This window comes from Pseudomonas sp. A-B-19, assembly GCF_019947515.1.
GTDB lineage: Bacteria > Pseudomonadota > Gammaproteobacteria > Pseudomonadales > Pseudomonadaceae > Aquipseudomonas.
The window spans coordinates 57,461-115,131 of sequence record NZ_JAGYGN010000021.1 but is presented as its reverse complement, the minus strand read 5'-3'; the positions used below and the strand labels follow the sequence as shown (position 1 = coordinate 115,131).

The window sequence follows — 57,671 nt, the reverse complement described above, 5'->3', positions numbered from 1 at the left end:
CGCTGCTTCGGCGGTGAATTCGCGCGCATCCAGTTCACCCCGGACCTGATGCCCAGCGACGTCACCGGGCACGCGGTGTACGACATGCAGACCGAGCAATTCAAACTGCGCAAAGGCCCGTTGTTCACCAACCTGCTACTGGCCGACGAGATCAACCGCGCCCCGGCGAAAACCCAGGCGGCGCTGCTCGAAGCCATGCAGGAGCGGCAAGTCACCCTCGAAGGCCGGCCATTGCCGATTGCGCAGCCGTTCATGGTGCTCGCCACGCAAAACCCGATCGAACAGGAAGGTACCTATCCGCTACCGGAAGCCGAACTCGACCGTTTCATGCTCAAGGTACGCATGGATTACCCCGACGCCGACCAGGAGTTGAACATGGTCCGTCAGGTCAGCCGCTCGACCCGGGCCGACATGCTCGATGTCCAACCGATGCGCACGTTGTTGCAGGCCAAGGATGTACTGGCCCTGCAACGCATCGCCAGCGACCTGCCGCTGGACGATCAGGTGCTCGATTACGCCGTGCGCCTGGCCCGCTCTACCCGCAACTGGCCGGGCCTGATCCTCGGCGCCGGGCCTCGGGCGTCCATTGCCCTGGTGCGATGTGCCAGGGCACGCGCCTTGTTGCGCGGCGGCGAGTTCGTGATTCCGGATGACATAAAAGGCTGCGCGCTGGCGGTGCTGCGCCATCGCGTACGCATCGCGCCGGAGCTGGATATCGAGGGCCTGGATGTCGATCAGGTACTCGGGCAGATGCTCGACCAAGTGCCGGCTCCGCGCCTGTGAAACCCTCGCGCCTCATGCTCGCCTGGCTGATGATGCTGCTGGCTTGCGCCATTGTGTCGGGCACTATGCAGGCGTTGGAGTTCACGGTTCCGGCGAATCTCATGGCGATCAACTGGGGGTTACTCCTGGCGTTGCTCGCCCTGGCACTGCTGGATGCGGTGCGTGTGAAGCGCTTGCGGTCGCCCCGACTGAAACGCCAGATACCCGGCAGCCTGGCGCTGGGTCGATGGAGCGAGGTGCAACTGACGGTCGAACACGACTTTCCCCAACCGCTGAACGTACAAGTTTTCGACCATGTGCCGCCGGGCCTGAGCTTCGAAAACCTGCCGCTGACGATTGAGCTGCAACCCGGCCAGCACAGTCTGGCCGGTTATCGCCTGCGCCCGCTCAAGCGCGGTCACTTCAGCTTCGAACGCTGCGAAATCAACCTGCCAAGCCCTTTGGGGCTCTGGTCGGACAGGCGTTTGCTCGACCTGCCCGATGCCACCCGCGTCTACCCCGACTTCGCCCGTCTCTATGAAGGACAACTACTAGCGGTGGACAACTGGCTCAGCCAGCTTGGCGTACGTCAGAAACAACGACGGGGCCTGGGCCTGGAATTCCATCAATTGCGCGAATTTCGTGAGGGCGACAGCCTGCGCCAGATCGACTGGAAAGCCACCGCCCGCCAGCGCACGCCGATTGCCCGGGAGTATCAGGACGAGCGCGATCAGCAGATCATCTTCATGCTCGACTGCGGCCGGCACATGCGCAGTCAGGATGATGAACTGTCGCACTTCGATCACGCCCTCAACGCCTGCCTGTTGCTCAGCTACGTCGCGCTGCGTCAGGGTGATGCGGTAGGCCTGAGCACCTTTGCCAGCGAACAGCCGCGCTACCTCGCGCCGGTAAAAGGCACCAGCCATCTCAACACCCTGCTCAATACCGTCTATGACTTGAACAGCAGCCAACGCAGCGCCGACTATCAAGCCGCGGCTACGCAACTGCTGGCACGGCAAAAACGCCGGGCCTTGGTGGTGCTGGTGACCAACCTGCGCGAGGAGGATGACGATGGGCTGCTCTCGGCTGTCAACCGCCTGAGCCAGCGGCATCAGGTGCTGGTCGCGAGCTTGCGTGAAGGCGTTCTCGACACCCTGCGTCAGTCACCGGTGCAGACCTTGCCCGAGGCGCTGGCCTATTGTGGGACCGTGGACTACCTGAATGCACGCGCCGAGCTCCATGAGCGCTTGAACGCTCATGGAGTATTGGTGCTGGATGCACGCCCCGGCGAGTTGGGGGCAGAGTTGGTGACTCGGTACCTGGGCTGGAAAAGAGCCGGACTCTGAGCAATCACTCACACTCGAGCTCCCATTGATCTCAGGCTGAAGCAGGCAACGGCAGAAAACTGAAGTACTGCTTCAACGCCTCCACCAATTGCCCATACTCCGGCGGTGCCCGTTGCAGGCTGAACCCGGCGTCGTAATGTTGGGGGGTCACGTCTTCGTGACACCACAGACAACAGGCCTGCAAATCGATGATCTGCTGGCCACCCTCGCTGGCGGGAATTTTCAGGCGCAGGTTGAAGTCGGCGCCAATCATCATCGGCAACGGGCTGATCAGCATCAGCCCGTCTTCAGAAACATTGCCAAGGTTGCCGATGGGTTTGCCCGTGATGCCGTTGAACACTTTCAAGAAGCACGGCAGTTGATGCCGCTCGATTCGGCGGTCGGTGAACATGTGCAATTTCGCTATGCCAGGCTCTTAAGCAGAGCCGCACTACTGCTTCGGAACGGGCATGCATCAAGTCTTTGCCCGCTCTCCCCGCTTCCGGTGCGCCAATCCTGACAGCGCTGAGTCCTGCTTGTGCCGGTCACAGGTGTTGCCCCGGTTGATCAGAGGCAAGGCTCTAAAACCGGTTCATTGGACTATAGCTCAGCACCGCCGGGGAGCCAGCGATCAGAGGGTACTACCATCAGAACTGCGTCCATCAGAACTGCGTCGGTTTAACGGCCGCCGCACTGCGCGTCGGATAGTGGCCCAGGCTCTGCAGGGTTTCAATGCGGGCATGGGCGCGGTAGGCGTACTCGCTCTGTGGATAAGACGCCATGATGAACTGATAGGTCTGAACCGCATCGATATACATCTTCTGCCGCTCCAGGCACAGGCCGCGCATCATCGACACTTCCGGCCACACGTAAGGCCGCGCGCGGCTGTCGCGTTCGACCTTGGACAGTTCGAGCATCACCTGCTCGCAATTGCCCCGGTCATAGGCGCTGTAGGCATTGTTCAAATGATGATTCATCGACCAACGGGTGCAGCCCGTGACGCTGAGGGCACTGAGGGCTAGGGCGGCAATGAGCACGAATCGCATGGGGGATCTCCTGTCTTGAACCCTGTATCGACCCGTGGTCGGAAATCTTCAGGCTGCCGGACGCAAAGTTGCAGGGTTCAATAAAGAAAGAAATAAGTAGTGCAAACGAACAATGACTACAGCATCGGAGCGTAGTAGCCTCACTCAGCGCTTGAACTCAGGAGTCTTTGCATGTCCGTCCGTCGTACCAAAATCGTCGCCACCCTTGGCCCGGCCAGTAACTCGCCGGAAGTTCTCGAACAGCTGATCCTGGCTGGCCTGGACGTCGCCCGCCTGAACTTCTCCCACGGCACCCCCGACGAGCACAAGGCTCGCGCGAAGCTGGTGCGTGACCTGGCCGCCAAGCACGGTCGCTTCGTCGCCCTGCTGGGTGACCTGCAAGGCCCGAAAATCCGTATCGCCAAATTCGCCAACAAGAAGATCGAGCTGAAGATCGGTGATCAATTCACCTTCTCCACCAGCCATCCTCTGACCGAAGGCAACCAGCAAGTGGTCGGCATCGACTACCCGGACCTGGTCAAGGACTGCGGTGTGGGCGACGAGCTGCTGCTCGACGACGGTCGCGTGGTGATGCGCGTCGATACTGCCACGGCCACCGAATTGCACTGCACCGTGACCATCGGCGGCCCGCTGTCGGACCACAAAGGCATCAACCGTCGCGGTGGCGGCCTGACCGCTCCGGCCCTGACTGAAAAAGACAAGGCCGACATCAAGCTCGCCGCGGAAATGGAAGTCGACTACCTCGCGGTGTCCTTCCCGCGTGACGCCGCCGACATGGAATACGCCCGTCAACTGCGCGACGAAGCCGGCGGCACTGCCTGGCTGGTGGCGAAGATCGAACGTGCCGAAGCCGTGGCCGACGACGAAACCCTCGACGGCCTGATCAAGGCGTCCGACGCGGTGATGGTTGCCCGTGGTGACCTGGGTGTGGAAATCGGCGACGCCGAGCTGGTGGGCATCCAGAAGAAAATCATTCTGCACGCACGCCGCCACAACAAAGCGGTGATCGTCGCGACCCAGATGATGGAGTCGATGATCCAGAACCCGATGCCGACCCGCGCTGAAGTGTCCGACGTAGCCAACGCCGTGCTCGACTACACCGATGCCGTGATGCTCTCGGCCGAAAGTGCTGCCGGCCTGTACCCGCTGGAAGCCGTCCAGGCCATGGCGCGTATCTGCATCGGTGCCGAAAAGCACCCGACCAGCAAGACCTCCAGCCACCGCATCGGCAAAGAGTTCGAGCGCTGCGACGAAAGCATCGCACTGGCGACCATGTACACCGCCAACCACTTCCCGGGCGTGAAAGCGATCATCGCCCTGACCGAAAGTGGCTACACCCCGCTGATCATGTCGCGCATCCGCTCCTCGGTGCCGATCTACGCGTTCACCCCACACCGCGAAGCCCAGGCTCGCGCGGCAATGTTCCGTGGCGTGTACACCATCCCGTTCGACCCGGCTTCCCTGGCGCCGAACGAAGTCAGCCAGAAGGCGATCGACGAGCTGGTCAAGCGCGGCGTAGTACAGAAAGGCGACTGGGTCATCCTGACCAAGGGCGACAGCTACCACACCACCGGCGGCACCAACGGCATGAAGATCCTGCACGTTGGCGACCCGATGGTCTGAGTGACCGGTTGCTGAAAAACAAAAGCCCTGCCATGTGAATGGCGGGGCTTTTTGTTTTCTGATCCTGACACGGTGTTGTTCTGGCTGGCCTCATCGCGAGCAAGCTCGCTCCCACAGGGTTTTGTATTGTTCACAAATCACATGATCGCCTCCGGAACCTGTGGGAGCGAGCTTGCTCGCGATGAGGCCGGCCCAGTCAGCGAAAGACTCAATGCCGCTTGATAAACCCGGTCAACGCCGCCAACGCCTCCGGCGATCTCAGCCGCTGGGTAAACAACGCCCCCTCCTCTTCAATAACCGTAAGCAACAGCTCCCGATCCGGCGCCTTCATCAGTTGCTTGCTGATGCGCACCGCTTCGGGAGGCAGCGACTCAAAGCGCAATGCCATCTCCCGCGCCTTGGCCAAGGCCTCCTCGCCACTGCCCAGCGCCTCGGACGCAATGCCCCACGCGGCCGCCTGTTCACCATTGAAAGCCTCACCGAGCAGCAACAACTGCGCCGCCCTGGCCTGCCCGAGCAGACGCGGCAGGATCAGGCTGGAGCCGAACTCCGGGCACAGGCCAAGGTTGACGAACGGCATGCGCAACCGGGCATCGCGGGCGACATAGACCAGATCGCAATGCAGCAACATCGTCGTGCCAATACCCACCGCCGCTCCGGCCACGGCGGCAATCACCGGTTTGCGGCATTCGAGCAGATTGAGCATGAACCGGAACACCGGGCTGTCGAGGCCGCTCGGTGGTTGCTGGATGAAATCGGCGATGTCGTTGCCGGCGGTAAAACATTCGGCAGAGCCGGTGATCAGCACGGCGTTGATCCCGGGGTCGCTGTCGGCGTGTTTCAGCGCCTCGGCCAAGTGGCTGTACATGGCGCGAGTCAGGGCGTTTTTCTTGTCCGGGCGATTCAGGCGCAGGGTCAACAGGCCGCGTTCGCGTTCAACTTCGATGGCATCGGTCAATGGCAGGTCTCGCGTCTGATAAGTCAGCGCTCAACCACGGGGCAGGAATACATCGGCCAGCAGTTGATTGCGCGGCAATCCCGCCAGATACAGGCGCCGGGCAAAGGCGTCGACACTGTCGGGGGCTCCGCAGAGTAAGGCCAGGGTTTGCCGCGAAACAAGCCGCAGTTGCGCCAAAGCCTCCGGTAACTCGGCCGGAGTCCACAGTTCGACACTCAGGTTCGCACGGCTGGCGGCCATGGCTTGCAGCGGTTTGGCCAGGTAGTGCTCATCGGCATCATGGGCCAGGTGGATGACGCGGATGGCGCCTTGGTGATCTTGCCGCAGGGCTTCGCGCAAGACGCCAAACAATGGCCCCAATCCGGTGCCGGCCGCCATCAGCCACAACGGCCGGGCGTGCCAGTCCGGATCGTAATGCAGGGCACCACCGCGCAGCTCACCGAGGCGGATCGGATCGCCGATGCGCAATTGCCTGGCGGCATCGCTGAATTCCCCGGGCTTGCGGCAATCGAGATGAAACTCCAGAAAGCGGTCTTCTTGCGGCAGGCTGGCGAGGGAATATGGCCGTGCCACACTGCCCGCCCACAACACCAGGTGCTGGCCGGCGCCATAGCGTAACGGTCGCTGGGGGATTACGCGCAGACGCAGGACCGTGGCGCTCAACCAATCGACGGCAGCCACTTCGGCCGGTCGGCCATCGGTCTGCGGGTCGAAGGCGTGCACCTGCAAGTCCTCGACCACCTGGCACTGGCACGCCAGGCGCCAGCCCTGATCTCGCTGGTGTGCACTCAAGGCATCCGGGCGGCTGTCGCTCGGCAGGCCCTGCACACATTGCACCAGGCACGCATGACAACTGCCGGCGCGGCAACTGTAGGGCACCGGCACGCCATTCTGGTTCAGCGCGTCGAGCAGATTGCTGCCCGTCGCCACCGACCAGCGAAGTTCACCGACCCGCAGCTCAGGCATCGACGTTCTCCCACGCCGCCGCGCATCGATTGCGCCCGTCACGCTTGGCGCGATAGAGCGCCTGATCGGCCTGTTGCAAGGCGTCATCGAGGTCGTCGCCCAGCTCCAGCAGGGTCATGCCGGCGGACAGGCTGAGGTTGCGCACATTCAGGCCGATCAACTCGACATCGGTGAACGCGATGCGCAGCCGTTCGCAGCACGAAGTCAAACGGTCGGCATCACAATCGGGCAGCAGCACTACGAACTCTTCACCGCCGTAACGGGCCAGAACGTCACCGTCGCGCAGGCACGCGGTGGCAACGCCGGCAAAGGCTTGCAGCACCTGATCGCCGGCGGCATGGCCGTGCAGGTCATTGATGCGCTTGAAATGGTCGAGGTCGATCAGCGCCAGGCCGTGCACCACATCGGCGTCCATGGCATTCAACTCGCGGGAAGCCAGGCGCAGGAAATGCCGGCGATTGAACAGGCCTGTGAGCTCGTCGGTGGCCACCAGGTCTTCGAGCTGGCGCATCATCCCGCGCAAGGTGTCCTGGTGCGCCTGCAACGCAAATCGTCGCTGGCGCATGCGTTGTCGCGAAGCCTGGACATAGCGGGCATACAGCACCAGCCAAACCAGGACGATGAGCAGTACACAGACCTGGAGCGCCGCCATGGCCGGATCAGGCAGCTGGAGGTGGTAGCCCTCCCACAGCGTGATCGCACTGAAGCTGAAGAACACCAGCAGCGCGCATCGTACTAAAGACCGCCGCGACAGATGGAACAGGCCGAACAGCAGGATCAGCACGTAAAACACCAGAAACGCACCCCGGGCTTCGTCCAGATGGGCGATCAGCCAGGTTTGCCACCCCAGCCCCAGCAACACTTGCGCCTCGGTCAGGCTGGGGTCGGCGAAACTCAGGTTACTGCCGCTGTAAAACACCGCGAACAAGGCGGCCTGACTGACCACCACCAGCACGCTGCCGATGACGACACTGGAAAGCGGCGCGTTGTAGTGACCGGTAAAAAAAGCCAGCCACAGCAACAGCAATGCCAGGGCATAGGTGCCGGCCGCGAGGATGAAACGTTTGAGCAACAAGCGCTGGATGGCGTTATGGGTCAATCGTAGATTCACCGAATGAAAGGAGACTGACAGAGCGTCCTACTCTACAGACCGAATGTCACTTTAGTGGCGTGGCCGATAAATGACCATTCAATTTTCGTCAGGCCGAAAACGTTTGCCAACGCCATGCCGTTGTAGGAGCAGGCTTGCCAGCGAAGGCGTCCTCGCAGGCGATACGGTTGGCGGCTGATCCACCGCTTTCGCTGCGATGCGGCGACCCGACAAGCCAGCTCCTACAGGGGGCGAGTACGACAATGAGACCAAGGTTTGACCACTGGCGCGTGTGCCCTTCACCGAGGCGCGGTATACTGCCGCGCCTTTTTAGCGTCGCGCCAGCTTGCCCGGCGTGCCTTGAAAGGTGCTTGCAACCGACCGATGCACCCAAGCTGCAAGCACCTTATTGAATGTTCCCGTCTTTTAGAGGAGCGCGACTCATGACCGTGATCAAGCAAGACGACCTGATTCAGAGCGTTGCCGACGCCCTGCAGTTCATTTCCTACTACCACCCCGTGGATTTCATCCAGGCGATGCACGAAGCCTACCTGCGCGAAGAATCGCCAGCGGCCCGCGACTCGATGGCACAGATCCTGATCAACTCGCGCATGTGCGCCACCGGCCACCGTCCGATCTGCCAGGACACCGGCATCGTGACCGTGTTCGTGCGTGTCGGCATGGACGTGCGTTGGGATGGCGCCACCATGGGCCTGGACGACATGATCAACGAGGGCGTACGTCGCGCCTACAACCTGCCGGAAAACGTCCTGCGCGCTTCGATCCTCGCCGACCCGGCGGGCGCTCGCAAGAACACCAAGGACAACACCCCGGCCGTTATCCACTACTCCATCGTTCCGGGTAACACCGTGGAAGTGGACGTGGCGGCCAAGGGCGGCGGCTCCGAGAACAAGTCGAAAATGGCCATGCTCAACCCGTCCGACTCGATCGTCGACTGGGTGCTGAAAACCGTTCCGGAAATGGGCGCCGGCTGGTGCCCACCGGGCATGCTCGGCATTGGCATCGGCGGCACGGCCGAGAAAGCCGCGGTCATGGCCAAGGAAGTGTTGATGGAATCCATCGACATCCACGAGCTCAAAGCCCGTGGCCCACAGAACCGCATCGAAGAAATGCGTCTGGAGCTGTTCGAGAAGGTCAACCAGTTGGGCATCGGTGCCCAGGGCCTCGGTGGCCTGACCACCGTGCTCGACGTCAAGATCATGGACTACCCGACCCATGCCGCCTCGCTGCCGGTGTGCATGATCCCGAACTGCGCCGCCACCCGTCACGCGCACTTCGTGCTCGACGGTACAGGTCCGGCCTCGCTGGAAGCGCCACCGCTGGACGCCTACCCGGAAATCGTCTGGGAAGCCGGGCCGTCGGCCCGTCGCGTCAACCTCGACACCCTGACCCCGGAAGAAGTGCAGAGCTGGAAACCGGGCGAAACCGTCCTGCTCAACGGCAAGATGCTCACGGGTCGCGACGCTGCGCACAAACGCATGGTCGAGATGCTGAACAAGGGCGAAACCCTGCCGGTGGACCTCAAGGGGCGCTTCATCTACTACGTCGGCCCGGTCGATCCGGTCGGTGACGAAGTGGTTGGCCCGGCAGGTCCTACCACCGCGACGCGGATGGACAAGTTCACCCGTCAGATCCTCGAGCAGACCGGTTTGCTGGGCATGATCGGCAAATCCGAGCGCGGCCCTACCGCGATCGAAGCGATCAAGGACCACAAGGCCGTTTATCTGATGGCAGTGGGCGGCGCGGCTTACCTGGTGGCGCAAGCGATCAAGAAGTCCCGCGTAGTCGCTTTCGCCGAACTGGGCATGGAAGCGATCTATGAGTTCGACGTAAAAGACATGCCGGTGACCGTTGCGGTCGACAGCAAGGGCGAGTCGGTACACATCACCGGTCCTGCCATCTGGCAGAAAAAGATCAGTGAAAGCCTGGCGGTGGAAGTGCAATAAACAGCACTGCCCCCTGAAAAAAACCGGCCGGTCGGCAACGACAGGCCGGTTTTTTTTTGGGGCTGGCAAAAATCTGATTCCACAAACGACCAACGCATTGAAACCACCGTCAGCGCATGGTTTCCAGCGAGTGATGAACACTTTCCCCATGGTATGGTGCTCCCCCCTATTTTCGTCTGTTGTTCTGAGCATGCTGCTGACTTCCCGATCCCTACGCCTGGCGCTCTACACCCTGTTGATCATCGCCGGTGCCGCCCTCGCCGCCACGCTGGCCATGCGCCACGCCGTGCGCCAGTCAATGGTTGAAGACGCTGGCCGCGCCAATCAGCAATTGGCGTTGTACGCCACGTCCCTGCATACCCTGATCGAACGTTACCGTGCCCTGCCCGCCGTGCTGGCGCTGGATCCGGAACTGCGCTCGGCGCTCAAGGGGGCGGTGAGCCCGGAGCAGCAGGATGCCTTGAACCGCAAACTGGAAAAGATCAACGGCGCCGCCGAATCCTCGACCCTGGAATTGCTCGACCGCAGCGGCCTCGCCATCGCGGCGAGCAACTGGCGTTTGCCCAGCAGTTATGTCGGCCACAACTACGGATTCCGTCCCTATTTCAACCAGACCCGCACCCAAGGCACCGGGCGCTTTTATGCCGTGGGTGTGACCAGCGGGATTCCCGGCTACTTCCTCTCCAGCGCAGTCAGTGATGATGGCGGCCAGTTCCTCGGCGCCATGGTGGTGAAACTGGAGTTTCCCGAACTGGAGCGGGAGTGGCGTCAGGGCAGCGACACGCTGCTGGTCAGCGACGCACGGGGGATCATCTTCATCGCCAACCAGCCGGGCTGGCGCTATCGCCTGCTCAAGCCGCTGAGCGACAGCGATCACGCCGAACTCAAGACCACCCGCCAATACGACAAGCAGCCGCTGACGCCGCTCGAGTTTCAATCGTTGCGGCGCTTCGACGACAACAGTGACCTGGCTCGGGTCGACGGCCCGGACGGCAAGGCGGATTATCTGTGGGAGTCCCTGCCGCTGAGCACCGAGGGCTGGACCCTGCACCTGCTGCGTCGCCCGCAGGTCCCCTTCGAAGACAGCCGCAACGCCGCGCTTGCCGCGGCCGGGTTGTGGCTGACCCTGGTGTTCCTGTTGCTGTTTCTCAACCAGCGCTGGCGCCTGGCGAAAATGCGCCAGCGCAGTCGCGAAGAACTCGAACGATTGGTAGAAGAACGCACCCGCGACCTGCGCACCGCCCAGGAAGGCCTGGTGCAATCGGCCAAACTCGCGGCACTGGGGCAGATGTCCGCCGCCCTGGCCCACGAAATCAACCAGCCGCTCACCGCCCAGCGCATGCAGTTGGCAACCTTGCGCCTGCTGCTCGACCACGGCCGCGTCGACGACGCCTACAAGGCGCTCAAACCGGTGGATGAGATGCTCACGCGCATGGCCGCCCTCACCGGCCACCTGAAAACCTTCGCCCGCAAAAGCCCCAGCGGTTTGCGCGAACGCCTGGACCTGGCGGCGGTGGTGGACCAGTCGCTGCAACTGCTCGACACAAGGCTGCGCGACGAACAGGTCAGCACGGTGCTGCACCTGACTCGCCCGGCCTGGGTGCGTGGCGATGCGATTCGCCTGGAACAGGTGCTGATCAATCTGCTGCGCAACGCCCTCGATGCGATGCAGGACAAACCCTGCAAACGCCTGGAAATCCGCCTCGAAGCCGACGAGCAATTGTGGCGCCTGAGCGTGATCGACAACGGTGGCGGTATCGCCGAAGAAAACCTGTCCAAGGTCTTCGATCCGTTCTTCACCACCAAACCGGTCGGTGAAGGCTTGGGCATCGGGCTGGCCGTATCGTTTGCCATCGTTCACGAATCCGGCGGGCGCCTGAGTGCCGGCAATCATGACAAAGGTGCCGTGTTTACCCTGACCCTGCCTATTGACCTTGAGGTGCATGAAGCATGCTGAACTCAGTGATCGTGGTCGACGACGAAAGCAGCATCCGCAGTGCCGTCGAGCAATGGTTGAGCCTGTCGGGTTTCGAGGTGCAGCTGTTCAGCCGCGCCGATGAATGCCTGGCGCAATTGCCCAGGCATTTTGCCGGGGTGATTCTCAGCGACGTGCGCATGCCCGGCATGACCGGCCTGGAACTGCTGGCCGAAGTACAACGCCGGGATGCCGATTTGCCGGTGATCCTGCTGACCGGCCACGGTGATGTACCAATGGCCGTCGAGGCCATGCGCGACGGTGCCTACGATTTCCTCGAAAAACCCTTCAGCCCGCAAACCCTGCTCGGCAGCCTGCGCCGCGCCCTCGACAAGCGCCGGCTGGTGCTGGAAAACCGCGCGTTGCACGAAGAGGCGGACAACCGCGCCAAGCTGGATGCCACGTTGCTCGGGGTGTCCCGGGGGTTGCAGACCCTGCGTCGGCAGGTGCTGGACCTGGCAGCACTGCCGGTCAACGTACTGATCCGTGGCGAAACCGGCAGCGGCAAGGAACTGGTCGCCCGCTGCCTGCACGACTTCGGACCGCGAGCCGACAAGCCCTTTGTCGCACTCAACTGCGCGGCCATCCCCGAGCAATTGTTCGAGGCCGAGCTGTTCGGTCACGAGAGCGGCGCGTTCACCGGGGCGTCCGGCAAGCGCATTGGCAAACTCGAATACGCCGACGGCGGTACGCTGTTTCTCGATGAAATCGAAAGTATGCCGCTGGCCCAGCAAGTGAAACTGCTGCGGGTATTGCAAGAGCAAAAGCTTGAACGACTGGGTTCGAACCAGAGCATCCGCGTGGACCTGCGCATCATCGCCGCGACCAAACCGGACCTGCTCGATGAAGCGCGGGCCGGACGTTTTCGCGAAGACCTGGCCTATCGCTTGAACGTCGCAGAACTACGCCTGCCGCCCTTGCGCGAACGCCGGGAAGACATTCCGCTGCTGTTCGAATCGTTTGCCCAAAACGCCGCCGAACGCCTGGGACGTAAATTTCCACCATTGAGCGGCGCGCAATTGAGTCACCTGCTGAGCCACGACTGGCCGGGCAACGTGCGCGAACTGGCGAACGTCGCCGAGCGTCAGGTATTGGGCTTGGGTGAGCCGCAGCCCTTGGGCATCGAGCCCGGCCAGTCACTGGCAGCGCAGCAGGAAGCGTTCGAAGCGCAATGCCTGCGTGCCGCGCTGACCCGGCACAAGGGCGATGTGAAAGCGGTGCTCGAAGAACTGCAACTGCCGCGCCGGACCTTCAATGAAAAGATGCAGCGGCATGGGTTGAGTCGGGAGATGTTTTTGTAGGGCCTGAACCGGCCCCTTCGCTGGCAAGCCAGCTCCTACAGTGGATCTGTGAGCACCGCACATTGAAGGAGCTGGCTTGCCAGCGAAGAGGCCGATACAGACAACACACGCCCAAAACAGATAGGCAATTTTTCGCTCATCACTCACTTGCAATAAGCGGATTCCCGCTCACCAAAACACCCTACCCCCCTCTAAACCGCCCCTCTCCCCCTTGGCACAGCTCCTGCTATAGCTCCCGCAGGCTGCGTTTATTCGCGCTCCACAAAAACAATTAAATGAAGGATCCTTCAATGGATAACTCCAACTCCCTGCCGCTTGGGTCGGCTGCCGCGCCGGCCAAAGCAAGAACCACCGCCAGTCGCATCAAATCGATTTTCAGCGGTTCCGTCGGCAACATGGTCGAGTGGTACGACTGGTACGTCTACGCCGCCTTCTCCCTGTATTTCGCCAAGACCTTCTTCCCCAAAGGCGACACCACCGCCCAGTTGCTCAACACCGCCGCGATCTTCGCCGTGGGCTTCCTGATGCGCCCGATCGGTGGCTGGCTGATGGGGCTGTATGCCGACAAGGTCGGACGCAAAAAGGCCCTGATGGCCTCGGTGTACCTGATGTGCTTCGGCTCGCTGCTGATCGCCCTGAGCCCGAGCTATGAAGTCATCGGCATCGGCGCGCCGATCCTGCTGGTGTTCGCGCGCTTGCTGCAAGGCCTGTCGGTGGGTGGCGAATACGGCACCTCCGCCACCTACCTCAGCGAGATGGCGACCAAGGAGCATCGCGGCTTCTACTCCAGCTTCCAGTACGTGACCCTGATCTCCGGCCAGCTCATCGCCCTGGCGGTGCTGATTGTCCTGCAGAACTTCCTGACCACTGAGGAGCTCTACACCTGGGGCTGGCGCATCCCGTTCGCCATCGGCGCGCTGTGTGCCGTGGTGGCGTTGTACCTGCGTCGCGGCATGGAAGAGACCGAGTCCTTCACCAGGAAAGAAAAAGCCAAGGAAAGCGCGATGCGCACCTTGCTGCGCCACCCCAAGGAACTGATGACCGTGGTCGGCCTGACCATGGGCGGCACCCTGGCGTTCTACACCTACACCACGTACATGCAGAAATACCTGGTGAACACCGTCGGCATGAGCATTTCCGACTCCACCACCATTTCCGCCGCCACACTGTTCCTGTTCATGTGCCTGCAACCGGTCATCGGCGGGCTGTCGGATAAAATCGGTCGCCGGCCGATCCTGATTGCCTTCGGCATCCTGGGCACCCTGTTCACCGTGCCGATCCTCACCACCCTGCACACCATCCAGACCTGGTGGGGCGCGTTCTTCCTGATCATGGCGGCGCTGATCATCGTCAGTGGCTACACCTCGATCAATGCCGTGGTGAAAGCCGAACTGTTCCCGACCGAAATCCGCGCCCTGGGCGTGGGCCTGCCGTACGCACTGACCGTATCGATCTTCGGCGGCACCGCTGAATACATCGCGCTGTGGTTCAAGAGCATCGGCATGGAGACGGGCTACTACTGGTACGTGACCGCGTGCATCGCCGTGTCGTTGCTGGTGTACGTCACCATGAAAGACACCCGCAAGCATTCGCGGATTGTCACGGACTGACCGCCACCGACGCTCACTGCAACGGTGGGCGCAAAGGCCTCAAAACCTGTAGGAGCAAGCTTGCTCGCGATGGACGCCAACGATGACGCGCGAATCCTGGAGAAATGCGGTGTCCTTGAGTTCTTCGCGGGCAATCGAGCGTCGACCGGCTGCTCCTACAGTGATCTTCATCTGACTGGAAATCTGCGGCGGGTGCTTGCACCATGAGTGTCTCACGCAAGCTCTGGAACACTGCCCATGCCCGACGACATCCACTTCTACGAACCCGCCCATGGCCACGGCCTGCCCCACGATCCGTTCAACGCCATCGTTGGCCCGCGCCCCATCGGCTGGATCTCTTCACACAATGCCGAGGGCCACTTGAACCTGGCGCCCTACAGTTTCTTCACCGCCTTCAACTACATTCCGCCGATCATCGGGTTTTCCAGCATCGGACGCAAAGACAGCCTGAACAACATCGAGCAGACTGGCGAGTTCGCCTGGAACCTGGCCACCCGGCCGCTGGCCGAGCAGATGAACCAGAGCTGCGCCATGGTCGGGCCCGAGGTCAACGAATTCGAACTGGCCGGGCTGACGACTGTAGCCTCGAAGGTCATTCAGGTGCCACGGGTGGCCGAGAGCCCGGTGTCCTTCGAGTGCAAGGTCACGCAGATCATCCAGTTGCAACGGGCGGACGGCAATGTGGTGCCCAGCTGGCTGATCCTCGGCGAAGTGGTCGCCGTGCATATCGCCAAATGGCTGTTGAAGGACGGGATATACGACACCGCCGCGGCAGAACCGATTCTGCGCGGCGGCGGGCCAGCGGATTATTTCCAGCTGGGGCCTGAGGCGTTATTCAAGATGTACCGCCCGGGGCGGTGAGAATCACCAGAGCAGGTCGGTGTTTTCCTTGACGTCCTTGAGGTGGGTCAGTTCTTTGGCGGCCGCGTCATCGGCCTCGTGAGCGGTCTTGAAGATCCGGCCTTCCAGCACTTTGTGAAAACGCGGGGCGCCGGATCCACCCAGCGCTTTGACGGCGATAGCGGCGTAGTAACCACCACCCTCGCCCGGTACTGGTACTACAGCGGAAACAGCTTCGAAGTGATCAAAGGCTTTACGTGCCATGTCGCGCATCCTGGCTGGTTGAGAATGCCGTCATTAAACCCTCAACCGGCCAGTTTGTGTACCGCCGCTGCGGACCGATCGAGGGCCTGCGCCGCAGAGACATCCTTGAAGGTGTGGAAATCCAGGCTGTTGACCACCAGCTCCTGCACCAGCTCGGCAAAAACCTCCATCGCCGGCGTGCTGAAGTACGCGGTCATGGCCTGTTGATTGCTCCAGAAACCGGAGACCAGCCACAATTGCGGATCGCACTGCGAATGCTGCAAGGCAAAGCTCAGGCAGCCAGGCGCTGCGCGGGACGGTTCGATCAGGGCGCTGAGGCGTACACCGAGTTCTGCCGAGCGCCCGGCGCGCGCTCGAACGAAGGCCATATGACTGACAGGGATTTGCGTAGACATGGTTCAACCCTCCCGGGGAGTCGTGTGGCAGCCGGGGGACGGGCTGCGACAGGATCAAAGGTTAAGGGCCGCGACGCCTGTCTCGTTAGTCGATTCCTGCTGGCGCGTTGCACAATCCTGCGAAACTGCTCAGCTACCTGTAACAAACTGTTAGGGTTATGTCCCTGTAGGCGCTGCCGAAGGCTGCGATCTTTTGATTTTCTTTTTTAGATCAAAAGATCGCAGCCTTCGGCAGCTCCTACAGGGGTTTGCCGGTGAGTAGAGTCGCCGAGTAGGCGAAGGGATAGAAGCCATCCCGTGCAGAATCAGGCAAGCATCCGGCAGGATGTGTCTACCGCTGCCACTTGCACAAACTTATGCTCTGCTCCATTCCTTCCATGCCTTGCCGAGGATGCCGCGCATGTCGTCACTCGATCACTTTCAAGTTCCGCTGGACACCGACATGGAAAAGCAGCGCGCGGAACTGGCGGCGATCATCCGTCGCAACACCGTCGAAGATGGCAGTTATGCCACGGCCATCGGCTCGCTGTTCATGTCCCGCCACAGCCAGTCCCACGAGTTTGCCCCGGTACTCGCGCAACCGGCGCTGTGCATCATGGCCCAGGGGCGCAAGGAAGTTCAGTTGGCCAACGAGTACTTCAACTACGACCCGTTGAACTACCTGGTGGTCTCGGTCTCGATGCCGCTCAGTGGACGAGTGGTGGATGTCTCGGCCGAGGAACCGATCCTGGCCTTGCGCCTGGACATCGACCCGACGGAAATCACCGCACTGATCGCCGACGCCGGCCCCCTCGGCGTGCCCTCCCGGCCGACCGGGCGCGGGCTGTATGTTGAACGGCTCGACACCGCCATGCTTGATGCGGTGCTGCGTCTGGCACGGTTGCTGGACACACCGAAAGACATCGCCATGCTGGCGCCGCTGATTCGTCGGGAGATCCTCTATCGACTGTTACGCAGCAAACAGGGACATCGGCTGTACGAAATCGCCATCGCCAACAGCCAGAGCCATCGCATCAGCCAGGCGATCAAATGGCTCAACGGCAACTTTGAACAACCGTTGCGCATCGATGATCTGGCCAGGGAAGTGAACCTGAGCGTGTCGACGCTGCATCACCGCTTCAAGGCGATGACGGCGATGAGTCCGTTGCAGTATCAGAAGCAGTTGCGCCTGCAGGAAGCACGGCGGCTGATGCTGGCCGAAGGGCTGGAAGCTTCGGCGGCGGGGTATCGGGTCGGGTATGAAAGCCCGTCGCAGTTCAGCCGTGAGTACAGCCGGTTGTTCGGGGCGCCGCCGTTAAGGGATCTGGCGCGGTTGCGGTTGTCAGTTTGATCCAGAGTTTTTGTTGGTTGTGCCGGCCCCATCGCGAGCAAGCTCGCTCCCACAGTATTGTGTGGCGTTCACAAAACCTGTGGGAGCGAGCTTGCTCGCGATGGGGCCAGTTCAGGCAATACAAACCCTGGATCAGGCCCCGAGTACCCGGCAAGCCTCCACCGGCAAGGTCACCGACACCGGATGCCCAACGCTCAGGCCAAAGCCCTGACACGGTGTGCTCAGCGCGGTAAACGACACCCCGGAACACTCCACCGTGGTCTCGATGGTTGCGCCGATATCGCGCACGAACGTCACCTTGCCCAGCAAGCGGTTGCCCGCGGTCGCCTGCGGAGCCGACAGTTGCAGGTCTTCCGGGCGAATCAGCATTTTCACTTTCGCGCCGGCCACGATACTGCTGCAGATCGGCACTTGCAGCGCATCGCCCCCCGGCAAGCTGACCTTGCCGTTACCCAGCACCGTGGCCGGGAAGATATTGCCCGAGCCGATGAAGTCCGCGACGAACTCGTTGGCCGGGTGGCGGTAGATCTCGATCGGCGTGCCCACCTGCTGCACCTTGTGCTCACCCAGTACGACCACGATATCGGCCATGGTCATGGCCTCGCGCTGGTCGTGGGTGACCATGATGGTGGTGATGTTCAGGCGTTGTTGCAGTTGACGGATTTCCACCTGCATCGACTCGCGCAGCTTGGCGTCCAGTGCCGACAGCGGCTCGTCGAGCAGGAGGATTTTCGGATGCGAAGCAATTGCCCGGGCAATCGCCACACGCTGGCGTTGCCCGCCGGACAGTTTGGCCACCGGGCGATTGATCATCTGTTGCAGCTGGATCAGTTCCAGCAACTCCACCACCCGCGCCTGCTGGTCAGCCTTGCTGACCCCGCGCAGTTTCAGCGGATAGGCGATGTTCTCCCCCACCGTCATATGCGGGAACAACGCCAGGGACTGGAACACCATGCCGAAATTGCGCAGGTGCGCCGGGGTGTTGCCGATGTCTTCACCGTCCAGGCGGATTTCGCCGCCGGTCAGGGTTTCAAGGCCGGCAATCATGCGCAGCAAGGTGGTTTTGCCGCAGCCCGAAGGGCCGAGGAAACACACCAGCTTGCCCTCGGGCAAATGCAGGTTCACATCCGTTACCGCGCAGGCCGAGCCGTAATGTTTCTCGACGTTTTCCAGAATCAGACCAGACATGTGAATCACCTCAAGAAATCAGAACGAAACGCCACCTTCACCAACCAGCTTCTCCAGCGCCCAGATCAGGACGAAGTCGATCAGCACGATCAGCACGGCAAACGAAAATACGGTTGGGTCGAGCGAGGACACGGTGCGGCTGTACATCCAGATCGGCACGGTCATCACATCGATGGTGTAGAGGAAGTAGGTCACGGTGAATTCGTTGAACGAGACGATGAACGCCAGCAGCATGCCCGCCAGGATCCCCGACTTCATCAACGGCACCACCACATCGACAATCGCCCGCAGCGGTGAAGCGCCGAGCATTTGCGCAGCCTCTTCGACTTCGCTGCCGATGGAGAGCATCGCCGCGGTGCAGTTCTTCACCACGAACGGCAACGCGAGGATCACGTGGGCAATCACCAGGCGCGAAGTGGTTATCTGGAACGGCAGGCTGTCGAACACCAGCAGCAACGCCAGCCCCAATACCACCATCGGGAACACCAGTGGCAACGACATCAGTTGCAGCGCCACGGCCTTGCCGCGGAACTCGCAACGGGTCAGCGCGTAGGCCGCCGGCACCGCTATGATCGTGGCGAAAATCATGGTCAGGCACGACACCAGCAGGCTGGTGCTCATGGCTTTGCCCAGGCTCAGCACGTCACTGGCGTCCGGCGACACAAAGGTGTGCCAGGCGGCCTTGTACCATTGCAGGCTGTAGCTGCTCGGCGGGAAGTCGAGGTTCGACGCGCCGCTGAACGACATCACGATCATGGTCAGGATCGGCAAGACCGCCAACAGCAGGATGAAGCCCGAGAGGATGCCGGCAAACTTGCCGGTATCACCCGGCAACAGCGACTGGCGCTTCTTGGTCAGGGTACTCATTGCGAAGCCTCCAGCATGCGGCGACGACGGCCAGTGATGTATTCGGACAGGGTCATGATCGCGAGTGTGGTGACGATCAGCACCACACCGGCAGCGGATGCGGCGGGCCAGTTCATCAGCGGGGCGATCTGGTCATGCACCATCACCGCCAGCATCGGCACGCGCCGGCCACCGAGCAGCAACGGCACCACGAAACTGCTGGCGTTGTAGGCGAACACCAGGGTCGCACCGGTAATGATCCCCGGCAGACTCATCGGCAATACCACCTGGCGGAACACCTGGAAGCGACTGGCGCCCAGGGTCGCGGCGGCTTCTTCGTAACTGCGGGCGACGCCGCGCATGGCGCTGGCAATCGGCAACACGGCCAGCGGGAAGGCGGTTTGCACCAAGCCCATCAGCACACCGTTCTGGTTGTACAACAGCATGATCGGGCGCTTGATCAGGCCCAGGCCCATCAGGGTCTGGTTGAGCATGCCACCGGGACCGAGGATCACCAGCCAGCCGTAGCTTTGCAGCAGCAGGTTGACCAGCAAGGGCAGCAACACCGCCGCAAGGAAGATCCGTCGCACGAACGGCGATGTCAGGCGCGACATGGTGTAGGCCACCGGGATCGCCAGAATCACTGCGATCACCGCGCTGATCAGCGCCAGGCGCAGGGTCAGCATCAGCGACTTGAGGTAATAGGGTTCCAGCAACTGGGCGTAACTGGCCAGGCTGAACCCTGACCATTCCGCGCCTTTGGTGCCCACGCTCATGCGCAGTACCAAGAGGCTCGCGGCAATCAGTACGCCAAGAAACAGCATCGACGGCGAGAGAAAAAACCAGGCGCGCGTCGTTGGCGAAACACCCCGAGCAGTGCGCACGGGGGCGGCACTCACCGGATGAGTCAGAGGTTGGTGTTCCATAGCAAAGGGTCTCGTCAATGGAAAGCAGCTGACAGACACAAGACTCAAGGTCACTTTGCCCCCCTGTGGGAGCGAGCTTGCTCGCGATGACTGCTTGTCTGTCGCCAATGATGTCGACTGACACTCCGCTATCGCGAGCAAGCTCGCTCCCACAGGGGATCTTCAGTGTTTGAAGACCCTGTGTACGTCACTCGATCAGGAAGAAAAGATTTCCGTGTAACGACGAATCCACTGGTCATGCACCGTCGCCAGGAAGGCGTTGTCGTGCATGATCGCCTTCTCGGCAATCTGCTCCGGCGTGAGGATGTACGGGCTCTTGCGCGCTTCGGCGGAGATGATCGCCTTGGCGTTGACCGGGCCGTTATAGATGTCTTCAGCCATCTTGCCCTGCACCAGCGGGTCCAGAGAATGGTTGATGAAGGCGTAGGTCATGTCGGTATCGCCCGGACGGTTCTTCGGCATCACCGACAGCATCAGGTCGGTGTAGAAACCTTCCTTCATGCCGAACGTGGCGCCCAGGCCGTAGTTCGGATCGCGGATCTGTTTCGGGAAGAACGCAGGGGCGTACAGACCGCCCATGTCCAGGGAACCGGTGCGGAACAGTTCGGCGATCTGGTTCGGGTTTTCACCCAGGGTCACGACACGATCCTTCAGCTCGGCGAGCTTCTTGAAGCCAGGTTCAATGTTGTGTTCGTCACCACCGGCCAGTTTGGCGGCGATGATGATCAGGTCCATGGCCTCGGTCCAGTTCGGCGGCGGCAGGAAGATGTTCGGGGCCAGTTCGGCGTCCCACAGGGAGGCGTAGCTGTCCGGCGCCTGTTTCTGGGTGCGGGTGCTATAGACCAGGCTGTTGCACCACAGCAGGTAACCGATACCGTGGCCATTGGCGCCGGTGCGGTACTTCTCCGGTACATCGACGAGGTTGGGAATGCGGTTGAGGTCGGGCTTTTCCAGCAGGTTGGCGGCGGCCAGACCTTCGGCGCCGACGCCTGCCAGGGTGATGACGTCGTATTGCGGACGATCACCACCGGCCTTGAGTTTGGCGACCATTTCCGAGGTACTGCCGGTGCGGTCAGCGATGACCTTGCAGCCGTACTTGTCTTCGAAGGTCGCGGCGATGTTGCGCAGTGCAGCCAGGCCGGTGTCATCGGACCAGGTCAGCAAACGCAGGGTCTTGCCGGCAAAACGTGTGTCGCTGGCATTGGCCTTGATGAACGGCATGCTCATGGCTGCCGCTGCAACCGAGGCTACGCCCACGGTCTTGATGAATTGACGTCTGTTCAGATCATGCTCGCCCATTACGGACTCCCTTTGTTTTTGTAGGTATAAGGCAGGTCGAAACTGTTGCATCCGCGCCACCGGAACAGCGTTATCCCCCGTATTTTCGGGGGTTTGGCTGAGCCGGCGAGTTCATCCTGAGGTCGTGTAAAACACCTGACTATCGATAAAAACTCATTGAAGCCATGACGCCAGCGCATGCCTCTTGTGTAGGAGCGAGCTTGCTCGCGATGGGTGCACTGGCGCCGCGTACATTCAGGTGCCCCACGTCATCGTTGACGTCCATCGCGAGCAAGCTCGCTCCTACAGGTAAGAAGCGTCAGACGGCCCGGATCACGTGTTTGATTTCCTGGAAAGCCTGCAAGCCCCACGGCCCCAATTCGCGGCCGATGCTGCTCTGCTTGTAGCCGCCCCAGGCGGTCTGCGGGAAGATCACCTGCGGCGCGTTGATCCACACAAGCCCCGCCTGCAAGGCGTTGGCGACACGGTCGGCGGTCTCGGCATTGCGGGTCACCACACTGGCGACCAGGCCAAACTGACTGTCGTTGGCCAGGGCAATCGCTTCGGCTTCGCTGGCAAAACTGCGCACGCAGATCACCGGGCCGAAAATCTCTTCACGCCACAGCGCACTGTCCAGGGGCACTTCGGTGAACACCGTCGGCTGCAAAAAATATCCACGCGGCAGGTCGGCTGGGCGATTGCCACCGCAAACCAGCCTGGCGCCGGCGCTCAGGCCGCGATCGATGTGACCGAGCACGCGCTGGTATTGCGCCTGATTGACCAGCGCGCCCATTTCCACGTTCGGGTCGAACGGGTCCGCCACGCGGATCGCTTCGGCACGGACCTTCACGCGGGTGAGGAATTCATCGGCCAGTTCATCGGCGACCAGCACGCGGCTGGTGGCGGAGCACATCTGCCCGGCGTTGAAAAAACCACCGCCACAGGCCACTTCCACCGCCAGGTCGAGATCGGCATCGGCCAGCACCAGCAGCGAAGATTTGCCGCCCAGTTCCAGGCTCACGCCCTTGACGGTTTCCGCCGCCCGCTGCATGACCTGCACACCAACCGCGTTACTGCCGGTGAACGACACCTTGGCAATGCGTGGGTCCGCCGACAGCGGAGCGCCAACAGCCAGGCCGGTGCCGCACACCAGGTTGAACACACCCGCCGGCACGCCGGCCTGGGCGACGATTGCCGCCAGTTCCAGCTCCGGCAGCGGCGTCACTTCCGAAGGCTTGAGCACCACGCAACAACCGGCGGCCAGGGCCGGGGCGAGTTTCCACGCAGTGGTGACCATCGGGAAGTTCCACGGCACGATCAGGCCGACCACACCGCATGGCTCACGGCGCAGGCGAGCGTTGAAATCGTCGGTTGGCAGCTCTACCGTGCTGTCCTGCTTCGCGTCCAGCCCTTCGGCCAGACCGGCGTAATACTCGAACGTGGCGATTACGTCATCAACGTCGATAGCCGCTTCGAACTGTGGCTTGCCGTTGTTGCTCGACTGCAAGTGCATCAACTTTTCACGGTTGGCCTGCACGCCCGCGGCGATTTTGCGCAGGATCGCGCCACGTTCGACGCCCGTGGTTTTCGACCAGACGGCGAACGCCTGGGTCGCCGCGCTCACCGCTTGATCGACCGCGCGCTCATCGCCGCCATTCACCGTGGTCAACAGGGCTTCGGTCGCCGGGTTGATCACGCGCAAGTGTTCGTTGCCGGCCGACCATTGGCCGTTGATGTACAGACCATCCAGCGTTGTAGGGAACGTCATTTCAACACCGCCTGCATCCACTCGGCCTGGTCGATTTCAATCAGGGTCGGGCCCTGGCGATCGGTGGCCATACGCAATGCGCCACGCAGTTGCTCGACACTATTGACCGCTTCGGCCGCACAACCCAATGCCTTGGCCACACCGATGAAGTCCGGGGTGTAGATGTCCACACCGACCGGTTCGATATCGCGGTTGACCATGTATTTCTTGATCTCTTCGTAGCCCTGGTTATTCCACAGCAGCACGACCACCGGGGTACGCGCTTCAACGGCGCTGGCCAGTTCCGGCAGGGTGAATTGCAGGCCACCATCGCCGATCAGGCACACCACCGGAGGACGCGCGCCACCTTCAACGCGGCCACCCAGCCAGGCGCCAATCGCTGCCGGCAAGGCGTAGCCGAGGGTGCCGTAGCCGGTGGACGAGTTGAACCAGCGACGCGGACGCTCCGGGTTGAACGTCAGGTTGCCGGTGTACACCGGTTGCGTCGAGTCGCCAACGAATACCGCGTTCGGCAATTCATGCAGTACGGTTTCGAGGAAACGGGTCTGGGCGAGGGTCGGTGCGTCCCAGGTTGCGGCCAGGTCTTCACGCAGACGAGCGGCGCGTACCTGCCCCCAGTCGTTGCTGCGCTCGGCCAGGGATTTGTGCGACAAGGCGCTGAGCAAGGCCTGGGCGGCGTTGCGCGAGTCGGCCACCAGTGCCACGTGCGGCGGGTAATTGCGCACGGTCTGGTCCGGGTCGATATCGACGCGCAGCAGTTGGCCTGGAATCTCGAAGCCACCGGCGAAGGTCACGTCGTAGTCGGTCTCGGCCAGCTCGGTGCCAATGGCCAGGACCACATCGGCCTCGGCAACCAGTGCACGGGTGGCGACCAGGCTCTGGGTCGAGCCGATCAGCAGCGGGTGGCCAGAGGCGAGCATGCCCTTGGCATTGATGGTCAGCGCTACCGGCGCGTCCAGCAGCTCGGCCAGCTCGGTCAGCTCGGCCGCCGCGTCGATGGCCCCGCCACCGGCGAGAATCAACGGACGCCTGGCGTCGGCCAGCAAATCGGTCATGCGCGACACGGCGCTCGGCGAAGCACCGGCGCGGTCGATATTGACCGGCAGGCTGGCGAGCAAGTCGTCGGCTTCCTCAACCAGAACATCCAGCGGAATTTCAATGTGAACCGGACGCGGACGGCCGGCCTGGAACAACGCAAAGGCGCGAGCCAATACACCCGGCAACTCCGACGCCGACATCAGGGTATGGGAGAACGCCGCGACACCGGCGCACAGTGCGCCCTGGTTCGGCAGCTCATGCAGCTTGCCGCGACCACCGCCCAACTGGCTGCGTGACTGCACGCTGGAGATCACCAGCATCGGGATCGAATCGGCGTAGGCCTGGCCCATGGCGGTGGTGATGTTGGTCATGCCAGGGCCGGTGATGATGAAGCACACACCCGGTTTGCCGCTGGTGCGGGCGTAGCCGTCGGCCATGAAGCCGGCGCCCTGTTCATGGCGCGGCGTGACGTGGTTGATGCTCGAACGGGCCAGCCCGCGATACAGCTCCACGGTATGCACCCCCGGAATGCCGAACACCTGCTCGACCCCGTAGTTTTCGAGTAACTTGACCAATACTTCGCCGCACGTCGCCATGTGAATTGCCCTTCTTGTTCGATTTGAGACGCCGGACATGCGCTGTGTTTATGATGGATTCGCAGGCCCGGGAATGGCCTCATTGGAACGGGCGACAGGTAGCCGCAACAATGGATAAAAAGTCATACTAGCCATGTCCTCACGTCATACCTTGGATCCCAATGAAACGATTGCCTCCCTTGCCGGCGCTGCACACCTTTCTGATTACCGCGCAGTGCTGCAATTTCACCCGGGCCGCCGAACAGTTGCACATCACCCAAGGCGCGGTGAGTCGGCAGATCGCCGGGCTGGAAGATCATCTGGGATATGAGCTGTTCATCCGCCTGGCCCGAGGCCTGGACCTGACGGCCGAAGGGCGGGAATGGCTGCCACGGGTGCAGCAGGTTTTCGGCCTGATCGACGAGGCGGTTGAGCAGATCGGCGAGAAGCGCGAAACCCTGCAACTCAAGGCCCCGACTTGCGTCATGCGCTGGTTGCTGCCACGTCTGTTGCAATGGCAAAGGGAACGCCCGGACGTGCCGGTGGAACTGACCACCACGGTCAAGCACGGCGTGGACTTTCATCGCGAGCAGTTCGATGCGGCGGTGATGTACGGCGCACCGCCGGACGATTCATTGATGTCGCAAAAACTCTTTGATGAGCAACTCACCCCTGTGTGCTCCAGACCGATGCTCGAAGGCCCCATTCCCCTGCAAGCACCGGCCGATCTGCAACAACACCTGTTGCTCCACCCGACCCGCGATGAACGGGACTGGAAGGCCTGGTTGAAAGCGGCGGATGTACGGTTGACCAATGTCGGCAAGGGCCAGCATTTCGAAACACTGGACTTGGCGATGTCGATGGCGTCCCAGGGAACGGGTGTGGCGATTGGCGACTGGTCGCTGATCGGCGATGACCTGGATGCCGGGCGGCTGGTCATGCCATTCGAGTTGAAGGTCACAACGGGGCTGGCGTATTACCTGGTTTTCCCCGAAAAAGCCGAACCCTCGCCGAAGTTGCGTGAATTGATGGGCTGGTTGGTGGAGCAGGCGCAGTCGCGGTAAAACCGCAAAATCCTGGTGCGCCACCCTGTGGGAGCGAGCTTGCTCGCGATGGCGGCATCACTTTCAAAATTGATATTGAATGTGATGACCTCATCGCGAGCAAGCTCGCTCCCACAAGTGATCAGTGAACTCAATACCCGACAGTAAACCGCTGCCGAGAATGCTTTGGCGCTTGCACTTCGTCGAGCATTGCAATCGCGTAGTCGGCAAAGGTAATCCAGCTGCGCCCTTCGCTGCTCACCAACAAATCATCCTGACCGAGACGAAATTTCCCGGTGCGCTCGCCTTCGACAAATTCGGCCGATGGCGACAGGAAGGTCCAGTCCAGGTCCCGCTCTTCACGCAAGTTTGCGAGGAATTCGGCACCGGCACTGGCCTCTGCCTTGTAAGCCTCAGGGAAACCTTCGCTATCGATCACTCGAGTGCCATCAGGCAATAGCAGCGAACCCGCCCCGCCCACTACCAGCAGACGTTTGACCCCGGCTTTTTTCACCGGGCCAACGACTGCGCTGGCAGGCAGCGTGGCGAAATGCGCGGCGCTGATAACCACGTCATGGTCCGCAATTGCAGCTTGCAACGCAGCGGCATCGAGGGCATCGACGGCCTTGCCGACCACACCTTCACGCGGGCCGATTTTCGATGTGTCGCGGGCGATGGCGGTAACGCTGTGGCCACGACGCAGGGCCTCTTCCAGCAGTTGGCTACCGGCACGACCGGTGGCACCGATGATTGCGATTTTGCTCATGACGTTCTCCAGTTGGCTTGAAAGTATCGGTATCAATTTGCGCTGACCTTTGTGGCGAGGGAGCTTGCTCCCGCTCGGCTGCGCAGCAGTCGTAAAGACCTGTGTTTATGGGATGCCTGAAAGAATGCAGGGGAGCGCTTCGCACTCCAGCGGGAGCAAGCTCCCTCGCCACAGGAATTCCCATTAGTCCTTAAATTTATTCACCCCACTTCATCTCGCCCTTGGCGACCTTGGCGCTCAGCTCCAGCGAACTTTCATCGCCCAGTGCCGGGAAGCGTTTTTTCATTGCCGCGATCAGATCAGCAGAATCCTTGGCCTTGGCGGTTTCCTCGTCGAAAGCCTTGATGTAAGCGGCGGTGAACTGCACAGCCGTCAGTGAGCGATCGCTCTCGCCCAGGTAATGCCCCGGCACCACGGTCTGCGGCTTCAGGGTTTCAATGGAGTGCAGCGTAGCCAACCAATCGGCATGGGACTGTGGCGTTTGCGTGTCCGCCATCCACACATGGATGTTTTGCGCGACCACGACACCGCCGACCACGGCCTTGATCGACGGAATCCACACGAAGCTGCGATCCGGCTGCGGGCCCTCAAGACCGACCACCTGCAATTTCTTCCCCTCGAGGTTCAGGCTATCGCCCTTGAGCACGTCCGGCACGATGGTTTTGTCCGGCACATCAGCCCCCATTTTCGGGCCCCAGAACGCCAGTTTGCCGTCGACTGTTTGCTTGATGTGGTCAACGGTCGGCTGCGAAGCGAGGACCTTGGCCTTGGGAAACGCGGCCGTCAGGGTGTCGAGGCCGAAGTAGTAGTCCGGGTCACCGTGGCTGATGTAGATGGTGGTCAGTTGCTTGCCACTGGCGTGGATCTTTTCCACCACCTGCTCGGCTTGGGACTTGCCGAATTGCGCATCCACCAGGATCGCTTCTTTCTCGCCACTGACCAGCACCGAGGTCACCGGGAAGATGGCTTTTTCGCCGGGGTTGTAGACATCCAGCGTCAATGTCGATGCGCTTGCCTGTGCGGCAAAACCGAGGGTGGTGGCTAGAAGAATATTTTTCAGCGAGACCAAGCCAATCATGTATTGCTCCGTTACTTAATGGACACCTTGTAGGAGCGAGCTTGCTCGCGATGGACTTCAGAGCGCCGCGTTCATTCAGTCAGCACGCGTTATCGTTAACGACCATCGCGAGCAAGCTCGCTCCTACAGGGAACAGAGCTTAGTTGCCTGACTCGGTACAAAAAATGCGATGCTTGGACATAGTTTGTTTCTGAAAGCGGGCAAATCATGGATCGTCTTCAAGCAATGCGTGTGTTCGTCACGGTGGTTGACCTGGGCAGCCAGTCGGCCGCCGCCGACCATCTGGAGCTGTCACGGCCGGTGGTTTCGCGGTATCTGGCGGAGCTGGAGGACTGGGTCGGCGCGCGCCTGATGCACCGCACCACGCGCAAGTTGAGCCTGACCGCCGCGGGCAACGAGATCCTGCCCCGCTGTCGGCAGATGCTCGATTTGTCCAGCGACATGCAAGCCGCCGTCAGCGAACCGGATGACGCCCCCCGAGGCCTGCTGCGGATCAGCGTCAGCACCTCATTCGGCCAGGCGCAACTGGCCGATGCCATGGCCGTGTATGTCCGACGTTACCCCGGCGTCAGCATCGACATGCAGATGCTCGACCGCACCGTGAACCTGGTGGATGAGCGCATCGACCTGGCGATCCGCACCAGCAACGATCTGGACCCGAACCTGATCGCCCGTCGCCTGACGGTTTGCCGCTCGGTGATCTGCGCCTCCCCCGCTTACTTGCGCGAGTACCCGGCGCCACAACGGGTCGAGGACCTGAGCCGGCACAATTGCCTGACCCATTCCTACTTCGGCAAAAGCCTGTGGCATTTCGAGCAGGACGGCGAGCAGGTTTCAGTACCGGTGCAGGGCAACATCAGCGCCAACGAGGCCAGCACGCTGTTACGCGCAACGCTCGCCGGCGCCGGGGTGGCGATGCTGCCCACGTACCAGGCCGGCGTGCACATCCACAGCGGCGAGTTGATTCGCCTGTTGCCGACCGCCGAACCCCGGCAAATGAACGTGTATGCGGTGTACGCCTCGCGCAAGCACATGCCGGCGGCGTTGCGCAGCTTGCTGGATTTTCTGGTGGTGAGGTTTCCGGAGGAACCGGAGTGGGATATCGGCCTGTAAACACCGCCCCTGTAGGAGCTGGCTTGCCAGCGAAAGCGGCAGGTCAAACAACATCAGCGGCGACTGACCCGCCCTCTTCGCTGGCAAGCCAGCTCCTACAGGGCCATCAGTGTTCTGAATAGCGCGTTATGGCTGGTAACTCACTGGCGCTGACCTATGCTCAAGGTAATACCGAAAGGTATTCGTTCAGAGGTCAACGCCATGAACATCAGAACAAGAAGATACCTCGCGATTTTCATCACCTGTGCGGTCACGCTCGGGCTGTATGGTGCTGCCGCCTGGCGCGTAGAGCAACTGCGCAACCTGCCCCGTGAATACGCGAGCTGCAACTTCGAGCACTGTACCCCCCACAACGCCACCCTCAACGCCCTCCGGTAACGAAAGGGCTCAGGCTTCGTTGTCCTGATCGGCCTTCAAGCGGTCGCGGAAGGCCTTGGGCGAAATCCCCACACGACGCCGGAACAGGCGCGTGAAGTTGGTCGGATCGGAAAACCCCAACACGTCGGACATTTCATAAATGGTCATGCTGGTGTAGGTCAGCAAACGCTTGGCCTCCAGTAATTGCCGTTCGTGCATGATCTGCAACGCCGGTTGCCCCGCCAGCTCACGACAGGTGCCGTTGAGGTGGGACACGGAAATCCCCAGCCGGTGTGCCAGGTCCTCGACCTTGACGTGCTGGCGATAGGTCTCTTCCACCAGTTGAATAAAGCCGTTGAGGTATTCCCGGGCCCGCTGCGGTCGTGCCATGGCGGTGCGACGCTGGATCACCTGGCGGCTGACCCACACCATGATCACACTGACCAGCGAATGCATGAGCATTTCCCGCGCCGGTTGATGGCTGGTGTATTCGTTCTGCAAGGCACTGAACAGGCTGTTGAGGTACTCGGCGTCATTGCCTGCCGGGTAGCTTTCGGCCTGGGCCAGGGCATTGACCGAGTGCCCCAACTGCATCTGCAGGTGGGCGATCAGCGGCGCGGCCAGGGTCACGACAAAGCCTTGCACATCCTCGGAAAAGCGAAAGCCGTGCACCGACAGCGGTGGCAGGATCTGGATCGCCGGTTCCACCAGGTGCGTACGTTGGCCTTCGATTTCAAGCTCTGCCTGACCTTTGAAGACGAAGAGCAACTGGCACAAATCTGCGTGGCGGTGGGGTTTGATTTCCCAATGATGTTCGCGACTGCGTTTGGAAATGGTTTCACAGTGCAACAAGTCGGGGGTCGGCCAATCCAGGCTTTCACCGTAGAGCTTGAACACCGGAATCGAAGGCAGGTCAGGCTTGTTCATCACTTCAATCCAGGTCTCGGAGTAGATGACGGGCGATAATCGCACCGATTGGCAGAATGTACAGGTATCGGCTCAGTTTTCACCTTCAATTGACAGACTCGCAAGGGAAAAATGCAAGCACTCGATCCATAAAAATCATTCACCGGCCCTTGTCGCGTGAAGCTTGCGAGTCATAACAACAATGAAAACGCTGAAAACCCAAGTCGCCATCATTGGCGCCGGCCCTTCAGGCCTGTTGCTCGGCCAATTGCTGCACAACGCTGGTATCGATACCGTCATTCTGGAACGCCAGGCCCCGGACTATGTGCTCGGCCGAATCCGCGCCGGCGTGCTTGAACAAGGCATGGTAGAGCTGTTGCGCCAGGCCGGCGTGAGTCAGCGCATGGACACCGAAGGCCTGGTCCACGGCGGCTTTGAACTGGCCCTCGACGGACGCCAGGTGCGCATCGATCTGCAAGCGTTGACCGGCGGCAAGACGGTGATGATCTACGGCCAGACCGAAGTCACCCGCGACCTGATGGCCGCTCGTCGGGAGGCTGGCGCACAGACGATTTATCAAGCCGCCAACGTCGTTCCCCACGGCATGAAAACCGATGAAGCGTTTGTCACTTTTGAGAAGGATGGTGAGACCTGGCGACTCGATTGCGACTACATCGCCGGTTGCGACGGCTTCCACGGTGTGGCGCGGCAATCGATTCCCGCCGACAGCCTGAAAGTCTTCGAACGGATCTACCCCTTCGGCTGGCTCGGGATTCTGGCCGATACCCCGCCGGTCCACGAAGAACTGGTCTACGCCCGCCACCAGCGCGGTTTCGCCCTGTGCAGCATGCGCTCGCCGACACGCACCCGTTACTACCTGCAAGTGCCCACCAGCGATCATGTCGATAACTGGTCGGATCAACGCTTCTGGGACGAACTCAAGTCGCGGTTGCCACAAGCGCTGGCGGACAAACTGGTCACCGGCCCGTCCATCGAAAAAAGCATCGCGCCCCTGCGCAGCTTCGTGGTCGAGCCGATGCAGTACGGGCGGATGTTCCTCGTCGGCGACGCTGCGCACATCGTCCCGCCAACCGGCGCCAAGGGCCTGAACCTGGCGGCCAGTGATGTGAGTACGCTGTTCAACATCCTGCTCAAGGTCTACCGCGAAGATCGCCTTGATCTGCTGGAGAAATACTCGGAAATCTGCCTGCGTCGGGTATGGAAAGCCGAGCGGTTTTCCTGGTGGATGACCTCGATGCTGCACCGTTTCGATGATCACGATGCCTTCAGCCAGCGCATTGCCGAGTCGGAGCTGGAATATTTCATCGACTCCGAGGCGGGTCGAAAAACCATTGCGGAAAATTACGTCGGGCTTCCTTATGAGGCTATCGAATAGCCTGCTATCGACTTACACTGGCGAGCATTCCCGCTCGCCTTACCACTTGCGGGTCAATCACTGCCCGCAGGTTTCCCGTGACCAATCTCCACCAGCCTGAAATGCCTAAATCCGCCATCCGCAGCGTGCTGATCGCGCTGATGCTGGCGATCTTTCTCGGGGCACTGGACCAGACCATCGTCGCCGTTTCGATGCCGGCCATTTCCGCACAATTCAAGGACATCAGCCTGCTCGCCTGGGTGATTTCCGGCTACATGGTGGCCATGACCGTGGCAGTGCCGATCTACGGCAAACTGGGCGACCTGTACGGGCGGCGCAAGCTGATGCTGTTCGGCATGGGCCTGTTCACCCTGGCGTCGGTGTTCTGCGGCATGGCCCAGAGCATGGAGCAACTGGTACTGGCGCGGATCTTCCAGGGCATCGGCGCCGGCGGGATGATTTCGGTGAGCCAGGCGATCATCGGTGACATCGTGCCGCCACGGGAGCGTGGTCGTTATCAGGGCTATTTCAGCAGCATGTATGCCGTGGCGAGCGTGGCCGGCCCGGTGCTTGGCGGCTACATGACCGAATACCTGTCCTGGCGCTGGGTGTTTTTGATCAACCTGCCGCTGGGTCTGGGTGCCTGGCTGGTGGCTAACCGCACACTGGTGGGCCTGCCGATTCCGCAACGCAAACCGATCATCGATTACCTGGGCACCGCGCTGATGATCATCGGGCTGACGGCGTTGTTACTGGGCATCACCCAGGTCGGTCAGGGCCATTCGTGGCGCAGTGCCGAAGTGCTGGCGCTGCTGGCCAGTGCGGTGCTGGTGCTGGGGCTGTTCGTCGTCCACGAGCGGCGGGCACGGGAGCCGTTGCTGCCCATGCATCTGTTCGCCAACCGCAACGCGATCCTGTGCTGGTGCACGATTTTCTTTACCAGTTTCCAGGCCATCTCGCTGATCGTGCTGATGCCATTGCGCTTCCAGAGCGTCACCGGTGCCGGTGCCGACAGCGCCGCCCTGCACCTGTTGCCACTGGCCATGGGCTTGCCGATTGGTGCGTATTTCGCCGGCCGCCGTACTTCCGTGACCGGACGCTACAAACCGATGATCCTTACCGGTGCTGCGCTGATGCCCATCTCGATCCTCGGCATGGCGTTCAGCCCGCCGCAGGCGTTCGTCGTGAGCAGCCTGTTCATGTTGCTCTGCGGGATTTCCTCAGGCATGCAGTTCCCGACCTCCCTGGTCGGCACGCAGAACTCGGTCGAGCAACGGGACATCGGCGTGGCGACCAGCACCACCAATCTGTTCCGTTCGCTGGGTGGTGCGGTCGGCGTGGCATTGATGTCGGCGCTGCTGTTGGCGCTGTTGCAGGATTCAAGTTTTGCGCACCTGGCCGGCTCGTCGCTGATTGCCGAAGGCAGTTCGGGGAATGTGTTGCTCGACGGTTTGAACGCCGCACCGGGTGAGGCACAGAACGCCTTGCGTGCCGAGTTGTTGTTGACGTTCCGGCACTTGCTGACGGTCAGCGCGGTGGTGTCGCTGCTGGGACTGGCGGCGGCGATTGCCATGCCGAACATGTTGTTGCGCGGGCGTGAGGACAAGGTTCGGTAGGTAGACCGTACTGCGCGGCCTTCGCTGGCCGATGCGCTGGTAGTAGACATGCTTGTGGCGAGGGAGCTTGCCCTCGCCACTAAATGCTCATTAACAGTCGACTACTGCCGGGCGCGCAGTTGCTGCTGCAGGTTCTGGATCTGCGCCTGAAGGGTATTGATGTTGCGGGTGACCTGGCTGCGGAAGGCATCGAATTCGGCGGTATTGGTCGAGCCCTGTGCGGCGGCCGGACGGTTGTCCTGCTGGCTCTTGAGCACGATCATGTCTTGCTCGAGGCGCTCGATGGCAGCGCTCTGATTGCCTTGCTTCTTCAGCGCGGTGATGTCGGCGCCCAGGCTTTTGAGCTGTGCGTCGAGTTTATCCGAGTCGGACGGGGCACTTTTCAGGGCGGCCAATTCACCGCTCAAGGCTTTGACCTGGGCCTGCAACTGCGTATTGGCCGTCTGATGCTCGGTGTCCTGGGCAGTCAACTGCGCCAGGCGCTTGTCCAGTTCGCTGGTTTGCGCGGTCATCTGTGCCAGTCGCTTGTCCAGGTCCGAGGCCTGGCCGGCAACACCTTGCTGCTGGGCGCCCTGGTCCTTGAGTTTGCTTTCCAGCTGGCGGATTTGCAGCTTCAAGGCCTCGCTGTCGGTGGTGACACTGGTCTGGCTGGCAACGACCTTTCCGGAAATGTCCTGCAGGCGCCCTGCCGCTTCCTCACTGATCCGCGCGAAACTTTCCTGGGTCGCCACCAATTGCTGTTCCATCAGGGAAATCTGCTGAAAACTCCACCAGGCCAGGCCCGCGAACGCAAAGATCAACGCCCCGACCAACGCCCAGAGGGGGCCAGTGCTCGCCGCCTTGACCTTCACCATCGGCGCCGTGCGCGAATGCACGACCGTGCGGGCAGTAGGCGGAAAATCGTCGTCGAGAACGTCTGCACGCAGGCTCGGTACATCGTCGAAGTCGTCGTTGGCATCGTTACGCATGGACATTGAATCAACCTTAGTGAAACAAATGATGGCTTTATGCCGCGTAGTATAAACCCCACAGCCGTAACCATTGACCCCCAAGCCCCGTATCCGGTTCAGTCAGGGGGCGTCGTTCGAGCATCAACGAATATCCTGGGCCTTCCACCAGCTACAGAATTCATCGAGGGCCGCCCAGAGGCTGACCTTGGGATCGTAATCCAGATAATGCCGGGCGCGGCTGATGTCCAGGGTGAAATTTTTGTTCATGACCTGCATGCCCAGGCGCGACAGCGTCGGCTCGGGACGCCCCGGCCACATTTTGCACACGCCCTCGTTGAGCGCCGCCATGCTGTAGGCCAGGCCGTAGGAACGGTGGCGGGTTACCTGTGGGACCTCCATGTTGCGCATGACGTAATTGACCACGTCCCACAACGGAATCGGCGTGCCGTTGCTGATGTTGTAAGCCTTGCCCAAGGCAGAACCGCTGGCCAGCAAACTGCCGAGCAACGCTTCGTTGAGGTTTTGCACGCTGGTGAAATCAACTTTGTTCAGACCGTTGCCGATGATCGCCAGGCGCCCCTTGCGTTGCAGGGTCAACAGGCGCGGAAAGATGCTCATGTCGCCGGCCCCGGTAACGAAACGCGGGCGCAGGGCCAGGGTTTCGAGGCCGAACTCCTGGGCGCCGAAGACTTTTTGCTCGGCCAGGTACTTGGTGGCGGCGTAAGGGTGCTTGAAGCGCTTGGGCACCTGTTCTTCGGTCAGGCCCAGGTGATCGCGACCATCGAAGTATATCGACGGCGACGACAAATGCACCAGCCGCCGAACCCGTTGCTTCAGGCAGGCCTCGACCACGTTCTCGGTGACCTGGACGTTGCCCTGATGGAAATCCTGATAACGCCCCCACAAACCGACGGCTCCAGCGCAATGCACCACCGCCTCGACGTCCGAACACAGTTCGCGCGCCAGTTCCGGGTCGCTCAAGTCACCCGGGATGAACTCGGCTCCGCGGCGTACCAGATGCTCCACACTCTCGGCCCGGCGACCGTTGACCCGCACGTCCAGGCCCTGCTCCAGGGCAAAACGCGCAAAGCGCCCGCCGATGAAGCCGCTTGCGCCGGTAACCAGAATCTTCATGAATTGCTCCGAATATTTCGTTTTGCGTATTACGTGAGGTCTTGACGCTGCGCGTCAGTCCAAGGGCACCAGCCATTGCTTCGATACGCGTACCAATTGATCGGTGAGTAAACCCAGCAGTTGGCCGCCATTACGCCAATGATGCCAGTACAGCGGCACATCGATCGGCTTATCTGGCAGCAGCTCCTGCAATACGCCCCTTTCCAGTTGCTCGCGCACCTGCAGTTCCGGAACCAGCCCCCAGCCCAGCCCGGCTTCCGTCAGACGAATGAAACCTTCGGAGGACGGACATAAATGGTGTTCGAAACCGCCCTCGACGCCGAGGGATGCAAGGTAGCGATGCTGCAGGAAATCGTCCGGGCCAAACACCAGCGCCGGAGTGCGGGCCAACTGATCGGCCCGCACGCCTTGCGGAAAATGCCGGGCAATGAAGGCGGGGCTGGCCAGCGCACGGTAACGCATGGCCCCCAGCAACACGCTGCGCGCACCCGCCACCGGACGTTCGCTGGCGCAGACGCAGGCCGCCACTTCACCGGCGCGCATGCGCTTGAGGCCGACGGTCTGGTCTTCGACCACCAGATCCATCAACAGATGCTGTTCGGCGCAAAACGCCCCCACGGCCTGTGCCCACCAAGTGGCCAGGCTGTCAGCGTTCAGGGCGATCCGCAGGCGCTCCGGCAGGCCCTCTTCATCCAGCGCCGGCACCAGGCTTTGCAAATCCCGTTCAAGCAAGCGCACCTGCTGCACGTGGTTGAGCAACCGTCGACCGATTTCCGTCGGCGTTGGCGGCGTGGCCCGCACCAGCACCGGCTGGCCAACCCGCGCTTCCAGCAGCTTGATGCGCTGGGAAATCGCCGATTGCGACAGGCCCAGCACCTGCGCCGCCCGTTCAAAACCCGCCTGTTCGACCACGGCCGCCAGGGCAGAAAGCAATTTATAGTCGAACATCAGTTTTCCTAATGAGCGATCAGCAAGATTGGTTTTTCTTATACAGCCTTCACAAGGACAATGACCAGCAAGAACTCTTGAACAAGGATCACCCACATGGCTGGCGAAACTTCATTGGCAACGCTGCTGCGCAGCATGAGCCCGCAACTCAACGCCGGCGAATACGTGTTCTGCACCCTGCGCGACGGCAAATTACCGACGGATCTGGAAATTGTCGGCAGCTTTCGCGAGCAGGAAGGACTGACGGTAATTCTGGAACGCTCCCATGCCGAAAAAGCCGGATTCAGCTTCGACTACATCGCTGCCTGGATCACCTTGAACGTGCATTCGGCCCTCGAAGCGGTCGGACTGACCGCCGCGTTCGCCACGGCATTGGGCAATGCCTGCATCAGCTGCAACGTGATTGCCGGCTACTACCACGACCATTTGTTTGTCGGCCAGGCCGACGCCGACCGTGCCCTGCAGGTACTGCGGGATCTGGCAGCCAACGCGGAGTAAAAAATCATGTGGCAAAGTTATGTGAACGGGCTGCTCGTGGCCTTCGGCCTGATCATGGCGATCGGCACCCAGAATGCGTTTGTGCTGGCGCAAAGCCTGCGGCGTGAACATCACCTGCCGGTGGCGGCGCTCTGCGTGGCCTGCGATGCCCTGTTGGTGGCCGCCGGGGTATTTGGCCTGGCGACCGTGCTGGCGCAGAACCCGACGTTGCTGGCCATCGCCCGTTGGGGCGGTGCAGCGTTTCTGTTGTGGTACGGCAGCCAGGCGCTACGCCGGGCCTTTTCCAGGCAGAGCCTTGAGCAGGGCGAAGGCCAGACCGTACGCTCGCTGCGGGCGGTCATGCTCAGCGCGCTGGCGGTAACGCTGCTCAACCCGCACGTCTATCTGGACACCGTTTTGCTGATCGGCTCCCTGGGCGCACAACAAACCGAGCCCGGCGCTTATGTCGTAGGCGCGGCCAGCGCCTCGCTGCTGTGGTTTTTCACCCTGGCCCTTGGTGCGGCATGGCTGGCACCGTGGCTCGCCCGGCCCAGCACCTGGCGAATTCTCGATCTGTTGGTGGCTGTGATGATGTTCGCCGTAGCGCTGCAGTTGATCGCGGCCATCTGATTGACGGAACCTCTATTCCACACAGTTGTTGCGTGGTTATGCCGCCCCCCCGGTGCTATGATCCGACTCCCTGCGCCGCAAAGAGTACAAACTCCCCGGCGCTTGTCTGGCCGCCCGTGATCGGCCTTGCGCTCACCGCAACTGACCTGATTAGGAGAATCATCATGGCTTTCGAATTGCCGCCGCTGCCGTACCCACACGATGCTCTGCAGCCGCACATTTCCCGGGAAACCCTGGAGTACCACCACGACAAGCACCACAACACCTATGTCGTGAACCTGAACAACCTGGTGCCAGGCACCGAGTTCGAAGGCAAGACCCTGGAAGAAATCGTCAAGACTTCCTCGGGCGGTATCTTCAACAACGCCGCTCAGGTCTGGAACCACACTTTCTACTGGAACTGCCTGGCGCCAAACGCTGGCGGTCAACCAACCGGCGCTCTGGCTGAAGCCATCAACGCGGCTTTCGGTTCGTTCGACAAGTTCAAGGAAGAGTTCAGCAAGACGTCCATCGGCACCTTCGGTTCCGGTTGGGGCTGGCTGGTGAAGAAGGCTGACGGTTCCCTGGCCCTGGCCAGCACCATCGGCGCCGGCAACCCGCTGACCAACGGCGACACCCCGCTGCTGACCTGCGACGTCTGGGAACACGCTTACTACATCGACTACCGCAACCTGCGTCCGAAGTATGTCGAAGCGTTCTGGAACCTGGTCAACTGGAAGTTCGTGGCTGAGCAGTTCGAAGGCAAAACCTTCACCGCTTAAGCTCGACGCCAGTCAAAAGAACCCGGCTTTTTAGCCGGGTTTTTTTATTGCCCGGGATTGTCAGCGTTCGGCGGGGTCCCTTCGCGAGCAGGCTCGCGATGAACGATGACGCGGTCAACCTGACTGAATACCTATCCCTGCGGATCGACGTTATCCAACGCACGATTCACCGCCAGTTCCGCCAGCATGATGATCTGCGCAATGGCCAACGCCGTGTTGCGCTGAGGACCGGTCAGGAAGGTGGCGAAATCACTCGCCATGACATTGGCTGAAGCCAATGACTCACAAGCATGGGCCAGCAGGGATTCGGTATCCATGTCCGGGACGATCATGAACATGGTGTTGGGGGTGTAGGGTTTGGTGGTGTTGTTGGGGGGATCGGGGATTAACTTATCCACTGAAATATTCCTATGCGATGGGTGCCGCCAATTGCCGTTCTCACACGGCAAAGAGGTGGCAGCTATGTGCGAGGTGAGAAACCGGTCATAGGCACCCGGCCAGACAAAAGTCTGCCCGCACACAGCCGCCATAACGCATTTACAGACAGCGGATAAGCTGGCGGCAATTATGCGGATACTGGCACTGGATGACTATGACTTGCCGGGTTCTCACACCCGATCGCTGAGTTTTCAGCGACAGTCAAAGGCTATTCAGCCCGCTTCCGACGGGCAACCTGAAAACTGCGTGGGAAACTTCTGGCGCTTTCCTACACCGCGCTACCCGCAAAGACGTAACGCGGAGCGTCACTGGCGGCATTCCCACGCGCGAGCGTGGGAACGATCAGCTTAAAGGCGTGGGAGATTGGTCGGCTGTCAGGCCGCCATCGCTGGCAAGCCAGCTCCTACAGGGATCGGGAACATCTGCAAGAAATTGGTTGGCTGTCAGGCCGCCATCGCGAGCAAGCTCGCTCCCACAGAAAAGCAAAGGCAGAGCGGCGTACACCTGCGCTCTTCACCACTCATCAGGCCGAGCGTTAGCTCGCCTGCAGCTCTTGATCTTGATCCACCCGCCCCCTCGGCAGGCTGAGCGGAGGTGTTTATCCGGGGATTGGCGCGCAGCGCCGTTCGACGCAGTCGAACTCATTGCATGTAGGTCGAAGCGAAGCCGACCGGAGGGCAATGCCCCCGGATGAATGCCGGAGCGAAGGAACCCCGAGCCTCAGCGAGGGGCCGTACGTAAGGGGCGAGACCTTTTGGTTCCTTTTGGCTGGGCCGGCACTCCGGGCGTTTGCCAAAAGGGACTCGCCGTCAGGGCGAAACCATAAGCCGCCGTTACCGAAGAAATGGATATGTACTCCGTTAAAACTCCAAAACAACCTACAGAATCCAAGGCATGTTCCGACGATGAAACAAGTCTTCCGGCCCTTGCTCCCCCGCCGCGGACGACTAACATCAAACAAAAGGAAAATATCTCCACCCCGCCCCTCAAGTTGAAGGACTCGACAACCGACACAGTGCTAATAGGCTAACTCATCAAGCAAACTGCAAATCGGCCAGGCTGAGGGCAAAATCCCCCGGGGATGATTGTCCCTTTGACTGCCATCATGGGATTGCCAATACTCATGGCAACTTGATGCTACCCGCACGGAACAAGGAATAACCCTTTGAAGCTGGAACTCAAGAACAGCTTGTCGGTGAAGTTGCTCCGGGTCGTGCTCCTGTCGGCATTGATCGTCGGCGTGGTCTTGAGCTGCGCCCAGATTGTGTTCGATGCCTATAAAACCCGCCAGGCCGTCGCCAGCGATGCCCAGCGCATCCTCGACATGTTTCGCGACCCCTCGACTCAGGCGGTCTATAGCCTGGACCGGGAAATGGGCATGCAGGTCATCGAAGGCCTGTTTCAGGACGACGCCGTGCGCCAGGCCTCCATCGGCCATCCCAACGAAGCCATGCTCGCGCAAAAAAACCGCGAACTGCAGCATTCCCACAGTCGCTGGCTGACCGACCTGATTCTTGGCAAGGAACGCACCTTCACCACCCAACTGGTCGGTCGCGGGCCTTACAGCGAGTATTACGGCGATCTGAGCATCACCCTCGATACCGCCACTTACGGCCAGGGGTTCATTGTCAGCTCGGTGATCATCTTCATTTCCGGCGTACTGCGCGCGCTCGCCATGGGGCTGGTGTTGTATCTGGTCTATCACTGGCTGCTGACCAAGCCGCTGTCGCGGATCATCGAGCACCTCACGGAAATCAATCCGGATCGTCCCAGCGAACACAAGATTCCGCTGCTCAAGGGCCACGAGAATAACGAACTGGGTGTCTGGATCAACACCGCCAACCAGTTGCTCGAATCCATCGAACGCAATACTCATCTGCGCCACGAAGCCGAAAACAGCCTGTTGCGCATGTCCCAGTACGATTTCCTGACGGGACTGCCGAACCGTCAGCAATTGCAGCAGCAACTGGACAAGATCCTCACCGACGCCGGCAAACTGCAGCGCCGGGTCGCTGTGTTGTGTGTCGGCCTCGATGACTTCAAGGGCATCAACGAGCAGTTCAGCTACCAGACCGGCGACCAGTTGCTGCTGGCCCTGGCCGATCGCCTGCGCGGCCATAGCGGTCGTCTGGGCACCCTCGCCCGCCTCGGTGGCGACCAGTTCGCCCTGGTCCAGGCCGATATCGAGCAACCCTACGAAGCCGCCGAGCTGGCACAAAGCATTCTCGATGACCTGGAAGCGGCGTTTGCCCTCGATCATCAGGAGATCCGCCTGCGCGCCACCATCGGCATCACCCTGTTCCCCGAGGACGGCGACAGCACCGAGAAGTTGCTGCAAAAGGCCGAGCAGACCATGACGCTGGCCAAGACCCGCTCGCGCAATCGCTATCAGTTCTATATCGCCAGCGTCGACACCGAAATGCGCCGCCGCCGCGAGCTGGAAAAAGACCTGCGCGATGCACTGATCCGCAATCAGTTCTACCTCGTCTACCAGCCGCAGATCAGCTATCGCGAAAACCGCGTGGTGGGCGTCGAAGCCCTGATTCGCTGGCAACACCCAGAGCACGGCATAGTACCGCCAGACCTGTTCATCCCGCTGGCCGAACAGAACGGCACCATCATTGCCATCGGCGAATGGGTGCTTGACCAGGCCTGCAAACAATTACGCGAGTGGCATGACCAGGGCTTCAGCGACCTGCGCATGGCGGTAAACCTGTCCACCGTTCAATTGCATCACGCCGAACTGCCACGGGTGGTCAACAACCTGCTGCAGATGTATCGCCTGCCACCACGCAGCCTGGAGCTGGAAGTCACCGAAACCGGTCTGATGGAAGACATCAGCACGGCGGCCCAGCACCTGCTCAGCCTGCGCCGCTCCGGTGCGCTGATCGCCATCGATGACTTTGGAACCGGCTATTCGTCCTTGAGCTATCTCAAGAGCCTGCCGCTGGACAAGATCAAGATCGACAAGAGCTTCGTTCAGGACCTGCTCGATGACGACGACGATGCGACCATCGTTCGGGCCATCATCCAGCTGGGCAAGAGCCTGGGCATGCAGGTAATTGCCGAAGGCGTGGAAACCGCCGAGCAAGAGGCCTACATCATCTCCGAAGGCTGTCACGAAGGTCAGGGCTATCACTACAGCAAGCCGTTGCCGGCACGGGAACTGGGCGCTTACCTGAAGCAGGCCCAACGCAGCAACGCCGCTATTTTGTAAAAAACACAACCCTCCTGTAGGAGCGAGCTCGCTCGCGATGAACCTGAGAGCAACACGCTCATTCAGAATGAACGCGTCATCGTTAAAGTCCATCGCGAGCAAGCTCACTCCTACAGTGAATAAGAAATATTTACAGGTACAACCCTTTACACATAATGCGAAAGATTTGCATTATGTCGCAGTTTTGCGTGCGCATAGCACCACTCCCCCCTTATCGAAGCAGGATGTTCGCCATGATTCGTATGCCTCTGGCTACCGCCAGTCTGTTGGCCATCGCTATTTCCCTCGCCGGTTGCGGCGAAGGTAAAGACCAGGAAAAAGCTGCCGCGCCTGCGCCAGCTGCCAGCACTGCAGCTGCTCCAGCCGTTGCGCCTGCCGCTGCCGGTAAAGTCGACGAAGCCGCCGCCAAAGCCGTTGTCGCTCATTACGCCGACATCGTTTTCGCCGTTTACAGCGATGCCGAATCCACCGCGAAGACCCTGCAAACCGCCGTCGACACCTTCCTCGCCAAGCCGAACGCCGACACCCTGAAAGCCGCCAAGGCAGCCTGGGTTGCCGCTCGCGTGCCTTACCTGCAGAGCGAAGTGTTCCGCTTCGGCAACACCATCGTTGACGACTGGGAAGGTCAACTGAACTCCTGGCCGCTGGACGAAGGCCTGATCGACTACGTCGACAAGTCCTACGAACACGCCCTGGGCAACCCGGGTGCCACTGCCAACATCATCGCCAACACCCAAGTGCAGATCGGCGAAGACAAGGTCGATGTCAAAGACATCACCCCGGAAAAACTCGCCAGCCTGAACGAGCTGGGCGGTTCCGAAGCCAACGTTGCCACCGGCTACCACGCCATCGAATTCCTGCTCTGGGGCCAGGACCTGAACGGCACCGGCCCTGGCGCCGGCAACCGTCCGGCTTCGGACTACCTGGAAGGCAAAGGCGCTACCGGCGGTCACAACGATCGTCGTCGTGCCTACCTGAAGTCCGTGACTCAGCTGCTGGTCAGCGACCTGGAAGAAATGGTCGGTAACTGGAAGCCGAACGTGGCCGACAACTACCGCGCCACCCTGGAAGCGGAACCGGCTGAAACCGGCCTGCGCAAAATGCTGTTCGGCATGGGCAGCCTGTCCCTGGGCGAACTGGCGGGCGAGCGCATGAAGGTTTCCCTGGAAGCCAACTCCCCGGAAGACGAACAGGACTGCTTCAGCGACAACACCCACAACTCGCACTTCTACGATGCCAAGGGCATTCGTAACGTGTACCTGGGCGAATACACCCGTGTCGACGGTACAAAAATGACCGGCGCCAGCCTGTCGTCCCTGGTGGCCAAGGCCGACCCGGCTGCCGACACCGCGCTCAAAGACGACCTGGCTGCTACCGAAGCCAGGATCCAGGTCATGGTCGACCACGCCAACAAGGGCGAGCACTACGACCAGTTGATCGCCGCCGGCAATACCGCGGGCAACCAGATCGTCCGCGACGCCATCGCTTCCCTGGTCAAGCAGACCGGTTCGATCGAAGCCGCTGCAGGCAAACTGGGCATCAACGACCTGAACCCGGACAACGCTGATCACGAGTTCTGATCAACGCTGGCTGAGTGAGTAATAAGGCGGCCTTCGGGTCGCCTTTTTCATGCCTGCTTTTTGGGTGATGCTCATGGCCTCATCGCGGGCAAGCCACGCTCCCACAGGGATTGGAGGTGTACACAGCGACAGTGAACGCCAGAGAACCTGTGGGAGCGTGGCTTGCCCGCGATGGCCACGCCGCGGTCTCAAGTGAAAACCCTGCCCCACATCAAGCAAACGATAATTCCTCTTATTCAAATTCCCATCCCCTGTTAGACTTTGCGCCCTTGTTTTGCTCGTCTTGCAGGATGTCTGATGCCCCCGCTGCCTCTTCGCTTGTCCGCACTGTTTCTGGCCCTGGGCCTGAGTGCCTGCGATGACGCCCCGAAATTCACTCGGGCAGAACCCGGTGAAGCCCGCTCCGGCGGCAGTGCGACAGTGCGCAAGACCGATCAGAACGCGTTTTCCATGCCCTCGGCGAATCTGCCGCCGTCTCGGCGCGTGGATTTCAGTGTCGGCAACAGCTTCTTCCGCAGCCCCTGGGTGATCGCCCCGTCGACGACGACCGCCCGCGATGGCCTCGGCCCACTGTTCAACACCAATGCCTGCCAGGGCTGCCACATCAAGGACGGCCGCGGCCATCCGCCGACTCCGGACGATGTGAACGCCGTGTCGATGCTGGTACGCCTGTCGATTCCCGACGCCCCGGCGTATGCCAAGGTCATCGAACAGCTCGGCGTGGTGCCGGAGCCGGTCTACGGCGGTCAACTCCAGGACATGGCCGTACCCGGCGTGGCCCCCGAAGGCAAAGTGCGGGTCGATTACACCGCCGTGCCGGTTCGCTTCAAGGACGGCACCGAAGTCGAGCTGCGCAAACCGCGCCTGAACATTACCCAGCCAGGCTACGGCCCGATGCACCCCGATACCCGCTTCTCGGCCCGCGTGGCGCCGCCGATGATTGGCCTGGGCTTGCTCGAAGCGATCCCCGAGGAGGCGATCCTGGCCAACGTCGAGGCACAGGCCAAGGCGAACAACGGCATCGCCGGACACCCGAACCGGGTCTGGGACGATGCCCTGCAAAAGACGGTTCTGGGACGATTTGGCTGGAAAGCCGGACAACCGAACCTCAATCAACAAAATGTTCACGCGTTTTCCGGTGATATGGGGCTCACGACCAGCCTTAGACCCGTTGATGACTGCACGGACGCGCAAACGGCCTGCAAACAGGCGCCCAGTGGCAACGGCCCCAATGGCGAGCCGGAAGTCAGCGACAACATCCTGCGCCTGGTGCTGTTCTACAGCCGTAACCTCGCCGTACCGGCCCGCCGCGACGTCAACGCGCCAGAAGTGCTGGCCGGCAAGACTTTGTTTTATCAGGCCGGTTGCCAGTCCTGTCACACACCGAAATACACCACCGCCGCCAACGCCGCTGAACCTGAACTGGCCAATCAAGTGATTCGCCCGTACAGCGATCTGCTGCTGCATGACATGGGCGACGGCCTGGCCGACAACCGAAGCGAATTCCAGGCCAGCGGCCGCCAATGGCGCACGCCGCCGCTGTGGGGCATCGGCCTGACACAGGCGGTCAGCGGCCACACCCAGCTTCTGCACGATGGCCGCGCCCGCAACCTGCTCGAAGCCGTGCTCTGGCATGGCGGCGAGGCACAAGCGGCGCAGCAACAGGTTTTGTCTTTCAATGCCGAGCAACGCGCTGCGTTGCTGGCGTTCCTGAATTCCCTTTAACACGTATTCCACTCGCGGGAGCCCGACATGTTCCGTCCCAAACTGTTGTTCACCAGCCTTGCCGCACTCGCCCTGGGCGCCTGCTCGCCCCAGGACCCGCAAGCGGTCACGTCGGCGGCTATTGCCAAGTCGGTGATCCTGCCGACCTACACCCGCTGGGTTGAAGCTGACCGTCAATTGGCGGTCAGCGCCCTCGCCTACTGCGAAGGCAAGGAAACCCTGGAAACCGCTCGTGCCGATTTCCTGCACGCACAAAAAGCCTGGGCCGAACTGCAACCGCTGCTGATCGGGCCATTGGCCGAAGGCAACCGTTCATGGCAGGTGCAGTTCTGGCCGGACAAGAAAAACCTGGTCGGCCGTCAGGTCGAGCAACTGGTCACCGCCCAGCCACAGATCGATGCCGCCGCCCTGGCCAAGTCCAGCGTTGTGGTACAGGGGCTCTCGGCCTACGAATACATTCTGTTCGACAGCAAGCCTGACGTGGCCAACGCTGAGCAGAAGAGCAAATACTGCCCGCTGCTGATCGCCATCGGCGAACGCCAGAAGCAATTGGCCGAAGAGATTCTGCAAACCTGGAACAACACCGACGGCATGCTCGCGCAAATGAGCAAGTTCCCGAACCAGCGTTATGCGGACTCCCATGAGGCGATCGCCGACCTGCTGCGTGTGCAAGTCACCGCCATCGACACCCTGAAGAAAAAACTCGGCACGCCAATGGGCCGTCAGACCAAAGGCGTGCCGCAACCGTTCCAGGCCGATGCATGGCGCAGCCAGTCGTCCCTGACCAGCCTCGAAGCCAGCCTCGCGGCCGCCAAAACGGTCTGGGAAGGCGTAGACAACAAAGGCCTGCGCGGCCTGCTGCCGAGCGAACAGAAGCCGTTGGCCGACAAGATCGATGCGGCCTATGCCGCCTCGCTGAAACTGTTCGCCGGCAACCAGCGTTCGCTGACCGACATGCTCGGTGACGACGCCGGCCGCCAGCAACTCAACGAGCTGTATGACAGCCTCAACGTCGTCCATCGCCTGCACGAGGCCGATCTGGCCAAGGCATTGGGCATCCAGTTGGGCTTCAACGCCAACGACGGTGACTGATGAGGGCCAGTTCCATGCTGCGACGCCAGGTTCTGACTTTAGGTAGTTTGCTGCTGGGTGCAGTGACGCTGGGCGGCTGGAAGCTGTTCAAGCAAAAGGACAAGAGTCCGTTGCTGCTGTCGGCGCGGGACGATACCGATGGCCGGCATTACGCCGTCGGTTATCGTCTGGATGGTACCCAGGTGTTCGCCACCCGGGTCAGCCAGCGTTGCCACGACATCATCAACCACCCGACCCTGCCGATTGCGCTGTTTGTCGCCCGTCGACCAGGTACCGAAAGCTACCTGGTCGACCTGCGCGACGGCGCGCTCCTGCAAACCGTGGTGTCACAGCCGAACCGGCACTTCTACGGACACGCAGTCATTCACCACAGCGGTGACTGGTTGTACGCCACCGAAAACGACACCAGCGATCCGGGCCGCGGCCTGCTCGGCGTGTACAGATTCGAAGGCGAACGGCTGGTGCACAGCGGTGAGATTTCCACCCACGGCCTCGGTCCCCATCAGGTGTCATGGATGCCCGATGGCGAAACCCTGGTGGTGGCCAACGGCGGGATTCGCACCGAGGCCGAAAGCCGGGTGGAGATGAACCTCAACGCCATGGAACCGAGCCTGGTGCTGATGCAACGTGACGGCACCTTGCTGAGCAAGGAAACCCTCGCCCAGCAAATGAATAGCGTGCGCCATCTCGCCATCGCCAGCGACGGCACCGTCGTCGCCAGCCAGCAGTTCATGGGCGCGGCCCATGAGTCGTCGCAGCTGTTGGCGATCAAGCGTCCCGGCCAGCCTTTCGTCGCGTTCCCGGTGCCCGAACACCAGTTGCAGGCCATGGGGCATTACACCGCCAGCGTCGCGGTACACAGCGACTTGCGCCTGGTGGCGTTGACCGCACCGCGGGGCAACCGCTTTTTCATCTGGGATCTGGACAGCGGTGAAGTACGCCTGGATGCGCCACTGCCCGATTGTGCCGGGGTCGGCGCCGTGGCCGATGGTTTTGTCGTGACCTCGGGTCAGGGGCGCTGCCGCTACTACGACTGCCGCCAGACAAACCTTGTTGCAAAACCGCTGGAGCTACCCGCCGGGCTCTGGGACAACCATCTGCATCTGATGGCGTAATTCATTGAAAATGATCGTCGCCTGGGGTCGCAACATCCCGCAGGCGTGGCCCCAGGCGACGAATCTTTTCAGGCTTTCACCCCTCTAATACCTCACAACCTGTAAAAACGGCAGTCGGATTACCCTCTACACTCCCGGTAATGTGCCCCGCTGTCTCACCTGATTTTCTCCAAGGAACCGGATATGCTGCGTCGCCGCATGCTGATCATGTTGGGTGTCGTTCTACTGATTGTGCTGGTCCTGGCCGCGTACAAAGCCTTCTCGATCTACACGATGATTCAAGGCCACTCTGCGCCCAGACCGGCCATCAGCGTTGCCGTGGCCACCGCCACCGAGCGCCCATGGCAATCCCGCCTGCCTAGCGTTGGCACGCTCAAGGCTTTGCAAGGCGTAGACCTGAGACTGGAGACCGATGGCACCGTCATTGATGTCCAGTTCGAGTCAGGGCAAAAGGTGAAGGCCGGTCAACCCATCGTCCGGCTCGACAGCGCCGTGGAAAGTGCCCTGCTCGAAACCGCCCTGGCTGACCTCGGGCTGGCCCAGCTGGACTACAACCGTGGCAGCCAACTGGTCGGCAGCCAGGCGATTTCCAAAGGTGAGTTCGACCGACTCTCGGCGGTCCTGAAAAAGAGCAGGGCCACGGTCAATCAGCTCAAGGCTGCCCTCGAGAAAAAACGCATCATCGCGCCGTTCAGCGGCACCATCGGCATTCGTCAGGTGGACGTCGGCGACTATGTGGCCAGCGGCACCACGATCGCCACCCTGCAAGACCTCAGTAGCCTGTATGTCGACTTTTTCGTGCCCGAGCAATCGGTGCCGAAGATTGCTCTCGGCCAACCAGTGCAGGTCATTGTCGCGGCGTATCCGACCCAGGAATACCCCGGCACCATCAGTGCAATCAACCCCAAAGTCGAGAACAGCACCCGTAACGTGCAGGTCCGCGCCACCCTGGCCAACCCCGATGGCACGTTGATGCCCGGCATGTTCGCCAGCCTCCAGGTGCTCCTGCCCGACCCGCAACCGCACATCGTGGTACCGGAAAGCGCGATTACCTACACGCTCTACGGCAACTCGGTGTATGTGGCCGTACCAAAGAAGACCAAAGATGGCAGCCCGGAAAAGGACGACAAGGGTCAGCCGGTGCTGATCGCCGAACGACGTTTTGTCGAAACCGGCGAACACCGCGATGGGCAAGTGATGATCACCAAAGGCGTGCAGAGCGGCGAGAAAGTAGTGACTGCCGGCCAGCTCAAGCTGGACAACGGCACACACATTGCCATCAGCGACGACAAGACCCTGGCCGAGCGGAACAGCCCGCCACGCGCGGACTGATCAAGGAGTCCCCATGGCTTTTACCGATCCGTTCATCCGCCGTCCGGTTCTCGCAACCGTGGTCAGCCTGCTGATTGTGCTGCTGGGTTTCCAGGCCTGGGGCAAGCTGCCACTGCGCCAATACCCGCAAATGGAAAACGCCCTGATCACGGTGACCACCGCCTACCCCGGGGCCAACGCCGAGACCATCCAGGGCTACATCACCCAACCGTTGCAGCAAAGCCTGGCCAGCGCCGAGGGCATCGACTACATGACCTCGGTGAGCCGCCAGAACTTTTCGGTGATCTCGATCTACGCCCGCGTCGGCTCCAACAGCGACCGTCTGTTTACCGAACTGCTGGCCAAGGCCAACGAGGTCAAGAGCCGGCTGCCCCAGGACGCTGAAGACCCAGTGCTGAGCAAACAATCTGCCGATGCGTCAGTGTTGATGTACATGAGCTTTTTCAGCAAGGAATTGAGCAACCCGCAGATTACCGATTACCTGTCACGGGTGATCCAGCCAAAACTGGCGACCCTGCCCGGCATGGCCGAAGCCGAGATCCTCGGCAACCAGGTCTTTGCCATGCGCCTGTGGCTGGACCCGGTGAAGCTCTCTGGTTTCGGCCTCAGCGCCAGCGATGTGACCAACGCGGTGCGCCAGTACAACTTTCTCTCGGCCGCCGGCGAGGTGAAAGGCGAATACGTGGTCACCAGCATCAACGCCAATACCGAACTCAAGTCCCCCGAAGCCTTCGGGGCGATTACGCTCAAGGTCGATGGCGACAGCCGTGTGTTGCTGCGCGATGTGGCACGTGTGGAAATGGGCGCGGAAAACTACGACACCATCAGCTCGTTCGGCGGCACCCCTTCGGTGTACATCGGCATCAAGGCGACACCCGGCGCCAACCCGCTGGAGGTGATCAAGGAAGTGCGCAAGATCATGCCGGACCTTGAGGCCCAGTTGCCGCCGAACCTCAAGGGTGAGATCGCCTACGACGCCACCCTGTTCATCCAGGCCTCGATCGACGAAGTGGTGAAAACCCTGTTCGAAGCGGTGCTGATCGTGATCGTGGTGGTGTTCCTGTTCCTCGGCGCCCTGCGTTCGGTGGTGATCCCGGTGGTGACCATCCCGCTGTCGATGATCGGCGTCATGTTCTTCATGCAGATGATGGGGTACTCCATCAACCTGCTCACCCTGCTGGCGATGGTATTGGCCATCGGTCTGGTGGTGGATGACGCCATCGTCGTGGTGGAAAACATTCACCGCCACATCGAGGAAGGCAAGACACCGCTGGACGCCGCCATTGAAGGTGCCCGGGAAATCGCCATGCCGGTGGTCTCGATGACCATCACCCTGGCCGCGGTCTATGCGCCGATCGGTTTCCTGACCGGCCTGACCGGGGCACTGTTCAAGGAATTCGCGCTGACCCTGGCCGGCGCAGTGGTGATTTCCGGCATCGTTGCCCTGACCCTGTCGCCGATGATGTGTGCGTACCTTCTGCGTCACGACGAGAATCCCGGTGGCCTGGCCCATCGCCTGGACATGATTTTCGAAAACCTCAAGCGCCGCTACCAGAGCCTGCTTCACGGCACCCTCAACACCCGGCCGGTGGTGTTGGTGTTCGCGGTAATCGTGTTGTGCCTGATTCCGGTCTTTCTCAAATTCACCAAATCGGAACTGGCGCCGGATGAGGACCAGGGCGTCATTTTCATGATTGCCAACGCCCCGCAACCGACCAACCTCGACTACCTGAACGCCTACACCAACGAGTTCGTCTCGATCTTCAAGTCGTTTCCCGAGTACTACTCGTCATTCCAGATCAACGGTTTCAACGGCGTGCAATCGGGCATCGGCGGTTTCCTGCTCAAGCCATGGAGCGAGCGCAGTCGCACGCAAATGGCGATCCTGCCCCAGGTGCAGGCCAAACTGGAAAAGATCCCGGGGCTGCAGATTTTCGGCTTCAACCTGCCATCACTGCCGGGCACTGGCGAAGGCTTGCCGTTCCAGTTCGTCATCAACTCCGCCAACGATTACGAATTGCTGCTGCAGGTGGCCGACCGGGTAAAAAAACGTGCACAGGAATCCGGCAAGTTTGCGTTTGTCCACGTTGACCTGGCCTTCGACAAGCCGGAAGTGGTGGTGGATATCGACCGCGCCAAGGCGGCCCAGATGGGGGTTTCGATGCAGGATCTGGGGGGAACCCTGGCGACCCTGCTGGGTGAGGCCGAGATCAACCGTTTCACCATTGAAGGTCGCAGCTACAAAGTCATTGCCCAGGTCGAGCGGCCGTTCCGCGACAATCCGGACTGGCTGAACAATTACTACGTGAAAAACACCAAGGGCGAGCTGTTGGCATTGTCGACCCTGATCACCGTCACTGACCGTGCCCGACCGCGACAACTGAGCCAGTTCCAGCAACTCAACTCGGCCACCCTGTCCGGCGTGCCGCTGGTGAGCATGGGGGAAGCCATCGACCTCATGCGCCAGATCGCCCAGGAAGAGGCCCCCACCGGCTTTGCCTTCGACTACGCCGGCGCATCGAGGCAGTACGTTCAGGAAGGCACTGCCCTCTGGGTCACCTTTGCCCTGGCACTGGCGATCATTTTCCTGGTGCTGGCGGCCCAGTTCGAAAGCTTCCGCGACCCGCTGGTGATCCTGGTCACCGTGCCCCTGTCCATCTGCGGCGCATTGATTCCGCTGTTCCTGGGTTGGTCGAGCATCAACATCTACACCCAGGTCGGGCTGGTGACGTTGATCGGGCTGATCAGCAAGCACGGCATTCTGATCGTCCAGTTCGCCAACCAGCTACGCAAGGACAAGGGCCTGACGGCACGGGAAGCGGTCGAGGAAGCGGCGGCCATCCGGCTGCGTCCGGTCTTGATGACCACCGCAGCAATGGTATTCGGCATGGTGCCATTGATCATCGCCACCGGTGCCGGCGCGGTCAGCCGATTCGACATCGGCACGGTCATCGCGACGGGCATGTCGATCGGCACGCTGTTCACCTTGTTTGTGTTGCCCTGCATCTACACGTTGCTGGCCAAACCCGATAAGCGCTGACACAGATGAACTTGTAGGAGCGAGCTTGCTCCGGGCGGCGTTCCGACGATGGACTCAAGAGCGCCGCGTTTAGCCAGTAAACACGCGTTATCGTTAACGACCATCGCGAGCAAGCTCGCTCCTACACTGCACGCAAAAAAAAGGCCTCGCATCAGCGAGGCCTTTCATTTGGGCTTCAATCGTTTCAACTTTGTGGCCTCAATCCCTGAGAAAGTCCGAACATGAACAATAACAAATCATGATCGGGTCGAGTGGCCACGGATGCCTTCGCAACTCGTGGCAATGGACAATGTTCTTCTGCGCTTATCGAGCTGAGAACCCGGGGGCGTGGTTGCTCCCAGGTTGCCATCGCGATTGATGCAACTGCCAAGGCTCCTACCAGAAACACACCTCGTGCAATTTCGAGTTTCATCGCTATAAACCCTTGATAGCGCTGCCAAACGCCGTCTCATAAAAATAGATGAGTTTTTTCCAGTCTGCCGCGCTGAATGACGAATGGCGACGCAACTGCTTCATGTCATGGACAGCTGCGCGATAGGCGGTCAAACGCTGTCGGCATTTCTCCAGATCGATCAGGGCAACTTCGACCTTGGCCGACTCGCCCTCACCTGTCACCCGAACGAATACGTGCTTGTCGTAAAGGCAGCCGTGCTGCCAGCGGCCCTTGTGCATACGGGCCAGGTTTTCAGCCAGGTCCTTGAGTACCCGTTCATTTATGGTTTCACCATGACGCTCGCGACCGCCACCGGCGTACCAGCGATCGATTTCCTCGAAGCCGTCCAGCGACTTGGTGACCAGCAAGGCACGCCATTTGTGTACAGGATCGCGTTGCGCGCCACAGAAAACAATTTCCGGAACCCGTACGCCAAGCTCGGTCACACCGGTAAGCGCAGCATGCTCGCGCATGACCGTAGGCCGCCCGAAAGGGTGCTGCAAGCTACGATGGATATGCCCGGTCTGGCGCTTGACGTAGAGCAATTGACCATCACTGCCCATCAGGCGTTGAACGCCGCTTTCCCCGCCGCGACGGACGTTGGGTTCTTCTACCCATTCACCGCGCTGATTCCAGAAATGATCGAAGCCGTCCTGGGGAGCGACTTCCGTTTCTGCTGCACACTGCACTGCCATCCTGTTACCTCTTGCGTAATACGTAAACTCGCCACATCGCATAGAGCGGCAAAAAGTCCAGTTGTTCCTGGATGCGGAAACCCGCCTGCTCAAATTCTTTTTCTACGGTAGCCGCCGGTAACACAAACCGGTTCTGGTAACCTTCCTGCCCACGGGTTTTCTCCGAACGCTTGTATTTCCAGGCCTTGAAGTTGCCATCGACCCACAGCGAAAGGATCACGCTGTCACGGGAAACTCGCTCGAATTCGCGCAAAATAGCCATGCGATGTTCGGCTTCACCGATGTGGTGGAGCAAGCGCATGCAAAAAATGCTGTCGACGGAGTTGTCCGGCAAAGCGATGTCGAATGCAGACGTCTGCAAGGGTTGTACCCGTTTCACCACCTCGGCAGGTTGCGCCTGGGTTGCGATCTTCAGCATGGACTGCGAGTTATCGGCGCCGACGATCACGCGGTTGGATTTTTCCGCCAGCAAGGGCCAGAAACGCCCTGCACCGCACGGCAAATCGAGGATCAGGCCAGGCTCGCCAGCCAGAGCCAGCGCCTTGCGCGCCACTTGTTCATCACGCCAGTGGGACAGTCGACGGCCGAGACCTTCCTGATGTTTGCGCAAATAGCGTTGCGCATGCCGATCGTCGTACTTTTCGGAAAAATCGAGTTTGATCGGACCATCCATCGTCAGGTCTCCTGAACTTCTGATAGTAACTACCTTAGGTTTTGGGGTGTCGGCGACAGGTGATCCATTTGTGAAAATTATATTATGGGAAGCCTGGAAGTATTACAGGGCTTTACAGAATAGGCAGCGTTTGCTGAACACCCGACTCAACTGATCAAATTCAGGACAACTCCACCTGAAAACGGCAGCCACTAGGTTCCATGGTTGTCAGGCTGACGCTCCAGCCCTGGTTTTCACAAATCCGCTGCACCAGTGAAAGCCCCAGTCCCAGGCCTTCCCCGCGCTTTTCGTCGCCCCGAACGAACGGTTCGAACATCGCCTCGCGTTTTTCCTCGGGAATGCCCACGCCACTGTCTTCGACCAGAAAGCCCGTAGCCGTCAGGGTCAGGCGAATGAAGCCCCGCTCGGTGTAATGCAAGGCATTACGCAGCAAGTTACCCATCACCGCGTGCAAGAACGTCGCGTTGTAGCCCTTGGTCTGGGGGTTGCCCGGTTCGAAGATCAGCTCCAACCCTTTGCTTTCGATAGGTTCACGCCACAGACCGAGCAGGCCCTCGGCCACCTGACTAAGGGACTGTTGCGGCGACATGCTGGCGTCTTCGCGTTGGGCACGGGCCAGCATCAGGAAGGTTTGCACCAGCTCACGCATTTCTTCGCATGCCCGGGCAATGCGCTCGACCTGAGCGCGGCCGCGCTGATCGATACCGGGGTTCTCCAGCAACAACTCGCAGGAACTGGCCAATACCATCAGGGGCGTACGCAATTCGTGACTGACGTCGCTGGTGAACAGCCGCTCGCGGGTCAAGGCCTGACGCAGGCGCCCGAGGGTGGCGTCGAAGGCCACGGCCAGTTCGCCCACTTCGTCGGCGGCATAGTCCGGAGCCAATGGAGGAGCCAAACCCAGCAGTTGATCACGATGGCGTACCTGGCGGGCCAACCGCACCACCGGCGCCATGACCTTGCGGGCCAGGCCCCAGCCGAGAAATACCGCCAGCGCCAGGCTCAGCACGAACCCCACCAGCACCACGGCAAACAGCACCCGCTCACGCTCTTCGAAGTCGCTCTGATCCTGCAACAGGACGTAACGTCGGCCGTCGACGACTTCGACCATGGCGTGGTACGACAGGTTTTCACGGAACACTTCATGGAAACCCGGCTCCAGGTGCCGCAAATCCTTGGGCAATCTGAAATCGCCTGGCCCGCTGCTGAAGTAGAACAATTGGTCCGGTTCGGGACGATGGCGCCAGTCCGCGACATTATCCATCAGCAACAGGCGCTGCAAATCGCCGCCCAGACCTGCCGAAATCAGTTTTTCTTCCACCAGGTGCACGGTCGCCACAATGCCCATGGCAAAGGCACCTGCCACCAGTGCGCTCATCAGCGCAAAGGCAATGATGATGCGTTGAGAAAGGCTCTGCTTAAACTCCATCACGCCCCTCGGCCAAGCGATACCCCACACCGTGCACGGTTTGCAGCAATGGCCTGGCGAACGGCTTGTCGATCACCTGGCGCAGTTGGTGGACATGGCTGCGCAGGCTGTCGCTGTCCGGGCAGTCGTCGCCCCAGAGCGCTTCTTCGAGAATTTCACGGCGCAATACATGCGGGCTTTTCTGCATCAACACGGCCAGCAGCTTCAGGCCGACCGGGTTGAGTTTCAGCAAGCGGCCTTCGCGAGTGACTTCCAGGGTGTCGAGGTCGTAGCTCAGGTCACCGACCTGCAAGGTCCGCCGTCCGCCGCCCTGGGTACGGCGCATGACCGCTTCGATACGCGCCGCCAGCTCAGACAGGGCGAACGGTTTGATCAGGTAGTCATCGGCGCCGGACTTGAAACCTTGCAGGCGGTCATCCAGTTGATCCCGGGCCGTGAGCATGATCACCGGCGTTTCGCGGCGGGCATCTTCGCGCAGACGCTTGCACAGGGTATAGCCATCAATGCCGGGCAGCATGATATCGAGCACGATCAAATCGTAGTGCTCGGTGGCCGCCAGATGCAGGCCAGACAGACCATCCTGCGCGCAATCCACGGTATAGCCTTTGAGCCCCAGGTAATCGGCCAGGTTGGCCAGGATATCGCGGTTGTCTTCAACCAATAGAATTCGCATGGGTATCTCTCCGTCCACAGTAACGGCCGTCGTGGCCCGCGCAGCTTAAGGCCAAGCGTGGCCCACGGCTAGGGGAAGGCCATGGGTGAATCAATTCGATCAACTGAAAGGTATGATTGACAGGTTTTTCACTATCGATTCACGCGCTGACTACAGTGGTCAGCCGAGACTTTCACGCGGTTGATAATAAGGAATACACAAAATGGACTATTTGAAGACGGCCCCCATGCGCTTTTTGCTGCTGGTGACCGGCTCCTGGCTGGCGATTTTTTTTCTGACTCGAACGGTCCTGCTCCTCACTCATCTGGATGAGGCTGGAAGCGGCCTCCTGTCGGTGTTCGGCATCGGCCTGCTTTACGACCTGGGCTTTGTCGCTTACGCAGCGCTGCCAATGGGCCTCTACCTGTTGCTGTGCCCGCCAGTCTTGTGGCGCAGTCGTGGGCACCGCTGGTTTCTTCAAGGTCTGCTGGCCGTCAGTCTGTTCGCGATGCTGTTCACCTCGGTGGCCGAGTGGCTATTCTGGGATGAATTTGGCGTGCGCTTCAACTTCATCGCCGTCGACTACCTGGTGTATTCCGACGAAGTACTGAACAACCTGCTGGAGTCATACCCGATCGGCACGCTGCTGAGCATTCTCGCCGTGCTGGCCGTGGTCCTGAGCCTTGTCTTGCGTAAAGCTTTCAACGCTGCACTCGATGCGCCATTGCCGCCGTTGCGTGGCCGCTTGCTCAATGCTCTCGTTTTGTTGATCGCCGCCGGCCTGAGCATGCAACTGCTCAGCCAGGACGCCCCGCGTGCCCAGGGCGGCAATGCCTATCAGAACGAACTGGCGGGCAATGGTCCCTACCAGTTCTTCGCCGCGTTCCGTAACAACGAACTGGACTACCCGCAGTTCTACAAAACGTTGCCGGAGGCAGTCGTTGCCCAGCAGATTCGCGCCGAACTGAACGAGCCCAATGCCCGCTTCATTGGCCAGGACCCGCAGGACATCCGTCGGCAAATCGATAACCCGGGCACGCCGCGCAAGCCCAACATCGTGCTGGTCACCATTGAAAGTTTCAGCGCCAAGTACATGGGCAGCAACGGGGACACCCGTAACCTGACCCCCAACCTTGATGCCCTGCGCAAACAGAGCCTGTATTTCAATAATTTCTACGCCACCGGCACCCGCACCGACCGCGGCCTGGAAGCCATCACCCTGGCGATTCCGCCGACGCCCGGGCGCTCGATCGTCAAGCGCGTGGGTCGTGAAAGCGGCTTTGCCAGCCTTGGCCAGCAACTCAATGCCGTGGGCTACGACAGTGTGTTCGTCTATGGCGGCCGCGGTTACTTCGACAACATGAATGCATTCTTCAGCGGCAACGGCTATCGCGTCGTGGACCAGAGCAGCGTCGAGGAGTCGCAGATTCACTTCAAGAATGCCTGGGGCATGGCAGACGAAGATCTCTACAACCAGACACTGAAACTGGCCGATGCCGACTATGCCAGGCAGCAACCATTCCTGCTGCAGCTGATGACGACGTCCAACCACCGCCCTTATACCTATCCGGACAACCGGATCGACATCAAGTCCGGCAACGGCCGTGACGGCGCGGTGAAATACACTGACTACGCCATCGGTCAGTTTCTCGATCAGGCGCGTCAAAAACCCTGGTTTGACAATACAATCTTCGTCTTTGTCGCCGACCACACCGCAGGCAGCGCCGGTAAGGAAGACCTGCCCATCGCCAACTATCAGATTCCGCTGTTCATCTACGCGCCCAAGTTGATCGAAGCTCGGGAAACTGCACAATTGGCCAGCCAGATCGATCTGGCGCCGACGTTGCTGGGCTTGCTCAACCTGGATTATGAGTCGACGTTCTTTGGCCGCAACCTGTTGCAGGACAACCCGCTGCCACCACGGGTGGTGGTCGGTAACTACCAGCACCTGGGCTTGTTCGACGGCAAGGACCTGGCAATTTTGAGCCCTCGCCAGGGATTGCGTCGTCACGATGACGCACTGAC

At 60.9% G+C, this 57,671-nt stretch carries 49 protein-coding genes and 1 pseudogene (2 of these 50 running past the window's edge); 25 read left to right on the top strand and 25 right to left on the bottom strand.

Features of this window, described 5'->3' with window-relative positions; translation table 11 throughout:
- Both KGA81_RS21715 and KGA81_RS21710 read left to right on the top strand, forming a co-directional pair.
- On the top strand, window positions 1-783 hold the 3' portion of the coding sequence (locus KGA81_RS21715) for an AAA family ATPase (RefSeq protein ID WP_223548297.1). 219 nt of this gene lie to the left of the window's left edge; 783 of the gene's 1,002 nt are visible here — the last part of the coding sequence; its start codon lies beyond the left edge, outside the window; it ends in the stop codon at window positions 781-783.
- Entirely contained in the window at window positions 780-2,108 is a 1,329-nt protein-coding gene (locus tag KGA81_RS21710; RefSeq protein WP_223548294.1) for a DUF58 domain-containing protein, read from the top strand. Before KGA81_RS21715 ends, KGA81_RS21710 begins: the two co-directional genes overlap by 4 nt.
- Before the next feature lie 31 nt (window positions 2,109-2,139).
- Here KGA81_RS21710 and KGA81_RS21705 read toward each other — a convergent pair whose 3' ends face one another.
- Window positions 2,140-2,499: a PilZ domain-containing protein gene (locus tag KGA81_RS21705; protein WP_223548292.1), complete on the bottom strand. Its 360-nt coding sequence runs from the start codon at window positions 2,497-2,499 to the stop codon at window positions 2,140-2,142.
- A 250-nt stretch (window positions 2,500-2,749) separates the two neighbouring features.
- Window positions 2,750-3,133, bottom strand: coding sequence for a tetratricopeptide repeat protein (locus tag KGA81_RS21700; RefSeq protein ID WP_223548290.1), 384 nt, complete (start codon window positions 3,131-3,133; stop codon window positions 2,750-2,752).
- A 171-nt stretch (window positions 3,134-3,304) separates the two neighbouring features.
- On the opposite strand from KGA81_RS21700, the gene pyk reads away from it, so the two are divergent.
- Window positions 3,305-4,756, top strand: coding sequence for a pyruvate kinase (gene pyk, locus KGA81_RS21695; protein WP_108215066.1), 1,452 nt, complete (start codon window positions 3,305-3,307; stop codon window positions 4,754-4,756).
- Between the two features lie 208 nt (window positions 4,757-4,964).
- On the opposite strand, the gene KGA81_RS21690 is transcribed toward pyk, so the two are convergent.
- The 3 genes from KGA81_RS21690 to KGA81_RS21680 are packed head-to-tail and all read right to left on the bottom strand — an operon-like array spanning window position 4,965 to window position 7,779.
- A complete protein-coding gene (locus tag KGA81_RS21690; RefSeq protein ID WP_223548288.1) occupies window positions 4,965-5,714 on the bottom strand; it encodes an enoyl-CoA hydratase-related protein in 750 nt (249 codons plus the stop codon).
- A gap of 30 nt (window positions 5,715-5,744) precedes the next feature.
- Window positions 5,745-6,680: an iron-sulfur-binding ferredoxin reductase gene (locus KGA81_RS21685; RefSeq protein ID WP_223548285.1), complete on the bottom strand. Its 936-nt coding sequence runs from the start codon at window positions 6,678-6,680 to the stop codon at window positions 5,745-5,747.
- Window positions 6,673-7,779: a sensor domain-containing diguanylate cyclase gene (locus tag KGA81_RS21680; RefSeq protein ID WP_223548283.1), complete on the bottom strand. Its 1,107-nt coding sequence runs from the start codon at window positions 7,777-7,779 to the stop codon at window positions 6,673-6,675. Before KGA81_RS21680 ends, KGA81_RS21685 begins: the two co-directional genes overlap by 8 nt.
- Before the next feature lie 434 nt (window positions 7,780-8,213).
- Here KGA81_RS21680 and KGA81_RS21675 point away from each other — a divergent pair, with 434 nt between their 5' ends.
- From KGA81_RS21675 to KGA81_RS21655, 5 genes and pseudogenes are all read left to right on the top strand, one after another.
- Window positions 8,214-9,737, top strand: a complete 1,524-nt coding sequence (locus KGA81_RS21675; protein WP_218427023.1) for a fumarate hydratase — start codon at window positions 8,214-8,216, stop codon at window positions 9,735-9,737.
- 190 nt (window positions 9,738-9,927) lie between these two features.
- Window positions 9,928-11,694, top strand: a complete 1,767-nt coding sequence (locus tag KGA81_RS21670) for an ATP-binding protein (RefSeq protein WP_223548281.1) — start codon at window positions 9,928-9,930, stop codon at window positions 11,692-11,694.
- A pseudogene (locus KGA81_RS21665) lies at window positions 11,688-13,027 on the top strand (sigma-54-dependent transcriptional regulator); the annotation flags it as partial. The gene KGA81_RS21670 and the pseudogene KGA81_RS21665, both read left to right, overlap by 7 nt.
- 276 nt (window positions 13,028-13,303) lie before the next feature.
- Window positions 13,304-14,623, top strand: a complete 1,320-nt coding sequence (locus KGA81_RS21660; RefSeq protein ID WP_223548278.1) for an MFS transporter — start codon at window positions 13,304-13,306, stop codon at window positions 14,621-14,623.
- A 237-nt stretch (window positions 14,624-14,860) separates the two neighbouring features.
- On the top strand, window positions 14,861-15,484 hold the full coding sequence (locus KGA81_RS21655) for a flavin reductase family protein (protein WP_223548275.1): 624 nt from the start codon (window positions 14,861-14,863) through the stop codon (window positions 15,482-15,484).
- Window positions 15,485-15,487: 3 nt separating this feature from the next.
- Here the strand turns inward: KGA81_RS21655 and KGA81_RS21650 are convergent, their stop codons facing one another.
- Together KGA81_RS21650 and KGA81_RS21645 are read right to left on the bottom strand one after the other, a co-directional pair.
- Window positions 15,488-15,727, bottom strand: a complete 240-nt coding sequence (locus tag KGA81_RS21650; protein WP_223548272.1) for a hypothetical protein — start codon at window positions 15,725-15,727, stop codon at window positions 15,488-15,490.
- Between the two features lie 41 nt (window positions 15,728-15,768).
- A complete protein-coding gene (locus KGA81_RS21645; RefSeq protein ID WP_223548270.1) occupies window positions 15,769-16,122 on the bottom strand; it encodes a putative quinol monooxygenase in 354 nt (117 codons plus the stop codon).
- A gap of 400 nt (window positions 16,123-16,522) precedes the next feature.
- Between KGA81_RS21645 and KGA81_RS21640 the strand changes: the two genes are divergently transcribed.
- The gene (locus KGA81_RS21640) at window positions 16,523-17,452 is read left to right on the top strand and encodes an AraC family transcriptional regulator (protein WP_223548268.1); all 930 of its coding nucleotides are present in this window, start codon (window positions 16,523-16,525) and stop codon (window positions 17,450-17,452) included.
- 132 nt (window positions 17,453-17,584) lie between these two features.
- On the opposite strand, the gene KGA81_RS21635 is transcribed toward KGA81_RS21640, so the two are convergent.
- The 6 genes from KGA81_RS21635 to KGA81_RS21610 all read right to left on the bottom strand — a co-directional run bounded on the left by KGA81_RS21635 (window position 17,585) and on the right by KGA81_RS21610 (window position 25,092).
- Window positions 17,585-18,640: an ABC transporter ATP-binding protein gene (locus tag KGA81_RS21635; RefSeq protein ID WP_223548265.1), complete on the bottom strand. Its 1,056-nt coding sequence runs from the start codon at window positions 18,638-18,640 to the stop codon at window positions 17,585-17,587.
- Window positions 18,641-18,658: 18 nt separating this feature from the next.
- Window positions 18,659-19,507, bottom strand: coding sequence for an ABC transporter permease (locus KGA81_RS21630; protein ID WP_223548262.1), 849 nt, complete (start codon window positions 19,505-19,507; stop codon window positions 18,659-18,661).
- Window positions 19,504-20,412, bottom strand: a complete 909-nt coding sequence (locus KGA81_RS21625; RefSeq protein WP_223548260.1) for an ABC transporter permease — start codon at window positions 20,410-20,412, stop codon at window positions 19,504-19,506. The genes KGA81_RS21630 and KGA81_RS21625 overlap by 4 nt, the downstream gene beginning before the upstream one ends.
- Before the next feature lie 195 nt (window positions 20,413-20,607).
- The gene (locus KGA81_RS21620) at window positions 20,608-21,711 is read right to left on the bottom strand and encodes an extracellular solute-binding protein (RefSeq protein ID WP_223548259.1); all 1,104 of its coding nucleotides are present in this window, start codon (window positions 21,709-21,711) and stop codon (window positions 20,608-20,610) included.
- Between the two features lie 298 nt (window positions 21,712-22,009).
- Window positions 22,010-23,458 carry an aldehyde dehydrogenase family protein gene (locus KGA81_RS21615; protein ID WP_223548256.1) on the bottom strand — a complete coding sequence of 483 codons (1,449 nt, stop codon included), beginning with the start codon at window positions 23,456-23,458 and terminating at the stop codon, window positions 22,010-22,012.
- Complete coding sequence (locus KGA81_RS21610) at window positions 23,455-25,092, bottom strand: 5-guanidino-2-oxopentanoate decarboxylase (RefSeq protein WP_223548254.1); 1,638 nt, start codon at window positions 25,090-25,092, stop codon at window positions 23,455-23,457. Before KGA81_RS21610 ends, KGA81_RS21615 begins: the two co-directional genes overlap by 4 nt.
- A 161-nt stretch (window positions 25,093-25,253) precedes the next feature.
- On the opposite strand from KGA81_RS21610, the gene KGA81_RS21605 reads away from it, so the two are divergent.
- Window positions 25,254-26,135 carry a LysR substrate-binding domain-containing protein gene (locus KGA81_RS21605; RefSeq protein ID WP_223548252.1) on the top strand — a complete coding sequence of 294 codons (882 nt, stop codon included), beginning with the start codon at window positions 25,254-25,256 and terminating at the stop codon, window positions 26,133-26,135.
- 130 nt (window positions 26,136-26,265) lie between these two features.
- Here the strand turns inward: KGA81_RS21605 and KGA81_RS21600 are convergent, their stop codons facing one another.
- Window positions 26,266-26,880, bottom strand: coding sequence for an NAD(P)-dependent oxidoreductase (locus KGA81_RS21600; protein WP_223548250.1), 615 nt, complete (start codon window positions 26,878-26,880; stop codon window positions 26,266-26,268).
- Between the two features lie 196 nt (window positions 26,881-27,076).
- Window positions 27,077-27,958, bottom strand: coding sequence for an MBL fold metallo-hydrolase (locus tag KGA81_RS21595; RefSeq protein WP_223548248.1), 882 nt, complete (start codon window positions 27,956-27,958; stop codon window positions 27,077-27,079).
- 207 nt (window positions 27,959-28,165) lie between these two features.
- Here KGA81_RS21595 and KGA81_RS21590 point away from each other — a divergent pair, with 207 nt between their 5' ends.
- On the top strand, window positions 28,166-29,071 hold the full coding sequence (locus tag KGA81_RS21590; protein WP_223548246.1) for a LysR family transcriptional regulator: 906 nt from the start codon (window positions 28,166-28,168) through the stop codon (window positions 29,069-29,071).
- A gap of 201 nt (window positions 29,072-29,272) precedes the next feature.
- Complete coding sequence (locus tag KGA81_RS21585) at window positions 29,273-29,449, top strand: hypothetical protein (protein WP_223548244.1); 177 nt, start codon at window positions 29,273-29,275, stop codon at window positions 29,447-29,449.
- Window positions 29,450-29,458: 9 nt separating this feature from the next.
- Here KGA81_RS21585 and KGA81_RS21580 read toward each other — a convergent pair whose 3' ends face one another.
- Window positions 29,459-30,355: a helix-turn-helix domain-containing protein gene (locus KGA81_RS21580; RefSeq protein ID WP_223548241.1), complete on the bottom strand. Its 897-nt coding sequence runs from the start codon at window positions 30,353-30,355 to the stop codon at window positions 29,459-29,461.
- A 190-nt stretch (window positions 30,356-30,545) separates the two neighbouring features.
- On the opposite strand from KGA81_RS21580, the gene pobA reads away from it, so the two are divergent.
- Together pobA and KGA81_RS21570 are read left to right on the top strand one after the other, a co-directional pair.
- Window positions 30,546-31,730 (top strand): 4-hydroxybenzoate 3-monooxygenase, encoded by a 1,185-nt coding sequence (gene pobA, locus KGA81_RS21575; RefSeq protein WP_223548306.1) that lies wholly within the window; start codon window positions 30,546-30,548, stop codon window positions 31,728-31,730.
- Window positions 31,731-31,807: 77 nt separating this feature from the next.
- Window positions 31,808-33,325: an MDR family MFS transporter gene (locus KGA81_RS21570; protein ID WP_223548239.1), complete on the top strand. Its 1,518-nt coding sequence runs from the start codon at window positions 31,808-31,810 to the stop codon at window positions 33,323-33,325.
- Between the two features lie 101 nt (window positions 33,326-33,426).
- On the opposite strand, the gene KGA81_RS21565 is transcribed toward KGA81_RS21570, so the two are convergent.
- The 3 genes from KGA81_RS21565 to KGA81_RS21555 all read right to left on the bottom strand — a co-directional run bounded on the left by KGA81_RS21565 (window position 33,427) and on the right by KGA81_RS21555 (window position 36,357).
- A complete protein-coding gene (locus tag KGA81_RS21565; RefSeq protein ID WP_223548236.1) occupies window positions 33,427-34,299 on the bottom strand; it encodes an ATPase in 873 nt (290 codons plus the stop codon).
- 117 nt (window positions 34,300-34,416) lie between these two features.
- Window positions 34,417-35,409 carry an NAD-dependent epimerase/dehydratase family protein gene (locus tag KGA81_RS21560; protein ID WP_223548234.1) on the bottom strand — a complete coding sequence of 331 codons (993 nt, stop codon included), beginning with the start codon at window positions 35,407-35,409 and terminating at the stop codon, window positions 34,417-34,419.
- Window positions 35,410-35,463: 54 nt separating this feature from the next.
- Window positions 35,464-36,357, bottom strand: a complete 894-nt coding sequence (locus KGA81_RS21555) for a LysR family transcriptional regulator ArgP (protein WP_223548232.1) — start codon at window positions 36,355-36,357, stop codon at window positions 35,464-35,466.
- A 96-nt stretch (window positions 36,358-36,453) separates the two neighbouring features.
- Between KGA81_RS21555 and KGA81_RS21550 the strand changes: the two genes are divergently transcribed.
- From KGA81_RS21550 to KGA81_RS21540, 3 genes are all read left to right on the top strand, one after another.
- The gene (locus KGA81_RS21550; RefSeq protein ID WP_223548229.1) at window positions 36,454-36,855 is read left to right on the top strand and encodes an ACT domain-containing protein; all 402 of its coding nucleotides are present in this window, start codon (window positions 36,454-36,456) and stop codon (window positions 36,853-36,855) included.
- 6 nt (window positions 36,856-36,861) lie between these two features.
- Complete coding sequence (locus KGA81_RS21545) at window positions 36,862-37,464, top strand: LysE/ArgO family amino acid transporter (RefSeq protein WP_095943857.1); 603 nt, start codon at window positions 36,862-36,864, stop codon at window positions 37,462-37,464.
- 164 nt (window positions 37,465-37,628) lie between these two features.
- Complete coding sequence (locus tag KGA81_RS21540) at window positions 37,629-38,225, top strand: superoxide dismutase (RefSeq protein WP_223548227.1); 597 nt, start codon at window positions 37,629-37,631, stop codon at window positions 38,223-38,225.
- Window positions 38,226-38,356: 131 nt separating this feature from the next.
- Here KGA81_RS21540 and KGA81_RS21535 read toward each other — a convergent pair whose 3' ends face one another.
- Window positions 38,357-38,623 carry a DUF6124 family protein gene (locus KGA81_RS21535; protein ID WP_115947380.1) on the bottom strand — a complete coding sequence of 89 codons (267 nt, stop codon included), beginning with the start codon at window positions 38,621-38,623 and terminating at the stop codon, window positions 38,357-38,359.
- A 1,205-nt stretch (window positions 38,624-39,828) separates the two neighbouring features.
- Between KGA81_RS21535 and KGA81_RS21530 the strand changes: the two genes are divergently transcribed.
- The 7 genes from KGA81_RS21530 to KGA81_RS21500 all read left to right on the top strand — a co-directional run bounded on the left by KGA81_RS21530 (window position 39,829) and on the right by KGA81_RS21500 (window position 51,764).
- The gene (locus tag KGA81_RS21530; protein ID WP_223548224.1) at window positions 39,829-41,880 is read left to right on the top strand and encodes a putative bifunctional diguanylate cyclase/phosphodiesterase; all 2,052 of its coding nucleotides are present in this window, start codon (window positions 39,829-39,831) and stop codon (window positions 41,878-41,880) included.
- A 233-nt stretch (window positions 41,881-42,113) separates the two neighbouring features.
- A complete protein-coding gene (locus tag KGA81_RS21525; RefSeq protein ID WP_223548222.1) occupies window positions 42,114-43,460 on the top strand; it encodes an imelysin family protein in 1,347 nt (448 codons plus the stop codon).
- A gap of 297 nt (window positions 43,461-43,757) precedes the next feature.
- Complete coding sequence (locus KGA81_RS21520; RefSeq protein ID WP_223548220.1) at window positions 43,758-45,185, top strand: di-heme oxidoredictase family protein; 1,428 nt, start codon at window positions 43,758-43,760, stop codon at window positions 45,183-45,185.
- 27 nt (window positions 45,186-45,212) lie between these two features.
- Window positions 45,213-46,277 (top strand): imelysin family protein, encoded by a 1,065-nt coding sequence (locus KGA81_RS21515; RefSeq protein WP_223548218.1) that lies wholly within the window; start codon window positions 45,213-45,215, stop codon window positions 46,275-46,277.
- A gap of 14 nt (window positions 46,278-46,291) precedes the next feature.
- The gene (locus KGA81_RS21510; protein ID WP_223548216.1) at window positions 46,292-47,392 is read left to right on the top strand and encodes a DUF1513 domain-containing protein; all 1,101 of its coding nucleotides are present in this window, start codon (window positions 46,292-46,294) and stop codon (window positions 47,390-47,392) included.
- A gap of 183 nt (window positions 47,393-47,575) precedes the next feature.
- On the top strand, window positions 47,576-48,724 hold the full coding sequence (locus KGA81_RS21505; protein WP_223548213.1) for an efflux RND transporter periplasmic adaptor subunit: 1,149 nt from the start codon (window positions 47,576-47,578) through the stop codon (window positions 48,722-48,724).
- Window positions 48,725-48,737: 13 nt separating this feature from the next.
- The gene (locus KGA81_RS21500) at window positions 48,738-51,764 is read left to right on the top strand and encodes a multidrug efflux RND transporter permease subunit (protein WP_223548210.1); all 3,027 of its coding nucleotides are present in this window, start codon (window positions 48,738-48,740) and stop codon (window positions 51,762-51,764) included.
- Window positions 51,765-51,948: 184 nt separating this feature from the next.
- On the opposite strand, the gene KGA81_RS21495 is transcribed toward KGA81_RS21500, so the two are convergent.
- The 5 genes from KGA81_RS21495 to colR all read right to left on the bottom strand — a co-directional run bounded on the left by KGA81_RS21495 (window position 51,949) and on the right by colR (window position 55,667).
- Complete coding sequence (locus KGA81_RS21495) at window positions 51,949-52,176, bottom strand: hypothetical protein (RefSeq protein WP_223548207.1); 228 nt, start codon at window positions 52,174-52,176, stop codon at window positions 51,949-51,951.
- A 2-nt stretch (window positions 52,177-52,178) separates the two neighbouring features.
- On the bottom strand, window positions 52,179-52,892 hold the full coding sequence (locus tag KGA81_RS21490) for a lipopolysaccharide kinase InaA family protein (RefSeq protein WP_223548205.1): 714 nt from the start codon (window positions 52,890-52,892) through the stop codon (window positions 52,179-52,181).
- A gap of 4 nt (window positions 52,893-52,896) precedes the next feature.
- Window positions 52,897-53,565: a class I SAM-dependent methyltransferase gene (locus KGA81_RS21485; protein ID WP_223548203.1), complete on the bottom strand. Its 669-nt coding sequence runs from the start codon at window positions 53,563-53,565 to the stop codon at window positions 52,897-52,899.
- Between the two features lie 160 nt (window positions 53,566-53,725).
- Entirely contained in the window at window positions 53,726-54,994 is a 1,269-nt protein-coding gene (locus tag KGA81_RS21480; RefSeq protein WP_223548201.1) for a sensor histidine kinase, read from the bottom strand.
- A complete protein-coding gene (colR, locus tag KGA81_RS21475) occupies window positions 54,984-55,667 on the bottom strand; it encodes a two-component system response regulator ColR (RefSeq protein WP_223548199.1) in 684 nt (227 codons plus the stop codon). Before colR ends, KGA81_RS21480 begins: the two co-directional genes overlap by 11 nt.
- A gap of 202 nt (window positions 55,668-55,869) precedes the next feature.
- Between colR and KGA81_RS21470 the strand changes: the two genes are divergently transcribed.
- Window positions 55,870-57,671, top strand: partial view of an LTA synthase family protein gene (locus KGA81_RS21470; RefSeq protein ID WP_223548198.1) — the 5' portion only. Its footprint extends 148 nt past the window's final position; 1,802 of the gene's 1,950 nt are visible here — the first part of the coding sequence; its start codon is at window positions 55,870-55,872; its stop codon lies beyond the right edge, outside the window.

What these genes read in the sequence shown, in the direction of transcription:
- KGA81_RS21700 (WP_223548290.1), bottom strand. Translation starts at nt 3,133, where the DNA reads ATGCGATTCGTGCTCATTGCCGCCCTAGCCCTCAGTGCCCTCAGCGTC.
- KGA81_RS21600 (WP_223548250.1), bottom strand. Translation starts at nt 26,880, where the DNA reads ATGAGCAAAATCGCAATCATCGGTGCCACCGGTCGTGCCGGTAGCCAA.
- KGA81_RS21705 (WP_223548292.1), bottom strand. Translation starts at nt 2,499, where the DNA reads ATGTTCACCGACCGCCGAATCGAGCGGCATCAACTGCCGTGCTTCTTG.
- KGA81_RS21495 (WP_223548207.1), bottom strand. Translation starts at nt 52,176, where the DNA reads ATGAAACTCGAAATTGCACGAGGTGTGTTTCTGGTAGGAGCCTTGGCA.
- KGA81_RS21515 (WP_223548218.1), top strand. Translation starts at nt 45,213, where the DNA reads ATGTTCCGTCCCAAACTGTTGTTCACCAGCCTTGCCGCACTCGCCCTG.
- KGA81_RS21615 (WP_223548256.1), bottom strand. Translation starts at nt 23,458, where the DNA reads ATGACGTTCCCTACAACGCTGGATGGTCTGTACATCAACGGCCAATGG.
- KGA81_RS21505 (WP_223548213.1), top strand. Translation starts at nt 47,576, where the DNA reads ATGCTGCGTCGCCGCATGCTGATCATGTTGGGTGTCGTTCTACTGATT.
- KGA81_RS21585 (WP_223548244.1), top strand. Translation starts at nt 29,273, where the DNA reads ATGAACATCAGAACAAGAAGATACCTCGCGATTTTCATCACCTGTGCG.
- KGA81_RS21595 (WP_223548248.1), bottom strand. Translation starts at nt 27,958, where the DNA reads ATGATTGGCTTGGTCTCGCTGAAAAATATTCTTCTAGCCACCACCCTC.
- KGA81_RS21545 (WP_095943857.1), top strand. Translation starts at nt 36,862, where the DNA reads ATGTGGCAAAGTTATGTGAACGGGCTGCTCGTGGCCTTCGGCCTGATC.
- KGA81_RS21555 (WP_223548232.1), bottom strand. Translation starts at nt 36,357, where the DNA reads ATGTTCGACTATAAATTGCTTTCTGCCCTGGCGGCCGTGGTCGAACAG.
- KGA81_RS21685 (WP_223548285.1), bottom strand. Translation starts at nt 6,680, where the DNA reads ATGCCTGAGCTGCGGGTCGGTGAACTTCGCTGGTCGGTGGCGACGGGC.
- KGA81_RS21580 (WP_223548241.1), bottom strand. Translation starts at nt 30,355, where the DNA reads ATGAACAAGCCTGACCTGCCTTCGATTCCGGTGTTCAAGCTCTACGGT.
- KGA81_RS21540 (WP_223548227.1), top strand. Translation starts at nt 37,629, where the DNA reads ATGGCTTTCGAATTGCCGCCGCTGCCGTACCCACACGATGCTCTGCAG.
- KGA81_RS21610 (WP_223548254.1), bottom strand. Translation starts at nt 25,092, where the DNA reads ATGGCGACGTGCGGCGAAGTATTGGTCAAGTTACTCGAAAACTACGGG.
- KGA81_RS21590 (WP_223548246.1), top strand. Translation starts at nt 28,166, where the DNA reads ATGGATCGTCTTCAAGCAATGCGTGTGTTCGTCACGGTGGTTGACCTG.
- KGA81_RS21550 (WP_223548229.1), top strand. Translation starts at nt 36,454, where the DNA reads ATGGCTGGCGAAACTTCATTGGCAACGCTGCTGCGCAGCATGAGCCCG.
- KGA81_RS21560 (WP_223548234.1), bottom strand. Translation starts at nt 35,409, where the DNA reads ATGAAGATTCTGGTTACCGGCGCAAGCGGCTTCATCGGCGGGCGCTTT.
- KGA81_RS21650 (WP_223548272.1), bottom strand. Translation starts at nt 15,727, where the DNA reads ATGGCACGTAAAGCCTTTGATCACTTCGAAGCTGTTTCCGCTGTAGTA.
- KGA81_RS21565 (WP_223548236.1), bottom strand. Translation starts at nt 34,299, where the DNA reads ATGTCCATGCGTAACGATGCCAACGACGACTTCGACGATGTACCGAGC.
- KGA81_RS21655 (WP_223548275.1), top strand. Translation starts at nt 14,861, where the DNA reads ATGCCCGACGACATCCACTTCTACGAACCCGCCCATGGCCACGGCCTG.
- KGA81_RS21625 (WP_223548260.1), bottom strand. Translation starts at nt 20,412, where the DNA reads ATGGAACACCAACCTCTGACTCATCCGGTGAGTGCCGCCCCCGTGCGC.
- KGA81_RS21500 (WP_223548210.1), top strand. Translation starts at nt 48,738, where the DNA reads ATGGCTTTTACCGATCCGTTCATCCGCCGTCCGGTTCTCGCAACCGTG.
- KGA81_RS21630 (WP_223548262.1), bottom strand. Translation starts at nt 19,507, where the DNA reads ATGAGTACCCTGACCAAGAAGCGCCAGTCGCTGTTGCCGGGTGATACC.
- KGA81_RS21490 (WP_223548205.1), bottom strand. Translation starts at nt 52,892, where the DNA reads ATGGCAGTGCAGTGTGCAGCAGAAACGGAAGTCGCTCCCCAGGACGGC.
- KGA81_RS21640 (WP_223548268.1), top strand. Translation starts at nt 16,523, where the DNA reads ATGTCGTCACTCGATCACTTTCAAGTTCCGCTGGACACCGACATGGAA.
- KGA81_RS21620 (WP_223548259.1), bottom strand. Translation starts at nt 21,711, where the DNA reads ATGGGCGAGCATGATCTGAACAGACGTCAATTCATCAAGACCGTGGGC.
- KGA81_RS21525 (WP_223548222.1), top strand. Translation starts at nt 42,114, where the DNA reads ATGATTCGTATGCCTCTGGCTACCGCCAGTCTGTTGGCCATCGCTATT.
- KGA81_RS21480 (WP_223548201.1), bottom strand. Translation starts at nt 54,994, where the DNA reads ATGGAGTTTAAGCAGAGCCTTTCTCAACGCATCATCATTGCCTTTGCG.
- KGA81_RS21670 (WP_223548281.1), top strand. Translation starts at nt 9,928, where the DNA reads ATGCTGCTGACTTCCCGATCCCTACGCCTGGCGCTCTACACCCTGTTG.
- KGA81_RS21520 (WP_223548220.1), top strand. Translation starts at nt 43,758, where the DNA reads ATGCCCCCGCTGCCTCTTCGCTTGTCCGCACTGTTTCTGGCCCTGGGC.
- KGA81_RS21485 (WP_223548203.1), bottom strand. Translation starts at nt 53,565, where the DNA reads ATGGATGGTCCGATCAAACTCGATTTTTCCGAAAAGTACGACGATCGG.
- KGA81_RS21510 (WP_223548216.1), top strand. Translation starts at nt 46,292, where the DNA reads ATGCTGCGACGCCAGGTTCTGACTTTAGGTAGTTTGCTGCTGGGTGCA.
- colR (WP_223548199.1), bottom strand. Translation starts at nt 55,667, where the DNA reads ATGCGAATTCTATTGGTTGAAGACAACCGCGATATCCTGGCCAACCTG.
- KGA81_RS21675 (WP_218427023.1), top strand. Translation starts at nt 8,214, where the DNA reads ATGACCGTGATCAAGCAAGACGACCTGATTCAGAGCGTTGCCGACGCC.
- KGA81_RS21645 (WP_223548270.1), bottom strand. Translation starts at nt 16,122, where the DNA reads ATGTCTACGCAAATCCCTGTCAGTCATATGGCCTTCGTTCGAGCGCGC.
- KGA81_RS21635 (WP_223548265.1), bottom strand. Translation starts at nt 18,640, where the DNA reads ATGTCTGGTCTGATTCTGGAAAACGTCGAGAAACATTACGGCTCGGCC.
- KGA81_RS21605 (WP_223548252.1), top strand. Translation starts at nt 25,254, where the DNA reads ATGAAACGATTGCCTCCCTTGCCGGCGCTGCACACCTTTCTGATTACC.
- pyk (WP_108215066.1), top strand. Translation starts at nt 3,305, where the DNA reads ATGTCCGTCCGTCGTACCAAAATCGTCGCCACCCTTGGCCCGGCCAGT.
- KGA81_RS21660 (WP_223548278.1), top strand. Translation starts at nt 13,304, where the DNA reads ATGGATAACTCCAACTCCCTGCCGCTTGGGTCGGCTGCCGCGCCGGCC.